The sequence below is a fragment of the Bordetella genomosp. 10 genome, assembly GCF_002261225.1.
Classification (GTDB): Bacteria; Pseudomonadota; Gammaproteobacteria; order Burkholderiales; family Burkholderiaceae_B; genus Bordetella_C.
On the sequence record NZ_NEVM01000005.1, the window covers coordinates 1,601,973 to 1,659,643 of the forward strand.

Annotated in this window: 48 protein-coding genes, 1 tRNA gene and 1 pseudogene (2 of these 50 cut by a window edge); 21 read left to right on the plus strand and 29 right to left on the minus strand. The window is 65.9% G+C overall.

The features are described 5' to 3' along the window. A protein-coding gene (locus tag CAL29_RS23250; protein WP_094855331.1) for a glycerate kinase crosses the window boundary here: on the plus strand, positions 1–66 show its final stretch. 1,074 nt of this gene lie to the left of the window's left edge; the window shows 66 of its 1,140 coding nt (coding positions 1,075–1,140); its start codon lies off the left edge, out of view; the stop codon is at positions 64–66. A gap of 82 nt (positions 67–148) precedes the next feature. Here CAL29_RS23250 and rsmA read toward each other — a convergent pair whose 3' ends face one another. From rsmA to CAL29_RS23265, 3 genes are read right to left on the minus strand one after another with little or no spacing between them, the layout of a single operon-like run. Then, positions 149–967: a 16S rRNA (adenine(1518)-N(6)/adenine(1519)-N(6))-dimethyltransferase RsmA gene (gene rsmA, locus CAL29_RS23255; RefSeq protein ID WP_094855332.1), complete on the minus strand. Its 819-nt coding sequence runs from the start codon at positions 965–967 to the stop codon at positions 149–151. 19 nt (positions 968–986) lie between these two features. Next, positions 987–2,579 (minus strand): peptidylprolyl isomerase, encoded by a 1,593-nt coding sequence (locus tag CAL29_RS23260; RefSeq protein WP_094856856.1) that lies wholly within the window; start codon positions 2,577–2,579, stop codon positions 987–989. Then, on the minus strand, positions 2,579–5,065 hold the full coding sequence (locus tag CAL29_RS23265; protein WP_373559804.1) for an LPS-assembly protein LptD: 2,487 nt from the start codon (positions 5,063–5,065) through the stop codon (positions 2,579–2,581). The genes CAL29_RS23260 and CAL29_RS23265 overlap by 1 nt, the downstream gene beginning before the upstream one ends. A 174-nt stretch (positions 5,066–5,239) precedes the next feature. On the opposite strand from CAL29_RS23265, the gene CAL29_RS23270 reads away from it, so the two are divergent. The 3 genes from CAL29_RS23270 (at position 5,240) to CAL29_RS23280 (ending at position 7,887) form a co-directional block, all read left to right on the plus strand. After that, positions 5,240–6,280, plus strand: coding sequence for an aminoglycoside phosphotransferase family protein (locus CAL29_RS23270; protein ID WP_094855333.1), 1,041 nt, complete (start codon positions 5,240–5,242; stop codon positions 6,278–6,280). A 14-nt stretch (positions 6,281–6,294) separates the two neighbouring features. Beyond that, positions 6,295–7,035, plus strand: coding sequence for an N-acetylmuramate alpha-1-phosphate uridylyltransferase MurU (gene murU, locus CAL29_RS23275; protein ID WP_094856858.1), 741 nt, complete (start codon positions 6,295–6,297; stop codon positions 7,033–7,035). A gap of 150 nt (positions 7,036–7,185) precedes the next feature. Beyond that, complete coding sequence (locus CAL29_RS23280; RefSeq protein ID WP_094855334.1) at positions 7,186–7,887, plus strand: DUF6776 family protein; 702 nt, start codon at positions 7,186–7,188, stop codon at positions 7,885–7,887. 33 nt (positions 7,888–7,920) lie between these two features. Here CAL29_RS23280 and CAL29_RS23285 read toward each other — a convergent pair whose 3' ends face one another. The 8 genes from CAL29_RS23285 to hrcA all read right to left on the minus strand — a co-directional run bounded on the left by CAL29_RS23285 (position 7,921) and on the right by hrcA (position 15,856). Beyond that, positions 7,921–8,478, minus strand: a complete 558-nt coding sequence (locus tag CAL29_RS23285) for a cytochrome b (RefSeq protein ID WP_094855335.1) — start codon at positions 8,476–8,478, stop codon at positions 7,921–7,923. Positions 8,479–8,780: 302 nt separating this feature from the next. Next, the gene (dnaJ, locus tag CAL29_RS23290; protein WP_094855336.1) at positions 8,781–9,908 is read right to left on the minus strand and encodes a molecular chaperone DnaJ; all 1,128 of its coding nucleotides are present in this window, start codon (positions 9,906–9,908) and stop codon (positions 8,781–8,783) included. 145 nt (positions 9,909–10,053) lie between these two features. Further along, positions 10,054–11,979 (minus strand): molecular chaperone DnaK, encoded by a 1,926-nt coding sequence (dnaK, locus tag CAL29_RS23295; protein ID WP_094855337.1) that lies wholly within the window; start codon positions 11,977–11,979, stop codon positions 10,054–10,056. 101 nt (positions 11,980–12,080) lie between these two features. Beyond that, positions 12,081–12,494: a thioredoxin family protein gene (locus CAL29_RS23300; protein ID WP_094855338.1), complete on the minus strand. Its 414-nt coding sequence runs from the start codon at positions 12,492–12,494 to the stop codon at positions 12,081–12,083. Positions 12,495–12,507: 13 nt separating this feature from the next. Continuing rightward, positions 12,508–13,068, minus strand: a complete 561-nt coding sequence (gene grpE, locus CAL29_RS23305; protein WP_094855339.1) for a nucleotide exchange factor GrpE — start codon at positions 13,066–13,068, stop codon at positions 12,508–12,510. A gap of 409 nt (positions 13,069–13,477) precedes the next feature. Next, positions 13,478–13,660, minus strand: coding sequence for a hypothetical protein (locus tag CAL29_RS23310; RefSeq protein ID WP_094855340.1), 183 nt, complete (start codon positions 13,658–13,660; stop codon positions 13,478–13,480). 51 nt (positions 13,661–13,711) lie between these two features. Continuing rightward, positions 13,712–14,794 (minus strand): ferrochelatase, encoded by a 1,083-nt coding sequence (hemH, locus tag CAL29_RS23315; protein ID WP_094855341.1) that lies wholly within the window; start codon positions 14,792–14,794, stop codon positions 13,712–13,714. A gap of 57 nt (positions 14,795–14,851) precedes the next feature. Then, the gene (gene hrcA / locus CAL29_RS23320; RefSeq protein ID WP_094855342.1) at positions 14,852–15,856 is read right to left on the minus strand and encodes a heat-inducible transcriptional repressor HrcA; all 1,005 of its coding nucleotides are present in this window, start codon (positions 15,854–15,856) and stop codon (positions 14,852–14,854) included. Positions 15,857–15,974: 118 nt separating this feature from the next. Between hrcA and CAL29_RS23325 the strand changes: the two genes are divergently transcribed. After that, positions 15,975–16,874 carry an NAD kinase gene (locus CAL29_RS23325; RefSeq protein ID WP_094856859.1) on the plus strand — a complete coding sequence of 300 codons (900 nt, stop codon included), beginning with the start codon at positions 15,975–15,977 and terminating at the stop codon, positions 16,872–16,874. Between the two features lie 12 nt (positions 16,875–16,886). Then, positions 16,887–18,530, plus strand: a complete 1,644-nt coding sequence (gene recN / locus CAL29_RS23330) for a DNA repair protein RecN (RefSeq protein ID WP_094855343.1) — start codon at positions 16,887–16,889, stop codon at positions 18,528–18,530. Positions 18,531–18,556: 26 nt separating this feature from the next. Here recN and fur read toward each other — a convergent pair whose 3' ends face one another. Further along, positions 18,557–18,976: a ferric iron uptake transcriptional regulator gene (gene fur, locus CAL29_RS23335; protein WP_094855344.1), complete on the minus strand. Its 420-nt coding sequence runs from the start codon at positions 18,974–18,976 to the stop codon at positions 18,557–18,559. A gap of 165 nt (positions 18,977–19,141) precedes the next feature. On the opposite strand from fur, the gene CAL29_RS23340 reads away from it, so the two are divergent. Next, positions 19,142–19,687 (plus strand): outer membrane protein assembly factor BamE, encoded by a 546-nt coding sequence (locus tag CAL29_RS23340; RefSeq protein ID WP_094856860.1) that lies wholly within the window; start codon positions 19,142–19,144, stop codon positions 19,685–19,687. A gap of 25 nt (positions 19,688–19,712) precedes the next feature. After that, on the plus strand, positions 19,713–20,504 hold the full coding sequence (gene dapB / locus CAL29_RS23345) for a 4-hydroxy-tetrahydrodipicolinate reductase (protein ID WP_094855345.1): 792 nt from the start codon (positions 19,713–19,715) through the stop codon (positions 20,502–20,504). 21 nt (positions 20,505–20,525) lie between these two features. Here the strand turns inward: dapB and murB are convergent, their stop codons facing one another. Continuing rightward, a complete protein-coding gene (gene murB, locus CAL29_RS23350) occupies positions 20,526–21,602 on the minus strand; it encodes a UDP-N-acetylmuramate dehydrogenase (protein WP_094856861.1) in 1,077 nt (358 codons plus the stop codon). Between the two features lie 190 nt (positions 21,603–21,792). Between murB and CAL29_RS23355 the strand changes: the two genes are divergently transcribed. After that, positions 21,793–21,868 (plus strand) — tRNA-Gly (locus tag CAL29_RS23355). Between the two features lie 282 nt (positions 21,869–22,150). Here CAL29_RS23355 and CAL29_RS23360 read toward each other — a convergent pair. Continuing rightward, the gene (locus tag CAL29_RS23360; protein ID WP_179284252.1) at positions 22,151–23,098 is read right to left on the minus strand and encodes an alpha/beta hydrolase; all 948 of its coding nucleotides are present in this window, start codon (positions 23,096–23,098) and stop codon (positions 22,151–22,153) included. A 201-nt stretch (positions 23,099–23,299) separates the two neighbouring features. Between CAL29_RS23360 and CAL29_RS23365 the strand changes: the two are divergent. Next, positions 23,300–23,431, plus strand: a pseudogene (locus CAL29_RS23365) (PepSY domain-containing protein); the annotation flags it as partial. 134 nt (positions 23,432–23,565) lie between these two features. Here CAL29_RS23365 and CAL29_RS23370 read toward each other — a convergent pair. From CAL29_RS23370 to CAL29_RS23385, 4 genes are all read right to left on the minus strand, one after another. Further along, positions 23,566–24,123, minus strand: a complete 558-nt coding sequence (locus CAL29_RS23370) for a YdcF family protein (protein WP_094855347.1) — start codon at positions 24,121–24,123, stop codon at positions 23,566–23,568. Further along, positions 24,120–24,461: a hypothetical protein gene (locus CAL29_RS23375; protein ID WP_094855348.1), complete on the minus strand. Its 342-nt coding sequence runs from the start codon at positions 24,459–24,461 to the stop codon at positions 24,120–24,122. The genes CAL29_RS23370 and CAL29_RS23375 overlap by 4 nt, the downstream gene beginning before the upstream one ends. Next, positions 24,458–25,138: a peptidoglycan recognition protein family protein gene (locus CAL29_RS23380; protein WP_179284150.1), complete on the minus strand. Its 681-nt coding sequence runs from the start codon at positions 25,136–25,138 to the stop codon at positions 24,458–24,460. Before CAL29_RS23380 ends, CAL29_RS23375 begins: the two co-directional genes overlap by 4 nt. 87 nt (positions 25,139–25,225) lie before the next feature. Further along, positions 25,226–27,169: a TonB-dependent siderophore receptor gene (locus tag CAL29_RS23385; RefSeq protein WP_256977690.1), complete on the minus strand. Its 1,944-nt coding sequence runs from the start codon at positions 27,167–27,169 to the stop codon at positions 25,226–25,228. Between the two features lie 353 nt (positions 27,170–27,522). Between CAL29_RS23385 and CAL29_RS23390 the strand changes: the two genes are divergently transcribed. Both CAL29_RS23390 and CAL29_RS23395 read left to right on the plus strand, forming a co-directional pair. Further along, the gene (locus CAL29_RS23390; protein WP_094855351.1) at positions 27,523–28,716 is read left to right on the plus strand and encodes a M48 family metalloprotease; all 1,194 of its coding nucleotides are present in this window, start codon (positions 27,523–27,525) and stop codon (positions 28,714–28,716) included. After that, the gene (locus CAL29_RS23395; RefSeq protein ID WP_094855352.1) at positions 28,713–34,229 is read left to right on the plus strand and encodes an AAA domain-containing protein; all 5,517 of its coding nucleotides are present in this window, start codon (positions 28,713–28,715) and stop codon (positions 34,227–34,229) included. The genes CAL29_RS23390 and CAL29_RS23395 overlap by 4 nt, the downstream gene beginning before the upstream one ends. Before the next feature lie 20 nt (positions 34,230–34,249). Here CAL29_RS23395 and CAL29_RS23400 read toward each other — a convergent pair whose 3' ends face one another. The 4 genes from CAL29_RS23400 to CAL29_RS23415 form a co-directional block, all read right to left on the minus strand. After that, complete coding sequence (locus CAL29_RS23400; RefSeq protein WP_094855353.1) at positions 34,250–35,305, minus strand: alcohol dehydrogenase; 1,056 nt, start codon at positions 35,303–35,305, stop codon at positions 34,250–34,252. A gap of 178 nt (positions 35,306–35,483) precedes the next feature. Further along, a complete protein-coding gene (locus tag CAL29_RS23405) occupies positions 35,484–36,377 on the minus strand; it encodes an IclR family transcriptional regulator (RefSeq protein ID WP_094855354.1) in 894 nt (297 codons plus the stop codon). A gap of 155 nt (positions 36,378–36,532) precedes the next feature. Continuing rightward, the gene (locus CAL29_RS23410) at positions 36,533–37,552 is read right to left on the minus strand and encodes a Bug family tripartite tricarboxylate transporter substrate binding protein (protein WP_256977691.1); all 1,020 of its coding nucleotides are present in this window, start codon (positions 37,550–37,552) and stop codon (positions 36,533–36,535) included. Between the two features lie 84 nt (positions 37,553–37,636). Next, the gene (locus CAL29_RS23415; protein WP_094855355.1) at positions 37,637–39,565 is read right to left on the minus strand and encodes an alkyl/aryl-sulfatase; all 1,929 of its coding nucleotides are present in this window, start codon (positions 39,563–39,565) and stop codon (positions 37,637–37,639) included. A 351-nt stretch (positions 39,566–39,916) separates the two neighbouring features. Between CAL29_RS23415 and CAL29_RS23420 the strand changes: the two genes are divergently transcribed. The 3 genes from CAL29_RS23420 to CAL29_RS23430 all read left to right on the plus strand — a co-directional run bounded on the left by CAL29_RS23420 (position 39,917) and on the right by CAL29_RS23430 (position 44,000). Next, positions 39,917–40,396: a sigma-70 family RNA polymerase sigma factor gene (locus CAL29_RS23420; protein ID WP_094855356.1), complete on the plus strand. Its 480-nt coding sequence runs from the start codon at positions 39,917–39,919 to the stop codon at positions 40,394–40,396. Between the two features lie 7 nt (positions 40,397–40,403). Then, on the plus strand, positions 40,404–41,372 hold the full coding sequence (locus CAL29_RS23425; RefSeq protein ID WP_094855357.1) for a FecR family protein: 969 nt from the start codon (positions 40,404–40,406) through the stop codon (positions 41,370–41,372). Positions 41,373–41,516: 144 nt separating this feature from the next. Further along, positions 41,517–44,000, plus strand: a complete 2,484-nt coding sequence (locus CAL29_RS23430; RefSeq protein ID WP_179284151.1) for a TonB-dependent siderophore receptor — start codon at positions 41,517–41,519, stop codon at positions 43,998–44,000. Positions 44,001–44,074: 74 nt separating this feature from the next. Here CAL29_RS23430 and CAL29_RS23435 read toward each other — a convergent pair whose 3' ends face one another. The 6 genes from CAL29_RS23435 to CAL29_RS23460 all read right to left on the minus strand — a co-directional run bounded on the left by CAL29_RS23435 (position 44,075) and on the right by CAL29_RS23460 (position 48,956). Continuing rightward, positions 44,075–44,890, minus strand: coding sequence for an HpcH/HpaI aldolase family protein (locus CAL29_RS23435; protein WP_094855359.1), 816 nt, complete (start codon positions 44,888–44,890; stop codon positions 44,075–44,077). Between the two features lie 7 nt (positions 44,891–44,897). After that, positions 44,898–45,215, minus strand: coding sequence for an NIPSNAP family protein (locus CAL29_RS23440; RefSeq protein ID WP_094855360.1), 318 nt, complete (start codon positions 45,213–45,215; stop codon positions 44,898–44,900). A gap of 9 nt (positions 45,216–45,224) precedes the next feature. Continuing rightward, positions 45,225–46,184 (minus strand): Bug family tripartite tricarboxylate transporter substrate binding protein, encoded by a 960-nt coding sequence (locus CAL29_RS23445; RefSeq protein ID WP_094855361.1) that lies wholly within the window; start codon positions 46,182–46,184, stop codon positions 45,225–45,227. Between the two features lie 62 nt (positions 46,185–46,246). Then, positions 46,247–47,155: an SMP-30/gluconolactonase/LRE family protein gene (locus tag CAL29_RS23450; protein WP_094855362.1), complete on the minus strand. Its 909-nt coding sequence runs from the start codon at positions 47,153–47,155 to the stop codon at positions 46,247–46,249. A 32-nt stretch (positions 47,156–47,187) separates the two neighbouring features. After that, positions 47,188–47,919, minus strand: a complete 732-nt coding sequence (locus tag CAL29_RS23455) for an RraA family protein (protein ID WP_094855363.1) — start codon at positions 47,917–47,919, stop codon at positions 47,188–47,190. A gap of 38 nt (positions 47,920–47,957) precedes the next feature. Further along, the gene (locus CAL29_RS23460; protein WP_094855364.1) at positions 47,958–48,956 is read right to left on the minus strand and encodes a 2-hydroxyacid dehydrogenase; all 999 of its coding nucleotides are present in this window, start codon (positions 48,954–48,956) and stop codon (positions 47,958–47,960) included. 117 nt (positions 48,957–49,073) lie between these two features. Between CAL29_RS23460 and CAL29_RS31395 the strand changes: the two genes are divergently transcribed. The 3 genes from CAL29_RS31395 to CAL29_RS23480 all read left to right on the plus strand — a co-directional run bounded on the left by CAL29_RS31395 (position 49,074) and on the right by CAL29_RS23480 (position 52,860). Next, entirely contained in the window at positions 49,074–50,057 is a 984-nt protein-coding gene (locus CAL29_RS31395; protein ID WP_179284152.1) for an IclR family transcriptional regulator, read from the plus strand. Between the two features lie 223 nt (positions 50,058–50,280). Beyond that, entirely contained in the window at positions 50,281–51,303 is a 1,023-nt protein-coding gene (locus tag CAL29_RS23475; RefSeq protein WP_094855365.1) for a DUF3592 domain-containing protein, read from the plus strand. A 30-nt stretch (positions 51,304–51,333) separates the two neighbouring features. Continuing rightward, complete coding sequence (locus tag CAL29_RS23480; RefSeq protein ID WP_094855366.1) at positions 51,334–52,860, plus strand: DKNYY domain-containing protein; 1,527 nt, start codon at positions 51,334–51,336, stop codon at positions 52,858–52,860. A gap of 39 nt (positions 52,861–52,899) precedes the next feature. Here the strand turns inward: CAL29_RS23480 and CAL29_RS23485 are convergent, their stop codons facing one another. After that, positions 52,900–53,880, minus strand: coding sequence for a LysR family transcriptional regulator (locus CAL29_RS23485; RefSeq protein ID WP_179284153.1), 981 nt, complete (start codon positions 53,878–53,880; stop codon positions 52,900–52,902). 471 nt (positions 53,881–54,351) lie between these two features. On the opposite strand from CAL29_RS23485, the gene CAL29_RS23490 reads away from it, so the two are divergent. The 3 genes from CAL29_RS23490 to CAL29_RS23500 form a co-directional block, all read left to right on the plus strand. After that, positions 54,352–55,950 carry an ABC transporter substrate-binding protein gene (locus CAL29_RS23490; RefSeq protein WP_218831888.1) on the plus strand — a complete coding sequence of 533 codons (1,599 nt, stop codon included), beginning with the start codon at positions 54,352–54,354 and terminating at the stop codon, positions 55,948–55,950. 14 nt (positions 55,951–55,964) lie between these two features. Further along, the gene (locus tag CAL29_RS23495) at positions 55,965–56,906 is read left to right on the plus strand and encodes an ABC transporter permease (protein WP_094855368.1); all 942 of its coding nucleotides are present in this window, start codon (positions 55,965–55,967) and stop codon (positions 56,904–56,906) included. Between the two features lie 62 nt (positions 56,907–56,968). Beyond that, on the plus strand, positions 56,969–57,671 hold the 5' portion of the coding sequence (locus CAL29_RS23500; RefSeq protein ID WP_094856866.1) for an ABC transporter permease. The gene runs 161 nt beyond the window's last position; the window shows 703 of its 864 coding nt (coding positions 1–703); the start codon lies at positions 56,969–56,971; its stop codon lies off the right edge, out of view.

Consider the following 57,671-nt stretch of genomic DNA (forward strand, 5'->3'; position numbering starts at 1 on the left):
GAACTGCTGGCAGACCGCGCGCGCGACGCGACGCGCTTGTTCCTGGCGGGACGGCAGGCAGGCTGAAAAAAAGCGGAAAACGCGGCAGGAGATACGGCAGGAAAGACGGCGGAAAACGGCAAAAGGCCGCCGTGGCGACCGTCAGTCGTCAGCCGTCCAGCTCGGCGCTATGCGGGCGCGACGGACCGACCAGGCCGGCATCCTGCAGCGCATCGGCCAGCGCGATGAAGCGCTCGACCGGCACTTCCTCCGCGCGCGCGGTCGGCGCGATGCCCAGGTCATCCCACGGCACCACGGCCGCCCAATCCCCCAGCGCGCGGCGCAACATCTTGCGGCGCTGCGCGAAGGCCTTGGCCACCACCTGTTCCAGCGCCGCCTCGCTGCGTGGACGCGGACGCTCGGCCGGCAAGGGCACCATGCGCACCACGGCCGACACCACGCGCGGCGGCGGATCGAATGCCTCCGGCGGGACGTCGAACAGTTTTTCCATGCGATAGCGCGATTGCAGCATCACCGACAGGCGGCCGTAATCGGCCGACGACGGCTGCGCCACCATGCGGTCGATGACCTCGCGCTGCAGCATGAAATGCTGGTCGCGCACCTGGTCCGCGCACGTCATCAGGTGAAAGAGCAAAGGGCTGGAGATGTTGTAGGGCAGATTGCCCACCACGCGCAGCCCATCGCCGAAAGCCGCGAAATCGACCGTCAGCGCGTCGGCCTCGACCACGGTCAGCCGATCGGCCGGATACTGGCCGCGCAGGCGCTGCGCCAGGTCCCGATCGATTTCAACCGCCGTCAAGCGCGCCGCCTGCCGCAGCAAGGGCGCGGTAAGCGCGGACAGGCCGGGGCCGATCTCCACCAGCCGGTCCTCGCGCGCGGGCGCGATGGCCCGCACGATCGCATCCACCACGCTTTCATCGACCAGGAAATGCTGGCCGAAGCGCTTGCGAGCCTGATGCCGGGTCATGAACCGCTTCCCTGCCCGATCAATGGTCGGCCTGCTCGCGCTGGGCCTGCTTTTCGAGACGATTGTCGATGTAGGCCTGATCGTGCAACTGATCCAGGTAATCCTCGAAGGCCGGCTCGGCGCGGCGCTCGAACAGGATGCGGCGCGCCTGCATGCGCTGCATTTCGTCGGCCACGTCCTTCTCGCGCCGCTCCAGCACCTGGATCAGGTGCCAGCCGAACGGCGACTGGATGGGTTCGCTGACTTCGCCGACCTTCAGGGCGTTCATCGCCGCCTCGAACGGCGGCACGGTTTCGCCCGGGCTCAACCAGCCCAGGTCGCCGCCTTGCGGCGCGCTGGCGTCCTGGGAATTCTGCTTGGCCAGGGTGGCGAAGTCCTCGCCGCCCGACACGATGCGCTGGCGCAGCAGTTCCAGGCGCTGGCGCGCCTGCGCGTCATTGACCACCGCGGACGTCTTGATCAAGATGTGGCGCGCGTGCGTCTGCGTCACCTGCATCGGACCTTGCGGGGCGCCGAGGCCGCGCGGCTGCTGCGGCATGGCCTGCGGCGCCGGCGCGGGCGCCGGGGCCGGTGCGGGCGCGGCACCGCTGGCGCGGTCCAGCACCTTCAGGATATGGAAGCCGTTGCCGCTCTGGATGATGCCGGATATCTGGCCCCGGGACAGATTGGCGATGGCGCGCACGAACAGGTCGGGCCAGCCGTCCAGCGGACGCACGCCCATGGCGCCGCCCTGCAAGGCCTCGGGACCGTCCGACGCGGCCGCCGCCACGCTGGCGAAATCGCTGCCGCTCTTGACGCGGGCCAGCAGGTCCTCGGCTTTCTTGCGCAGCGCGGCCACCTGGTCGGGCGTGGAACCGTCCGGCACGCGCACCAGGATCTGCGCCAGGGCCACGCGGTCGGCGGCGGCGGGCGCGGCGGCAACCGGCTCGGGCGCCACCGGCTGCTGCGGCTGCATCGGCGCCGGCGCGCCGCCGCGGCGGCGCTGCTGTTCCTTCAGGTAGGCGTCGACTTCCGCGTCGGAAATGATGATGTTCGCATCCACGGTGCGGGCGCGCAGCCGGTCGGACAACACTTCGTCGGAAATGTTGCGCCGGTACTGCTCCCACGTGATGCCGCTCTTCTCGACTTCCTGGCGCAACTGATCCACCGAAAGCTTGTTGCGCGCGGCCACGGTGCCGATGGCCTGGTCGACCGTCGCCTTGTCGACCTTGATGTTCATGCGGTCGGCTTCCTGGCGCTGCAGGCGCTGCATGATCAGGCGTTGCAGCACCTGGCGCTGCAGGACGTCCTGCGGCGGCAGTTGAATCTTCTGGCGCGTCAGTTCGGCGGCGGCGACCTGGGTCGCTTCCCGCACTTCACGCAAGGTGATCACGTCCTTGTTGACGATCGCCGCGATGCCGTCGGCGAATTGCTCGGCCGGCGGCGCGGGCGTGGCGGCTGCCGGCGCGGGCGCCGCGGCCTTGCCGTGCGACGAGGCGGCGGACTTCCTGGCCGCGCCCTTGGCGGGCGTGTCCGCCGACCAGGCGGGCGACGGCGTCGCGGCATAGATGGCCAACAGGGCGGCGGACAGGACACCGCGCCAGGCGGCTTTGGGGACAAACACACGACGCATCATTCGTACCTTTCAAAACTCGTTCCGGGCTGCACGGGAGGATTCACCATCTCGTACCCGGGGATGTTCTTCTTCATCAGCTTCAGCGGATCGGTGCCGAGAGAGCCCAGGCCGGTCAGTTCGAGCTGGAAGAAGAAAGCATTGTTCACATCGGTTGACGACACAGCATAGCGCTGGAACACGAAACGTCCGGTCCAGCAGCAATCGCCTTTGTACTCCACGCCGGCGATGGCCTGCGTCACGCGCCGCTGCGCGGGCTGGCCGGTATAGGGGTCGACGACCCCGTCCCCGCCACGCATCGAATAGTCGATGCGGCCGACGCCGGACCAGCGGCTGGAGAAGGGCCACTGGAAAGCCAGGCTGACCTGGTTCTGGCCCGCCGGCTGGTAATTGGTGTAACCGGCCACGGTCTGCGGATCGCGCTGGTAGCGATAGGACAGCGACACCGACGTCGCCCGCTGGGGCGTCCAGCGCGCGGAAATCAGGCCGCGCGCCCAGCGCGAATCGTACGGATTCCACTGTCCCTCGACCGAGGTCGACAAGGTGTCGGTCAGCGCGGCGCTGGCGGCGACCAGGTAGGCCGAACGCACGTCGGTGCGCGGCTGCTCGCCGGGCAGCGTCACCTTCTGGTCTTCGAAGTAGAACTGCTGGCCGGCCGACAGCGACAGGCGCTCGAAACCGGTATCGGCGTCCAGCCAGCGCGTGGTCAAGGCCGCGGTAAGCTGGTTGGCGTTGGCGATACGGTCCCAGCCGCCGGAATAGATGTTTTCCTCGAAGGCCTGCGAGAAGCTGAAGTCCGCCAGCGAGGTATCGTAGACCGGCATGCGCGACTGGTCCCGGTACGGCACGCGCAGGTAGAACAGGCGCGGCTCCAGGGTCTGCGTGGACGCCTTGCCGAACAGGGTCGTATCGCGCTCGAAGGTCATGCCCGCATCGAGCGACATGATGGGCAGGGTCCGGGAGGCGCTGCGCGGATAATCGTAGGCGCCGCTGCCGAAGCCGGCGTTATCGTCCGGATACCACTTGGTGTTCTGGTACTGCGTGAAGTTCAGCCCGACCTTGGGCGTGATGTACCAGCCCGGCCGCACGATCGGATACGAGATCGTCGGATACATCATCAGGCGATCGCCATCGGGACCGTAGTGCGTATCCTCGAAGAGCGGCCGCGAAAAACGGGTCGCCGTGCTGGTGAACTCCAGGTCGAAGCCATTCAGGTCATAGCGCTGGCCGTTCAACGAGAGCTCGGGCTCCTTGTTGTACGGCGGCACGATGGGCGCGTCCGGATCCTGCAGGGTCTGGTACTTGTAGACCTGCACATAGGTCTGCCAATAGCGGTTGTTCCAGCCGACCATGCCCTGCCGCGGCAGATAGGTCTGGGACGAATCGTTCAAGCCGATCGACGTGAAGTCGCGGAAATAATCGCCGTCGGAAACCCCGGACACGTTCCAGCTCGTGTAGAAGCCATTGCCCAGGTTCTGGTAATGCTTGGTGCTGTACATATACCGGCTCTGGCCGGTCTGCGCGTCGTTCGACAGATAGGTTCCCATCAGGGAGCCGCTATACGTCGGGCCGAGATAACGGAACTCGCCGCCGATCTGCGGGCCGCGCTTGCTCAGGTAGCGCGGCGTCAGCGTCAGGTCGTAGTTGGGCGCGAGATTGAAGTAGTACGGAACCTGGAGGTCGAAACCGCTGCGGCTGCTCGATCCATAGGTCGGCAGCAGGAAACCCGACTTGCGCTCTTTCTTGACCGGGAAGGTCATGTATGGCCACGTCAGGATGGGCGTGTCCTTGAAATACAGCACGCCGTCGCGCGCCATGCCCTCGTTTTCATCGAAGTCCAGGTCGATCGAATCGGCCTTGATGTACCACGCCGGGTTCTCGCAGGAGCAGGCGGTGTAGGTGACCTGGTTCAGGCGCATGGTCGAGCGGCTGAAAATATCCGCATGGTCCGCCTGCGCGCGGCCGCCGGTCGCGCCGAGCCAGAAATCGGGCTTGTCCAGGGCGCCGGTATTCGTGTCGACGTTGTAGCTCATGGCCGGGCCGATGGCCAGCGAGCCATCGCGCAGCAGGCGGGCGTGGCCTTCGCTGGTGGCCACGCCGTCGACGCGGCGGTAGTTGATCTTGTCGCCCTTGATGATGGTGTCCATGCGGCGCACCTGGGCGTTGCCCGTCAGCGTCACGTTGGAGTCGGGATCGCCGTCGATCTGGTCGGCTTCCATGTAGCCGGCCAGGTTATCGCCGTCGACCCGGTGCACCCGCAAGCCGGTGGAGCTGCGCAAGCCCGTGCCTTCGTCTTTCAACCCCATGACCTGCACCGAGTTCGGCGCGGGCGTCGCCGGCTTCGCCTTGGTCTTGGCGTTCTGCTTGGCCATGTTCTTGGACGCCGTCTTGTTCCAATTGTCGACGGACGAGTCCGCTGGGACTTGCGCCTGAGCGGCCGCGGCCGCGCCAGCAAGGAATAGGATCAACCACCGGACCATGCGCACGTATGAAGAAACCTGAAAAAAAGGAGATGACAGCAGGCGCGGAACGGACAAACGGGTTCCTTCGCCCACCGCGGCGAGCCGGTATTATAGAGAAGCCGCGTGGCGGCGTATCCCGCCCTTAAAATGGACGGGATACGCGATTAAAACAGCATTTTTCCTCCAGGTCGCCCCCTCTTGAACTCCACACCCGATCTCCGCCAGGACCAGATCCGTCACTGGCTGCGCAGCCTGCCCGCCGATCTCGGCCTGGACGTCGCCACCCTGGCGCCGGCCTCCAGCGACGCCAGTTTCCGCCGTTACTTCCGCCTGGACGCCGGCGCCGGCAGCCTCATCGTCATGGACGCGCCGCCCGCGCACGAGGACTGCCGCCCCTTCATCCACGTCGCCGGCCTGCTGGACGACGCCGGCCTGAATGTCCCCCGCGTCCTTGCCCAGGACCTGGCGCAAGGCATGCTGCTGCTGACCGACCTCGGCCGCGAAACGTACTACCAGCGCATCCAGGCCGGCCTGGCCGACGCGGAACTGCAGACGCTGTACCGCCAGGCGCTGGCGGCCCTGGTCCGCATGCAGCAGGCGGCGACCACCGGCCTGCCGGCCTACGACACCGCCCGCCTGGCCGCCGAACTGGAACTGTTCCCGGAGTGGTACGTGGGCCGCCATCACGGCGCGGAACTCGACGACAAGAGCCGCCAGGACCTGGACCGGGTGTTCGCCCTGCTGTCGGCCAGCAACGGCGCGCAGCCCTCGGTGCTGGTGCACCGGGACTTCCACTCTCCCAACCTGATGGTCTGCGACGAGGACCGCTATGGCCCGAACCCGGGCATCATCGACTTCCAGGACGCGCTCGCCGGCCCGCTCACATATGACGTGGCCTCCCTGGTCATGGACGCCCGCACCACCTGGGAAGAGCCCCAGCAACTGGACTGGGCCATCCGCTACTGGGAAATGGCGCGCGCCGCCGGCCTGCCGGTGGACGCCGATTTCGCCGACTTCCACCGCGCCTATGAATGGATGGGCCTGCAACGCAACCTGCGCATCCTGGGCGTCTTCGCCCGGCTGCATCACCGCGACGGCAAGGCCGGTTACCTGGCCCACATCCCGCGAGTGAACGCTTACGTCCGCCAGGTCGCCGCCCGCTACGGCGTCTTCGCGCCGCTGCTGCGCCTACTGGACAAGCTGGACGACCGCCAGCCCGGCGTGGGCTACACCTTCTGATGGGGCGGACCCACGTGCGCGCCATGATCCTGGCGGCGGGCCGCGGCGAACGCATGCGCCCCCTGACCGATACCCTGCCCAAGCCGCTGCTGCGCGTCGGCGGCCAACCGCTGATCGTCTGGCACATCCGCCGCCTGGTCGCGGCCGGCATCGCCGACATCGTGATCAACCATGCCTGGCTGGGCGAACGCATCGAGGCCGCCCTGGGCGACGGCGCCGCCTTCGGCGCGCGCTTGCGCTATTCGCCGGAACCGCGGGCCCTGGAAACCGCGGGCGGCATCGCGCAGGCGTTGCCGCAACTGGGCGACGCGCCCTTCCTGGTAGTCAACGGCGACGTCTGGTGCGACTGGGACCCGGCGCAGGCATACGCCCAGGCCGGCGCGCTCGACGCGGCGCGCGGCCAGGCCTGGCTGCTGATGGTGGACAACCCCGAACATCACCCGCAAGGCGACTTCCACCTGCTGGAAAACGGCGTCCTGGCCGCCACGGGCGGGCGTCGTTTGACCTATGCCGGGATCGGCGTCTACCATCCCAGCCTGTTCGCCGGGGTACAGCCCGGCACGCCGGCCCGGCTCGCTCCCCTGCTGGTCGAGGCCATCGCGCGCGGCACGGCGCGAGGGTCGCGGCACGACGGGCGCTGGGTCGACGTCGGCACGCCGCAGCGGCTGGCCGAACTGGATGCCATGCTGGCTGGCGGGACGATCGGCGCGACGGGGCCTGGGGAAAGCGCGGGGCGAAATACTTCGGAATCCTGAATATTTCACAATATCAATGAGCGCAACGAGGCTTGTCGAAGCGCCTATGCCCAGCCCGTAGCGGGTATCCTGTAGCGCCTCACGCGGGCGCGCCCGGGGCATGCCGCGCGCGCACGTTGCACAAAACACAGTATTTTTTGGACGGATGGGATGTTCGGACGGTCGCAGCGCTCTGTTTTTAAACCCTCGGTATATCAGCCCGGCAAGCGCTCCCGGCGCATGCCGCGCTGGCTGGTGCTGTTGCTGGTGGGCATCGTCCTGGGAGCGGGCGGCGTGCTGTTCCTGCAAACCAACTATGGCCCGCAACGCCTGACCGTCGAACAATCCGAGCAATTGCACAGCGAACTCAGCGCCGCCAACCTGGACCGCCAGCGCCTGCAAGGGCAGTTGGAAGAAGCCACCCAGCAGCGCGACGCCGCGCGCAGCACGCACGGCAAGCTGACCACCGACCTGGCGCAGGCGCAACAGCAGATCGCCACCTTGAACAAGGATCTCCAGTTGTTCGAGGAAGCCATTCCGCCCGATCCCCGCGGCAGCAACATCGGCGTGCGCTCGGCCTTGCTGACCCGCGAGCCCGGCCAGTTGGGCTACCAGGTCCTGATCATGCGCGACAACGCGAAGGCGGGCGCGCCTTTCAAGGGCACCGTGCAGTTCGCCATCGAGGGCCGCTACCCGAACGGGCGCACCGACACCATCGCGCCCGACGCCGTGCCGCTGGACCTGGACCGCTACCAGCACATGAGCGGCACCCTGACGCTGCCGGACGGTTTCGTCGCCCGCACCGTCACCATCAAGGTGCTGGACGGCGCGCAGCGGCAGCAGGCCATGCGCGTCTACTACGTGCGCGGCTGACCGGGCGCCGGCCAGCCGGCCGGCCGACCCGCCTTACAGCATCTTGCGCAAGGTGCCGTCGCGCCGGATGAATTGATGCCACAGCGCGGCCAGCGCGTGCAGGCCGATCAGGTAGTAAAGGGCGTTGCCGATGAACAGGTGCGCGGCCCGGACATTGGGCCGCAGTTCCGGATGCGCGCCAACCAGCGAGAAGGACCAGTCGGTCCCCATCAGGCTCACCGGCCGCCCCGCCATATTGGTCATCAGGATACCCAGCAGCGGCTGCGCGATCAGCACGACGTAGAACAACCAATGCATCGCGCGGGCACAGGCGGCCACGAAGCCGCCGCCCGCCTCGGCCGCCGGCACGCCGTGCACCAGCCGCCAGGCCAGGCGGATCGCCATCAACACCAGCACCGTACAGCCGGCCCAGATATGGATGCCCGTCCACAGCGTGCGGGAATCGCTGCCGCGCGGCCCGCGTATCTCGATCGCGAACAAGGCCAGGGCGACCAGCAGGAAAACGAGCCAATGCAGAATGATGGCGGGCCGGCTGTAGCGTGTGTAGTGGACTCCGGACGGCGTGGTCCGGTCGAGCGTTTCTACCTGCATGGGAGACTCCTGACAGGGATGACGGAAATCGCACGGGCGGCTGGACGGCCCGCAACGACGCGGGCGGTCAGGACTTACCGGCTTACGGGCTTGGGGCTTACATACAAAACCGCCGCGCGCCTCAGCTTCAGAGTATGGAATGTATAGCAGGTTCCCTTCGGGGCAGCGAATCCCAGGCAGGGCGCAAGCCTCGGCACCCATCCAGGGCGTCGCGGAGCCGGCTTTGCCGGTCCGCCAACGCCCCCCCTTGAGGGGGCCCGCGAAGCGGGTAGGGGGTGGGCCCCCCTTGCCATCCGGAAGGATCAGCTAAAGAACTCCTTCACCCGATCCGTCCAGGACTTGCTTTGCGGCGAATGGCGGTCGCCGCCATCGTTGAGCGACGCTTCGAATTGACGCAGGATCGTCTTCTGTTCGTCGCTCAGGCGCACCGGCGTTTCCACGACGACATGGCAATACAGGTCGCCCGGGTAGTTGCCCCGCACGCCCCGTATCCCCTTGCCGCGCAGACGGAAGGTCTTGCCCGACTGCGTGCCTTCGGGAATGGAAATCTCCGCCTTGCCGCCCAGCGTCGGCACTTGCAGCTCGCCGCCCAGCGCGGCGGTGGTGAAGGGGATGGTCAGCTCGCAGTGCAGGTCGTCGCCGTCGCGCTGGAAAATCCGGTGCGGCTTGATGTGGATTTCCACGTACAGGTCGCCGGACGGCCCGCCATTGACGCCCGGCTCGCCGTTGCCGCTGGAGCGGATGCGCATGCCGTCGTCGATGCCGGCCGGAATCTTGACTTGCAGGGTCTTGTTGCGGCGAATGCGGCCGACGCCGTCGCAGGCGACGCAGGGATCGGTGATCTCCTTGCCGGTGCCATGGCAGGTCGGGCAAGTCTGCTGCACGCTGAAGAAACCCTGCTGCATGCGCACCGCGCCCGAGCCGCCGCAGGTGTGGCAGGTCTTGGGCGACGTGCCCGGCTTGGCGCCGGTACCGTGGCAGGTATCGCACTTCTCCCAGCTCGGCACGCGGATTTCGGTGTCGAAGCCGTTGGCCGCCTGTTCCAGCGTGATTTCCAGCGAATACTTGAGATCGGCGCCGCGATATACCTGCGGGCCGCCGCGGCGGCCGCCGGCGGCGCCACCGAAAATCTCGCCGAAAATGTCGCCGAAGGCGTCGGCGAAACCGCCGCCCATGCCACCGCCCATGCCGCCGGCCGCATTGGGGTCGACGCCGGCATGGCCGTAGCGGTCATAGGCGCCGCGCTTCTGGTCGTCGGTCAGGACTTCATACGCTTCCTTGACCTCCTTGAATTTCTCTTCCGCCTCTTTGTTGTCCGGGTTGCGGTCCGGGTGATGCTTCATGGCCAGTTTGCGGTAGGCCTTCTTTATTTCATCGTCCGTGGCGTTCTTGGCGACGCCCAGAATCTCGTAGTAGTCACGTTTTGCCATGATCTTCCAGAAGCTGGATTCGACGGGCGCCGCCCCGGTTGGCCCGGCTACCCGCCGGGCGGCCCGCAAGCCCGCCGCTTATACGACCGCGCCCGACACCGGAATGATCCGGGCCGGGCGTCTCTACTCACTTACATAACAACCATTACTGGTCGCGCTTCACTTCCTTGAAGTCGGCGTCGACGACGTTGTCGTCCACCGGCTTGGCGTTGTCCGCCGCCTCTTGCGACTGGGCGGACTGCTGCGCCTGCATGTCGGCGTACATCTTTTCGCCGAGCTTCTGCGAAGCGGTGGCCAGGGCCTGCACCTTCGCCTCGATGGCTTCCTTGTCGCCGTCCTTCAGGACCGCTTCCAGGTCCTTGATGGCGGCCTCGATGCTTTCCTTTTCGGAAGCCTCGAGCTTGTCGCCGTACTCCGTCAGCGACTTGCGGGTCTGGTGGACCAGCGAATCGCCTTCGTTGCGGACCTTGGCCAGTTCGGCGATGCGATGATCCTCGGCGGCGTTCGCCTCGGCATCCTTCACCATGCGCTGGATCTCTTCTTCCGACAGACCCGAGTTGGCCTTGATGGTGATCTTGTTTTCCTTGCCCGTGCCCTTGTCCTTGGCCGACACGTGCAGGATGCCGTTGGCGTCGATGTCGAAGGTCACCTCGATCTGCGGCGTGCCGCGCGGCGACGGCGGGATGCCTTCCAGGTTGAACTCGCCCAGCGCCTTGTTGCCGGCGGCGATTTCGCGCTCGCCCTGGAACACCTTGATCGTCACGGCCGGCTGGTTGTCGTCCGCGGTCGAGAAGGTCTGCGAGAACTTGGTCGGAATCGTCGTGTTCTTCGTGATCATCTTGGTCATCACGCCACCCAGGGTTTCGATACCCAGGGACAGCGGCGTCACGTCCAGCAGCAGCACGTCCTTGCGATCGCCGGCCAGCACCGAGCCCTGGATCGCGGCGCCGGCGGCCACGGCCTCGTCCGGGTTCACGTCCTTGCGCGGTTCACGGCCGAAGAACTCCTTGACCTTTTCCTGCACCTTGGGCATGCGGGTCATGCCGCCGACCAGGATCACGTCGTCGATGTCCGACACCTTCACGCCGGCGTCCTTGATGGCCACGCGGCAGGGCTCGATGGTGCGCTCGATCAGCTCTTCCACCAGGGCTTCCAGCTTGGCGCGGGTCAGCTTCAGGTTCAGGTGCTTCGGACCGGAGGCGTCGGCGGTGATGTACGGCAGGTTGATTTCGGTCTGTTGCGCCGACGACAGCTCGATCTTGGCCTTTTCAGCCGCTTCCTTCAGGCGTTGCAGGGCCAGCACGTCCTTGGACAGGTCGACGCCCTGCTCTTTCTTGAACTCGCCGATGATGTAGTCGATGATGCGCTGGTCGAAGTCCTCGCCGCCCAGGAAGGTGTCGCCGTTGGTGGACAGCACTTCGAACTGCTTTTCACCGTCGACGTCGGCGATTTCGATGATCGAAATGTCGAAGGTGCCGCCGCCCAGGTCATAGACGGCGATCTTGCGGTCGCCCTTCTCCGACTTGTCCAGGCCGAAGGCCAGGGCCGCGGCGGTGGGCTCGTTGATGATGCGCTTGACGTTCAGGCCCGCGATGCGGCCGGCGTCCTTGGTGGCCTGGCGCTGGCTGTCGTTGAAGTAGGCCGGCACCGTGATCACGGCTTCCGTCACTTCCTCGCCCAGGAAGTCCTCGGCGGTCTTCTTCATCTTGCGCAGCACTTCGGCCGACACCTGGGGCGGCGCGATCTTCTTGCCTTGCGCTTCCACCCAGGCGTCGCCGTTGTCGGCCTTGGTGATCTTGTAAGGCATCAGGTGGATGTCTTTCTGCACGGCCTTTTCATCGAACTTGCGGCCGATCAGGCGCTTCACGGCGTACAGGGTGTTCTTGGGGTTGGTGACGGCCTGGCGCTTGGCCGGGGCGCCCACCAGGATTTCGCCATCTTCCATATAGGCGATGATCGAGGGGGTGGTGCGGGCGCCTTCCGCGTTTTCGATGATGCGGACCGAGGCGCCGTCCATCACAGCCACGCAGCTGTTGGTGGTGCCAAGGTCGATGCCGATGATCTTGCTCATGATGGATTACCTTGAAAAATTATGTTCTGAAAAATGGAAAGGAAAAATTCGTTCCAGGACTAAGTAGTGGCTACCGCTGACTTTTCAAGCTTTTCAGGCATTTATTGCGTCGATGCCGCCGCCGGCGGCGCGGACGGCTCGGTCCGCAGGCGCTGAACCGCGCCGGCGAATTGCGGCAGGCCGGGCCAGCCGGAAATCCGCCCCAGGCGCTTGCCGCGCCGGAACATCATGAAAGCCGGCACGCCATGCAGCGAAAACCGCTGCCCCAGCGCCACGTCGTCGTACACGTTGCATTCGAACCAGGTGAGGCCCAGCTCCAGCAGGGCGTCCTTGTGCAGCATGGCGGTCTGCTTGAACACGTTGCAGTTGTAGCAGTCGGCGCCCCACAGGAAGACGCAGCGCAGGTCGTCGCCGGGCGCCTGCACGACCTCGCGGTCGAAACTGGCGCTGTCGACGGCGCGCATGCCGAAGACGGCGAAGATCTGCGTCGGGTCGAAGGCCTGGGAAGCGGACATGGACGGGGCCCGCTCAGCCTTGGCCGGCCGAAACCATGACCAGCGCCGGACGCAGCACGCGGTCGGCGATCAGGTAGCCCTTCTGCAGGGTCTGCACCACCGTGTTGGCGGGCTGGTCGGACGGCACGGACGAAATCGCCTGGTGCTGGTGGGGGTCGAACTTCTCACCGGCGGCCGGGGCGATTTCGATCAGGCGGTTGCGCTCGAAGGCGCTGCTGAGCTGCTTGAGGGTGCTTTCCACGCCCTCGCGCATGATTTCCAGGGTCTGCTCCTGCTGAGCAAGGGCGGCTTCCAGGCTGTCCTTGACGGGCACCAGGCTTTCGGCGAAGGACTCGATGCCGAACTTGTGGGCCTTGGAGACGTCTTCCTGCGCGCGGCGGCGGATGTTTTCCGCCTCGGCGCGGGTGCGCAGCAACTGGTCATAGTGTTCGGTGGCCTTGGCCTGCGCCTCGGCCAACTGGGCTTGCAGCGCCAGCAGGGGATCGGCGGGCGCGGCGGCGTCGCCGGACGCGGGGGCCTGGCTGGCGGGGTCGATCTCGGGCCCTTTATCGGCAGGCTCGTTCTGTGCCGTCATAGGAAAGTTCCTCCGGAAACAAATGGCGTTCGCGAACCAGTATGGGGGTCAAAGCCCGCGTTTCAAGCGGGGGCATCGCGGAAAATGCGAAAAAAACCAACTATCCGGGGATTTGGTCGGCCGGGTGGAATAAATAATTGATTTTTTTGTATTTTTCCCAGGGCCGGCGGGAACGAAGGGGGCGGTGTGGCCCCCGCAGGGACCGTGGCACGCGCCGCGCCGGCCAGCGGCGGGCAGTGGCGGGCAGTGGCTCATGGCCGGGCCACCGGGCCTGATCGGCGCAGCCATCACGGGAACGACAAGACCACGCCGCCGCCCCAGGGGGCAGCGGCGGATTCGGGACACACGACGAGACCGCCCCGGTCGGCTCGGACGCGCCCGGGCGCCCAAGCCCCGGCGCCCGCTCAGCTTAGGAACGGCGCCGCGGTTCCGGATCGACGGCGATAGGATCGCTGGCCGGGAAGGTTTCCTCCAGCGCCTCGTCCAGGTCGCGTTCCACGACCGGCTCGCGGGCGGGCTTTCCGGCGGGGGGCTTGCCCACGGGCGGCTTGGCCGGCTTGCGGGGTTCGGGGGTATGCGCAGGCTTGCTCATGATCGGCTCCCAGTGCGAAAGACAGGACACGACCATGGTAACGCCGGGCGGCTACTTCAAGGCGGGCCACCCCTGCAGATTGCGCTGCACCAGGTCGGCCAGCGCGCCGATCCAGACCGAGTCGTCGTTCACGGCCGGGATGTAACGGAAGCGCGTGCCCCCCTCCTGAAGAAAGGCGTCGCGGCACTCCTGGCCGATTTCCTCCAGCGTTTCCAGGCAGTCCGCCAGGAAGCCCGGGCAGACGACGTCCACCTCTTTCACGCCCTGGCGCGCCAGTTCGCGCAGCGTCGGCTCGGTATAGGGCTCCAGCCAGCGCGCGGCCCCGAAACGGCTCTGGAACGTCACCTCGACCTGTTCCGGCATCAGGCCGAGCCGCTCGCGCAGCAGCCGCCCTGTGCGCAGGCAGTCCTGGTAATAGGGATCGCCCAGCTCGATCGAATAATGCGGCAGGCCATGGAAGCTCATCACCAGCTTCTGCGGCCGCCCGTGGTCGCGCCAATAGGACTCGATGCGCGAGACCAGGGCCTCCAGGTAGCCGGCATCGTCATGGAAACGCTTGATGAACCGCAGTTCCGGCTGGTTGCGCAGCCGCGCGGCGTGGCGCGTGACGGCATCGACCACCGTGGCCGTGGTGCTGGCGGCGTACTGGGGATACAGGGGCACCACCAGGATGCGCTCGCAGCCGGCGGCGCGCAGCCGGTCGATGGCGGACGGAATGGAGGGATTGCCGTAGCGCATGCCCAACTCGACCTCGACCTGCAGGCCATGCCGCGCCAGCAGGCCGGCCAGCCCTTCGGCCTGGCGCCGGCTGTACACCAGCAGCGGCGATCCGCCGTCCATCCAGATGCCGCGGTAGCGCGGCACCAGCTTCTTGGGCCTGGCGCGCAGCACCATTCCATGCAGGATGGGCTTCCAGAGATAGCGGGGTATCTCGATCACCCGCGGATCGGACAGGAATTCGGCCAGGTAGCGCCGGATGGCCGGCGCCGTGGGTTCGTCCGGCGTGCCCAGGTTGACCAGCAGGACGCCGGTTTTCCCGGGACCGGCCGGCGTCTGCTCCGCGAAAGGGTCTTTCTGCTCGGCTTCCGGCAGGAAACGTTCCGGCCAGATGTATTTGAACGCGCGCAAGAACACTGTCACCTCGTTGTGAACGCGGCGCCGGCGCCCCGCGCGCCGGCGCTGACGCGGGTGTTATTGGTTATGGCTCAAGGCGTTGGACAGCAGGCGGGCCGTAATGTCGACGATGGGGATGACCCGCTCGTAGGCCATGCGCGTCGGACCGATGACCCCCAGCGTGCCCACCACCTTGCCGTCGACGCCGTAGGGCGCGGTGATAACCGAAACCTCTTCGACGGGCATCAACTGCGAATCGCCGCCTATATATATCTGCACGCCCTGGGCCCGGCTGGACACGTCCAGCAACTGCAACAGGTCCGTCTTCTTCTCGAACAGGGAGAACATCTTGCGCAGGCGATCCATGTCGGAAGCGATGTCCGTCACTTCCAGCAGCTTGCGCTCGCCCGAGATCACGACCGAATCGCCCTCTTCCACCGCCTCGGCGCCGGCCTCGGCCGCCGCCTGCATCAGGCGCGTGATGTCCTCGCGCAGTTGCGCCAGTTCCGTCGACAGGGTGCGGCGCACCGCGTCGAAGGACTTGCCGGCGAAGTGGACGTTGAAGAAATTGGCCGCCTCGACCAGCTCGTGCTCCGCATAATCGCGCTGCACGAAGAGGATGCGGTTCTGCACGTCGCCGTCGGGCGTGACGATGATCAGCAGCACGCGCTTGTCCGACAGGCGGATGAACTCGATCTGGCGGAACACCTGGGTGCGCTTGGGCGTCAGCACCACGCCGGCGAACTGCGTCAGGTTCGACAGCAGCGCCGCCGCCGCGTTGACCGCCCGCGAGGGTTCGGCCGCCGTCAGCATCTCGCCCATATGGGCCGGCTGCATCTCGTAGCCGCGCACCGCCAGCAGCGAATCGACGAACAGGCGGTAGCCGCGCGGCGTCGGCACGCGGCCGGACGAGGTATGGGGGCTGTGGATCAGGCCGCTCTCCTCCAGGTCCGCCATGACGTTGCGTATGGTGGCCGGAGACAGGTCGAAGACCTTGGACAGCGTGCGCGAGCCGACGGGCTGTCCATCGGCGATATAGCGTTCAATCAACGCCTTCAGTAGTGCGCGTGCGCGGTCGTCCATGGCGCTATTCTAAGGAATCTTTTTGCAACGGTGCCAATTTTGTCCTGCAAAGGGAAATATGGCCCCATATAATCGACTCGACATAGTATTGAATTTTGATCCCCATCGGCGCCAGACCATGCATTTTCCCACCGTCGCTCTGATCGGCAGGCACCAGGACACCGGGCTGGACGCGCCTTTGCGTTCGCTCGCCCATATGCTGACGCAGGCCGGCCGCGCGGTGCTGATCGAAGCGGACACCGCCCGCAATACCGGCCTGGGCGAATACCCGGTCGCCACCCTGGACGAGATCGGCAAGCAGGCCTCCCTGGCCATCGTCATGGGCGGCGACGGCACCATGCTGGGCGCCGCGCGCTACCTGGCGCCGTTCGGCGTGCCGCTGGTCGGCGTCAACCATGGCCGCCTGGGCTTCATCACCGACGTTCCGCTGCAGGATGCGCAGAACGCGCTGGCGCGCGTGCTGGAAGGCAATTTCGTCGCCGAGGACCGCATGCTGCTGCAGGGCAACATCTGGCGCGGCGACAAGGAAATGTACTCGGCCTCGGCGCTGAACGACGTGGTGCTCAACCGCGCCGGCCGCGGCGGGATGATCGAGGTGCGCGTCGAGCTCGACGGCGTTTTCATGTACACCCTGCGCGCCGACGGCCTGATCGTCGCCACGCCGACCGGCTCCACCGCCTACGCGCTGTCGGCCAACGGCCCCATCCTGCATCCGGGCATCGCCGCCATGCTGCTGGTGCCGGTGGCGCCGCAAACCCTGTCCAACCGCCCCATCGCCCTGCCGGTCACCAGCGAGCTGAGCATGACCGTCACCGCCATGGGCCGGGTCGAAAGCGGCGCGTCCTGTCACTTCGACATGCAGACCTGGTCCGACCTTCAACCCGGCGACCGCATCGCCGTTCGCCGCGCGCCGCACACCATCCGCTTCCTGCATCCCGAGGGCTACAGCTTCTTCACCACGCTGCGCCGCAAGCTGCACTGGAACCTGATGCCCCAAGGGACCGAGACGCCCGAATAACGCCCCTCGAACATGCTGCGCACCCTGCATATCCGGGATTTTGTCATCGTCGACCAGGCCGATATCCATTTCGGCCCGGGCTTCACGGTTTTCTCCGGCGAAACCGGCGCCGGAAAATCGATTCTGATCGACGCCCTGGCGTTGACGCTGGGCGGCCGCGCCGATGCCGGCGTGCTGCGCGAGGGCGCGGCGCGCGCGGACGTCAGCGCGGTATTCGACACCCCGGAACACCTGCGCGCCTGGCTGGCCGAGCGCGAAATCGAAGCCGAGGAAGAACTGGTCCTGCGCCGCGTGGTCGACCCGCAGGGCCGCAGCCGGGCCTTCATCAACGGCGTGCCCGCCACCGTCGCGCAACTGCGCGAACTGGGCGACAGCCTGGTCGACATCCACGGCCAGCACGCGCACCAGAGCCTGATGCGCGCCGACGCGCAGCGCGACCTGCTGGACACCCACGGCGGCCACGGCGACCTGCGCGGCGCGGTGGCCCAGGCATGGAAGACCTGGCGCGAACGCCTCAAGCAACTGGAGGCGGCCGAGCGCGACAGCGCGTCCCGCGAGGCCGAGCGCGAGCGCCTGGCCTGGCAGGCCGGCGAGCTGGAGCGCCTGGCGCCGCAGCCGGGCGAATGGGAAACCTTGCAGACCGAGCACAGCCGCCTGTCGCATGCGCAGTCGCTGCTGGACGGCGCCGCCCAGGCCATCGAGGCGCTGGATGGAGAGGACGATTCGGCGAGCAACCGGGTCAACGCCGCCCTGCACCTGCTGCAACAGCAATTGCGCCACGATCCGGCGCTGCGCGGGGTCTGCGAAGAGCTGGAATCGGCCAGCATCGCCATCACCGAAGCCGTGTCCGACCTCAACAACTACGTCAGCAAGGTCGAGCTGGACCCGGCGCGCCTGGCCCAGGCCGAGCAGCGCCTGAGCGACGTCTTCGAGACCGCCCGCAAGTTCAAGGTGGAACCGGAAACCCTGCCGCAACTGAGCGCGGACCTGCGCCGGCAACTGGACGCCTTGCAGGCAGCCGGCGACGTCGGCACGCTGCGCAAACAGACCGAGTCGGCGCAGGCCGACTACGCCAAGGCCGCCGCCAAATTGACGGCGGCGCGCCGCAAGACCGCCAAGGACCTGGGCAAGCTGGTGACGCAGGCCATGCAGACCCTGGCGATGCAAGGCGGCCGCTTCGAGGTGGAAGTGGGGGCCGGCGCGCCCTCGGCGCAGGGCGACGACGTCGTCGAATTCCAGGTGGCGGGGCACGCCGGCGTGACGCCGCGCCCCCTGGCCAAGGTGGCGTCGGGCGGCGAACTGTCGCGGATTTCGCTGGCGCTTTCGGTCATCGCCAGCAGCGCGGCGCGCGTCCCCACCCTGATCTTCGACGAGGTCGACAGCGGGGTGGGCGGCGCGGTCGCGGAAGTGGTCGGCCGCCTGCTGGGCGAACTGGGCCAGCGCCACCAGGTCCTGTGCGTGACCCACCTGCCCCAGGTGGCGGCGCGCGGCGGCGCCCACTACCGCGTCAGCAAGGCCGAAAGCAAGGGGACGACGCAGTCACGCATCACCGAGCTGGACGCCTCGGACCGCGTGGAGGAAATCGCCCGCATGCTGGGCGGCATCCGGATTACGGACACCACCCGCAAGCATGCGCGGGAGATGCTGGCGACCTGACTATTGGCGGCCTGACGGCAGCCGAATCAGCGCTTGCCGCTGCAGTCGCTGCAGACGCCGTAGAGCACCATGGCGTGCGATTCCAGCGTGAAGCCGTTGTCCTTGGCCACCTTGTGCTGGCGCTTTTCGATGTCCGTATCGGAAAATTCCACGACTTTTCCGCAGTTGGTGCAGATCAGGTGGTCGTGGTGGTCGCCGTCGTTCAACTCGAAAACGGCCTTGCCGCTGTCGAACTGGCTGCGCGCCAGGATGCCGGCCTGTTCGAACTGGGTCAGCACCCGGTAGACGGTGGCCAGGCCGATTTCCACGTTCTCGTTGATGAGGGCGCGGTAGACGTCTTCCGCGCTAAGATGGCGCTGCTCCGCCTTGCGGAAAATGTCCAGGATCTTCAGGCGAGGAAACGTCGCCTTCAAACCCATGGTCTTCAATTCGCTTTGATCGGTCATGGTGTGTTAATTTCCGCTGCGCCGACGCCGGAGGGCAGCCGTAGCCGGCCCGCCGCCGACGGGCACGCCGGGCAGAGCCTGTCCGCCGTCAGCACTGGATTTGATTTAAACCTTTATGATACCGGTTTTGCCAGTATCCATTACGGGGGCCCGTTAGTGTCCACCATCGTCCGCATCTCTTCGCGCCGCCTGCAGGCGGGTTTTGCCGCCGCAACCATCGTTTTTGCGCTGGCCGGCTGCGCATCCGGAAAATGGGGGTTCCCCTATAAGGCTCCGGTCCAGCAAGGCAACTGGGTGACCAGCGAGCAGGTCGCCCTGCTGCAAGTCGGCATGACCCGCGAGCAAGTCCGCTTCGCGCTCGGCAGTCCCACCCTCACCAGCGTGCTGCACGCCGACCGCTGGGATTTCCCGTACTACTACAAGCCCGGCTACGGCAAGCCGCAGGAACGCAAGTTCACCGTCTGGTTCCAGGATGACAAGCTGGTGCGTTGGCAGGGGGACGAACAGCCCGACCTGCAACCTTTCCAGTTGGCCAACCAGGACGTCAAGCGCGCCGACGCGGAGAACCGCCAGACGCTGGAAGACGCCCAGCGCGCCAAGGACGCCGACAAGTCGCACGGCAACGTGACGATCTCGCCGCCCACGCCGACCGACTCCACGACGCCGGGCGCCGTCCCCACCCCGGGCATGAGCTCGCCGCAGCCGCTGTAAAACCATCGATTCGAAGGACTTCATTATGCGCATCGCAATCGCCGGCGCGAGCGGCCGCATGGGCCGCATGCTCGTCGAAGCCGTGCTCGGCGCCCCGGGCATGGAATTGGCCGTGGCGCTGGACCGCCAGGGAAGCGCCGGCATCGGCACGGACGCCGGGGCCTTCCTGGGCCGCGATACCGGCGTGCGCATCACCGACGACCTGGACGCGCTGGCCCAGGCCGACTGCCTGATCGACTTCACGCGTCCCGAAGGCACGCTGACGCACCTGGACGCCTGCGTGCGCCACAAGGTGAAGATGGTGATCGGCACCACCGGCTTCGACGAGGCCGGCCGCGCCGCCATCCAGCGCGCCAGCCAGGACATCGCCATCGTGTTCGCGCCGAACATGAGCATCGGCGTCAACGCGACGTTGAAGGTGCTGGACCTCGCCGCACGCATACTCAATTCCGGCTACGACGTCGAGGTTTTCGAGGCGCACCATCGCAACAAGGTGGACGCGCCGTCGGGCACCGCGTTGAAAATGGGTGAAACCGTGGCGAAGGCTTGGGGCGTCGAGCTTCCCGACGTGGCCACCTGGACGCGGCATGGCGAAACGGGCGTGCGCGAACCGGGCACGATAGGTTTCTCCGTGGTGCGCGGCGGCGATATCGTCGGCGACCATACGGTGTATTTCTGCGGGCCGGGCGAGCGTCTCGAAATCACGCACCGCAGCAGCAGCCGCGCGACCTATGCGCAAGGCAGCGTGCGCGCGGCGGCCTTCCTGGCGGACAAGACGAGCGGCCTGTACGACATGTCGGCGGTGCTGGGGCTGTAGTCCTATCAGGCTGTAGTCCTATCAGCCTCCTACGACGACCGGCTCCGCCTCCAGGGCGACGCCGAAGCGCGCCTGGACGTCGGCCTGGATGGCGCGCGCCAGCGCCAGGATGTCGGCGGCCTGGGCGCCCCCCCGATTGACCAGCACCAGGGCCTGCCGTTCGTGCACGCCCGCCGCGCCCAGGCTTCTCCCCTTCCAACCGCATTGATCGATCAGCCAGCCGGCGGCCAGCTTGTAGCGGCCGTCGGGCTGCGCGTAGGAAACCAGGCCGGGGAAGCGCGCGGCCAACGCCTCGCGCTGCGCGGCATCCACGATGGGATTCTTGAAGAAGCTGCCGGCGTTGCCGATGCGGGCGGGGTCGGGCAGCTTGGCGCGGCGGATGTCGCAGACGGCGTCGGCGATCGAGCGGGCCGACAGGCGGGCGGGCGCGCCGGCGGCCGTGGCTTCGGCAAGTCCGGCATGGCGTTGCAGGTCCGGATAGTCCAGCACCGGCCGCCACGGCCGCGGCAAGGCGAAGCGCACCGCCACGATGATCCAGCGGCCGGCGGCCTCGTGCTTGAAGCGGCTATCGCGGTAGGCGAACTGGCAGTCCGCGCGGTCCATGTGCACCCATTCGCGCTTCGTCACGTCCCAGGCCGTCAGGCTTTCGAAACGGCTGTCCAGCTCGACGCCGTACGCGCCGATGTTCTGCACCGGCGCGGCGCCCACCGTGCCGGGAATCAGCGACAGGTTTTCCAGGCCGTCCCAGCCTTGCGCCAGGCAGGATTGGACGAAATCGTGCCAGACCTCGCCGCCGGCGGCCTCGACGATCCAGGCGTCGGCGCGCTGCTCGATCAGGCGCACGCCGCGCAAGGCCATGTGGACCACCAGGCCGTCCACTTCAGACGGCAGGACCATGTTGCTGCCGCCCCCGAGCACCAGCAGCCGTCCATGACGCGCGGCCAGCGCCGACAAGGCGGGCAACTGCGCGAGATCGTCGATGCGCACATAGTGCTCGGCGCGCGACCGGAGGCCGAGGGTGTTGAACGGCGTGAGATCGGCGGGGGCCGGCGTCAAGGTGGATATCGGCGTGCCAGGAGCGGGGAACGTCCCGGGCATGGCGGCGGCACCGTTGGACGCAAACTGCGACGTCGGCATGGACGAGTTGCCCCCGGACGCGGTATCCGATGGCGACGCGGATGCGGTGTTGCGGGAGGGAGACTGGGCGGTGCCGGACGAAGCCGGGGTATTTGACATGTACGGGGTCACCTGTGCTATAGTTTCTTTCTTCGCTGATTTTACGCGATGCGCGGGAATAGCTCAGTTGGTAGAGCGCAACCTTGCCAAGGTTGAGGTCGCGAGTTCGAGACTCGTTTCCCGCTCCAGGATTTTGTCCATGGACGTCCACCAACGTCCATGGATGATTGAAAAAAGGCCGAAAACTTTGTTTTTCGGCCTTTTTTTTCGTTCAGCGACGTTCATTGACGTCCGCGTACAGCCACGCGATTCAAGGCCATTTTTTAGCTCATTTTCTGAGTCGCACTCGCGGCTGATGGACTGGCTCTCAGGCGTCCGATCCGCGCAAACGTTTCAATCCAGGCCTTTGCTCTGGATGGCCGCATATCCAGGTCAACTTCCTACGGAAAAACGATTTGATTGATTCGGGCTTAGGGCTGGCTCACCGCTCGGTTGTGCACGAACGTTGAAATCGCTTCGAGAACATGGTCTGCCAGAGGTAGGTCTGGGTCCGAGTAAGCGGCGAGATTTTCATTCCGGTCTGCTGTGTGAACGGACTTGAGAACGTGGTTTGCATCGGCGCTCAGCACAAGTTCGGCTCGGGGATATGCCTGCTTGAGTCGTTGCGCATCGTGGGGGCTGACTTGCAGATCCCGCAGCCCCTGAATAATGAGCGCTGGTTTGGTGTAATCGGCCAGAAGGGTTGCTGGATCAAGTGTCAATTCACCCATGAGAAAGCGCTGCACCTGCGGCCGGAACAACGGCATAAGGCGCGGATCGATCTTTGTCGCGTCCACGGTTCTCCCGGCCTCGAGGGCGTCGAGTACCGACATGGCATTGTCCAAGATGGGGGCGTTCGCAGAATTAGAGCGCAGTTGTTCTCTCAATACTTCTCCGAGCGGGCGTCCTGCCGTGGATAACAAAATCAAGCCGCAAATGTCGGGCGTACGCTGTGCGGCTATCAGCGCCACCAATCCGCCTTCGCTATGGCCCAAGAGCCACACACAGGAAACGCCTGTGTGTTTTCGGATACTCGCCACCCACGAGTGAACATCCGCCGCGTAGTCGTCCAGCGTGACGTCATCCGCGTCAGGTATCGCCGACGCGCTACCATACATGCCCCTCTTGTCGATTCGAACCGACGCGATGCCGTGACGTAGAAGCCCCTCGGCGAGCAGCCGGTACGTCGAAGCCCGAAGGCCGTCTGGGCTGTTGCCGTTCCGGTCGGTTGGGCCCGAACCCGGTACGATCAGGACCACCGGGACGTCTTGGTTGGCAGGCGAAGACAGTGTGCCTTGCAGGGGCCCCGCGGGACCGGGTGCGACGATGTCCGCCTGCACTGTCTGCAATGGAGTTCCTGACTGGATAGCAGCAGTCATTGCGATAGCGGCGAGAATAGCCATTCGAGTCCCCGACGTCCGTGTAGAGCGAGCATAAAGCGGCGATCATTGTCGACGATGTAGATTGCCTCGTCGAGTGCCGAATTGCCAGTGCCGAATCCAGTACGGGCTCCAGGGCGTTGGGTTTGAGGGGCGCTTTTCTGAGCGATTCGCGTGCGACGATGTGAGGGAATGTCGCAGATGCGAACATCGCTTCATGCCCGAAGTTGGGCGACTGTTCATCGTTGGACGAGTTTAGTCTGCGCCGGCTTTCTGTTGATTATCTGCGTCACTGGCTTGCGGCTGGTTTTTTCGGATCAGATCAGCCAGTGGGAAGAGCCGTACGTAGTCTATTCATAGCAAGCGTTTTGAGGGGCCCCAATAAAAGAAGGCCCGCTTGCTCTCGAACCCCTTGCACAGCATACCGTGGCGGTAGTCCATCGATGATGGTACGGCCAGAAGCCGTGTCATCGAGTCCTTATCCAATAGACGGGCAGCGCGATCAACTCTCTTGCCAACGAGTAGAGATCGCGAGCTTCGAAGTAGTTGGCGTGTGCCGAGAATACAGTTTCAACGCCAGCGCGACGCAGAGCGTAGCGGCTACGGGTGATGTGGAAAAACTGAGTGATGACCATCGCGCTCTTGAAGCCATTTTCCTTCATGAGAGCTGCGCTATTCCGAGCGGTGGCCTCTGTCGTGTTGCCGTGTTCGTCGATGAGGATGGCGGCATGTGGAATTGACTGCCGGCCAACCAGATAGCTGGCCATGACCTGGGCTTCACTAAAGCCCTCGTCTCCTGTGCCTCCGCTGACGATGATGCGCTTGAACATGCCCTGCCGATAAAGTTCGGCCGCCTTGTCGAGTCGAGCGCGCAGGCGATCTGATGGTGTGCCGTCTGACATCACCTTTGAACCGAGCACCACTCCGACATCGCTCACCTGGACTTCGTCACGCAAGCCGTCAACTACGATGCCGATGATGCCGATCAGCGCCACGGCTATCACGATGATAATGAATCGCTTCATTGGGCGGGCCCAGGTCTGGCTAGCCGCTCAGTCGCCATACGCTGCTTTTCCTCGAATATGGCGTAGCAGGGCCTCACCTGGTCAAGTCCAAAGCGTGCAGCGCAGTAGTCTGCGAAACGACTTTGGTCATTCTGACTCATCAATGCCCAGGGACGCAGATCGCATTCGCCGCACTGGGCTGTGTTCTCGAATAGCACCTTGAAGCTGGGAGCCTGCTTGGCGAACAGCTCGTAGTCGATCTCGCCGTGTTCACGAGCGATGCGCTCAACCCCCGTGAAAAGCCATAAGAGAAGGACCAGGCCGCCAGCAAACCAGAAAGCGAGGGCTCGTCTTGTCATTTCTTGGGCTCCCCGAGTTTATATTCCCGCCGGAGCATGTCCACAAGAATCATCCCGTAAGCGCCAGGGCAAGCCCGTCCATCCCCCGTGGAGAGCTTTTGATACTCACGATGCCCGCCAAGCATGGTGACGGGGAAGAGGCTGCAAAGTACCTTCACCAGTGCAAACAGGGCTTTGAACTGCTGCTCGGGTGGCTCGTCGGTTGTAGTGTCGAGCTGATCCGGCAACCAGTTGAAGACGCCTTTGATCTTGCCGAAAAGCGACTTGTTGGCGTATTCCTCTTTGTAGGCTTCCCCGTGCACACTCAGGTCCGCCAGCATGACGATGCCGATAACACCCGTGTTGCCAGAGGCGATGTGCGCGCCCTTCTCCCGAATGTCCAGGGCCTCATAGATCGTGCCGTCACACGCAATCGCGTAGTGATAACTGATGTGGCCGAAGCTATTGAGGTCGATCTGCTCGGCTTTGCGAAGTTGCGTCGCCCCATCGGCATCGCATGAGAAGCTGTTGCCCGCATGGTGCAAGGCGATGCCGTGATAGTCCCAATCAGGCCCGTCAGAGTTCTTGCCAGGTTGGGCTTTCCAGTCCGAGCGCGTCTCGAAAGTGAATCCTTCACGCCGCAGCGCCACGATGATGGCCTGTCGCGTTGCAGCTTTGTGGTCGACTTTGACCTGCACCGTCTTGACCTGCCTTGACCAAGCCGGTTTCCAAGTACTCAGCGGTCCGAAAAACAGGCAGCTCACCGCGCTGCCTGTCGCCCGGTATCACCACTGATACTTTATCTGCATGTCAACGGTACGGCCGCCGCCGTAGTAGCAGTAGAAATCGCAACCGCTGATATAGGTCTTGTCGGTAAGGTTGCGGACGTTAAGCTGCACCGACCAGTTCCGGTTGATCTCGTACAGGCCCATCAGGTCCACCAGGGTGACGCTGCCGATCTTCTCGTCCGGGTAGTAGGTTTGGTCCACGGTAGAACCGTTGTAGCGGACACCGGCGGCCAGCGTCAGGGCCTGTGAATTGGGCAGGAGCAGGCGATGGCTGACCCATGCGCTGAACTGGTTCTCCGGGATCAAGGGCACCCTCACCGTCTGCGTGGCGCTGACGTCCTGGCGTGCATGGTTGTGCGTATAGGCCAGCTTCAGGTTGGTCGCCTTGCCGATGCGCAGGTCCGTGGACAACTCGATGCCCTGGTTCGTGCGCTTTCCGATCTGCGTCTGGATGTTGGAAACATCCGCCGCCAAGGCATTCTTCTCCTCCAGGTCGAAATACGCCAAGGTCACGGTGCCGTCGAGCCATTTCGGATCGAATTTCACACCCACTTCGCGCTGCTTGCCTTCGTACGGCTTGTAGCCGCGGCCATAGCCATCGGAACCCGCCACCGGCTGGAACGACTCGGTGTAATTGAAGTAAGGCGAGACGCCGAAGTCGCTTATGTACATGGCGCCGAAATTCCGGCTGTTGTGGCTGACGTCGTAGTCGGAATTCACCCCGGAGACCAGGCTGTCGCCTTCGGCGCGATCGTGACGGATTCCGCCGGTGAACAGCCAGTTGCTCCCCAGTTTTAGCTGCGAGGAGAAGTAGGCGCCAAGCTGCCGGGTCTTCAGGTTGTAGGGCGTCCCGCTGACGTCGAACGGCACGCCATAGACGGGGTTGAACATATCCAGATTGGGAACGTAACCGAAGCCGTTGTTGTCCCCGTCCGTCTTGGAATGCAGGTAGTCGAAGCCGATCGTGGGGATCAAGGTGACGTTGCCCCAGTCGATCTTCCCCTTGATACGGTTGTCGATGTAGTTGTTGTTGGTGGCGCCGTTGGTATAGGTATACCCGCGCAGCGCCTGACGGTTGCCGTCCGAACCGTAGGCGAACACGTTCTGCTCGTCCAGGTCGAGACGGGTGAACTTGTAGTTCTGCGTAAATTCCCAGCCGTCGGCGAACTCGTGGCGGAACAACCAGCCCGCGCTGACCTGCGTGCGACGGAGATAATCGGAATCCGGCTCGCCCAGGTTGGTGCCTCGATGGATGCGGCCATAGGGCGTATCGATGATGGAGCCATAGGCGGGCATGAAACCGTTGGTCGGCGTTCCGTTCTCGCGCTGGATGCTCGCCAGCAGCGTAAGAGAGGTACGGTCGCTGAAATCCATCGTGACGCTGGGCGCGAGATAGAACGTCTGCATGTGGGTGTGACGCTGCAGTCCGTCTTCCTCGCGGGCCAGCCCGACAATGCGGTAGTACACGGAGCCGCTTTCGTTGGCCACACCGTTGTAGTCGATGCTGAGCCCGCGCTTGTTGTCATCGCCTACTTCGGCCGCCATGCTGAAGGCTTCTTCCTTGTGCGGCCGCTTGGTGACCAGGTTCACGACGCCGCCCACCGCCGCGGCGCCGAAAATATTCGAGTTGGCCCCCTTCACGACTTCCACCGATTCGACGCCGAATATCTCGGGCTTCCATACGAAATATCCGTTGGGCGTCGTAGGCGTGCCGTCGAGCGACGTCGAGGCGTCGAAGCCGCGAATCTTGAACCAATCGACCTTGTTGTCGGCGCCGAAGGGCTCGCTCAACACACCGGCCTGGTATTGCAAGGCCTGATCGAGCTTGCGCGAACCCTGTTGCTGGAGGGCGTCCTGGTCGACCACGAAGCTCGAGCCGGGCGAGAGAAAGTCCAGGCTTTGCAGCGCATCCACCGTCCCGACGACGCTCACCGTGCTCATTTCCTGCACCGGGGGCTCAGCCGGGGATTGCTGGGCATGGGCGGCGTAATTCAGGCCAAAGACGCCAAGAAGAGCCGCATTGATAGTTGTGAGGTATGAGCGCATGGAAGCCTGGCCGAGATTAGTAACGAGAATTATTTTCAAAGGATGCTAATGCAAGTCATTCTCAGGCGCAAACATTTGTTTCCAAAATGCCACATTACCGGCTCAACGCGCTTGGATAAGGGCCAGGCAAGACATGCCCGGGGGCCGGGGCCCTCGGACACCATGCCGTGGTAGCCTTGCCGTCACCCTGATCGGCAGCGGGCCTGTCCTTCGATATCTCGCTTCGCATGAGTCTCCCTACGCCTGATATGAACCTCCACACTCCCGGTCGCGGCGCGCTGACGCCACCGATCTATCACGCCACGGTGGTCGACTACCTGTGCCGGCACGAGCCCGAGGTCTGGCGCTGGGCCAGCGACCGCACGACCCGCGCCGAGCAACTGGAAACCCTGCGTTCGGCCCTGCTGCGCGATACCTACCGCATCGACACCGACGCGCACGCCGACGTGCATGCCACGCTGCGCCTGGCGATGGAGCGACTGGGCATCGACGCGCCGGCCACGCTCTACCAGACGCCGGGACAGGAAATGAACGCCTCGCTTGTCTACGTGCCGGGCGAGGTCCATATCCTGCTCCAGGGACCCGTGCTGGAGCGCCTGTCGCAAGACGAGCTGCTGGCGATCTTCGGCCACGAACTTGCGCACTACCTGCTGTGGTCGCTCGACGGCGGCCGCTTCCTGGTGGCCGATCGCATCCTGAACGACGCGCTGGCCGCGCATGGCGCCAGCAACAGCCACCGCGAGACCTATCGCCGCTACGCCCTGCACACGGAGCTGTTTGCCGACCGTGGCGGGGCCGTGGCCGCCGGCGCCGTGGCGCCGGCCGTCTCCACGCTGGTAAAGGTGCAGACCGGCATCGGCACCGTCGACGCGGCCGCGTACCTGCGCCAGGCCGCCGAGATCGAATCGCACGAAGCCGGCGCCAGCGCTGCCCACAGCCATCCGGAAACCTTTATCCGCGCCCGCGCCCTGGCCCTGTGGTGGGATGGCGCGGCCGACCTCGACGCCTGGATCGACGCCCGCCTGCATGGCCCGCTGGCGCTCGAGCGCCTGGACCTGCCCGGCCAGATGCGCCTGCAAGGCCTCACGCGCGGGTTCCTCGCCTACTACCTGGCCGGCACGCCGCTGGCAAGCGATGCGGTGCTGGCGCAGGTGCGCATGCTGTTTCCGGATTGGCGGGACGACGAACCCGCGGTCGGCCTTGACCGTTTCGGCGCCGAAGCGGCGGACGACAGCGTACGCGGCTATCTCAATGCGCTGATGCTGGACCTGGCGCTGGCCGACGCCGACCAGCAGGACGCGGCGCTGCTGCGCGCCGGGCAGGTTGCGCAGGAGCTCGGAAGCTTCGATGCGCTACAGGTGAACCTGAAACGCGATGCCGGCTTCGGCAAGCGCGAGCTGGACCGCTACAAACGCCAGTTGGCCAAGGAGGCCCAGGCATGAGCGACGGCACGATCGCCCACCAGGAGCAAACCGCCCCGCGCACCTTGCGCACCCTGATCGCGGCACAGGCCGGCGCCGCGCTGACCACCGATGACGTGCTGGTGCTGATCCTGCCCCTGTTCCAGCAGGTGGCCGCGCTGCATGCGCAGGGCAAGGTGGCCGCGCTCGATCCCGAGAGCATCCTCGTCGGCGACGACGGCGTCCTAGGCTTGCGTCGCCCCGAAGGCGAACCGCCCCTCATGGACATCGGCGCCGTGCATCGCGTGCAGCCGCACCCGGCCTCGGGCCTGAACATCGTCGGCACGCTGCAGCGCAGCCACACGGAGGACGGGCGCCGGGAAGAGTCGGACCTGGCGCTGCAGTTCGATGCCGCCCAGCCCATCGCCCGCCCTGTGTATCTGCCGGGCCCCGCGAGCTGGGAGCTGCAAGTCGGGCACCATGACGAGATCACCGACGTCTTCCTGCTCGGCATGGCGCTGGCGAGCCTGGCCTGCGGCCTGGACTTTGCCGACGAGAACGACTTGCGCGCGTTCGTCCTGCACCGGCGCAATCTGTTCGTGCTGCACGAGCGCCTGCATCCGATCGTCGCGGCGGCCATCGTCGAGATGACCGAGGCCAACCGGCACGACCGCGCCACCGACGTGGCGGAGCTCGCCACGCGCCTGCGCACCTGGCGCGAGCAACCGCTCGGCCTGGACGTGGCGCGCGCCCTGGCGGGCGCCACCGGCGCCACCTCGCGTCGCACCGCGGTGCTCGCGCACCTGCGCGACCGCCTGTTCGACCTGTCGCGCCGCAACCGCCTGCTGTATTTCCGGCCGACGGCCGCCACCGTCAACCTGACCGTGGCCAGCGTGCCGCTGATGCTGCAAATAGAGAGCGTGCGCCCCGAGCACATCTGTACCTGGGGCGGACCGTTCGCCGCCGAACTGGTGGCGGGCAAGCCGGTCTCATTGCAGCGCTGGCTGCGCTTTGAGGACCAGCCCTACCTGCCCGCGTCGCTGGACCGCCTGATTGCCGAGACGCGCCGCGACCGCGCCGAGTTCGGCTTCAGCAACCTGCGCCTGGTGGTGGGCTTCCTGCGTTGGCACAACCTGAAGGAAGCGCCGGACGAGCGCATCGTCACGCCGCTGCTGTGGCTGCCGGTGGAACTGGTCAAGCGCAAGGGCGTGCGCGACCAGTACGTGATCCAGGGCAGCGGCGGAGATGCCGAGTTCAACCCGGTGCTGCGCCATCACCTGAGCCAGCTCTACGACATCCGACTGCCCGAGACGGTGGACCTGGGCAAGACCACCCTGGCGGAGATCCACGCCGACATCCTCGCGCAGATCCGCCGCTCCGAACCGGCGGTCGAATTGCGCCTGGTGGACAAGGCGGCCGTCCGCCTGGTGCGGCAGAAGGCGCTACAGCGCATGCAGCAGTATCAACGCCGCAAGCCGGCGGCCGGGACGCGCGTGCGCGCCGGCGGCGGCGGCCTGCTGCCTCCCTACAGCTATGCGCGGGACGACTACCGCCCGCTGGGCCGCGCGCTGTTCGAGCATTGGGTACGCCCGAGCGAACTGCCGCAACGCTTCGAGGCCGGCGCCGCGCCCGGCGCCGGCGTACGCCAGCCGCACATGGCCGAGCCGGCCGCGGTCACCGAGGAGCGCGAGGGCTACGTATTGCAGGAATCCGAAGGCCACCGCTATGCGTGGGACCTCGATCTCACGCAGGTCACGCTGGCCAACTTCAACTACAAGAAGATGTCGCTGGTGCGCGACTACGCGCAACTGCTGGATGCCCCGAGCGCCAACCCGGCGTTCGATCGCGTGTTCTCGATCGAGCCGCGCGAGGTGGAAACCGCGGTTCCCGCGCCGCTCGCACCGGGCGAGCAATGGAACGTGGTGGCCTCCGACGCCACGCAGAACGCCGCCGTCGGCCTGGCTCGCGACCAGCGCAGCTTCATCATCCAGGGGCCGCCGGGCACCGGCAAGTCGCAGACCATCACCAACCTCATCGCCGACTACGCCGGGCGCGGCAAGCGCGTGCTGTTCGTGTGCGAGAAGCGCGCCGCGCTGGACGTGGTGTTCCACCGCCTCAAGCAGAGCGGGCTGGACCCGCTTTGCTGCCTGATCCACGATTCGCAGACCGACAAGAAAGCCTTCATCGCCGACCTGAAGGCCTGCTACGAACAGTGGATCGCCCAGCCGGACGACAGCGCCGCCTTGCAGGCGCGGCGCACGGCGCTGGTGGATGCGCTCACGGTCCACCAGCGGCGGATCGATGCGTTCGAAGCGGCGCTGGCCGCCGCGCCCGATGCCCTGGGCGACAGCGTGCGCGTATTGCTGCGCCGCATGGCCGCGCTGCCGGCGGCGCCCGGGATCAGCCCGGCCCTGCGCGAGCGCCTGCCGGCGCTGGCCGAATGGGACGGCCAGCGCGAACTCGTCCAGCGCCTGCACCGCGCGCTGCGCGAGCGTTTCGGCGTGGACAGCCTGGCCGCCCACCCGTTCGCGCGCCTGTCGGCCCGACTGGTGGCCGATGAACGCGCGTTTGGCCGCGCCGAGCAACTATGCCAGGAGACCGAAGCGCTGTTCGACACGCTGGACCCGCTGCTCGACAGCACGGCCAGCCTGATCGGTCACGACACCGCGCTGGAACATGCCCGCGCCCTCTCCGCCGACAGCCAGTGGCTGCTCGACACCGGGCTTGCCGCCCATCTGGAACTGCTCGATCCGGCTTCGTCCGCGCAGGCGGCGTTGCGCCAGGTGCGGACCGACCTGGAGGGGCTTGCCGAAGCGCTGACCGGCGCGCAAGCCGCCACCGCCCACTGGCGGGACAAGCTCGACGCCGGCGACACCGAATCCGCGTTGGCCCTGGCCAAGCGCCTGGAGCCCTCCGCCATGCGCTGGCTGCAACCCGCATGGTGGCGCCTGCGCGCCGAACTCAAGCGCCGCTACGATTTCACCCGGCACGCCGTGCACCCCGGCTACGGCAAGGTACTCGAACAGTTGGCGGCCGAACACGCCGCGGCCAGCGCGCTGGCCGCGGCGGATGCCGACAGCCGCAAGCGCTACGGCGTGGGCGAAATGCAGGCCTTCCTGCGCGCCCTGGCCGACCTGGAGCAGCGCCTGCAATCCGGCGGCGGCCCGCGCGAGCTGGTCGCCTACCTGCGCCAGGCCATCGACCCGGTGGCCGCCGCCCGCGCGCAGGCCGGCGCGCGCGACGCGCTCGACAAGCTGGACCAGCGCGTGCGCGAGGGGCTGGCGCTCGACGCCGACGCGCGCCTGGCGGACATCGCCGAAGGACTGCGCGACCTGCGCGAGGCGCTCGACGACCTGCCCGACATGCTGCCGCTGCTGCGCGCCGTGCATGCCGGCGCCCCGGCCTGCGCCGCCACGCTGCAACGGATCGACCATGCGCCGGCGCAGCTTGACGCGCTCGTCGCCGACGAGGCGCTGCGCCGCCTGGAGCGCGAGAATCCCGTGCTGGCGCGCTTCAACGGCGCGGCGCTGGCCCAGGCCGCGCGTGCGCTGGCACAAGGCCAGCGCGAGCTGCTCGCGCTCAACGCCCAGGTGGTGCGCGCCACCCTGCACCGGCAGTTTTCCGAGCACGTCCGGCTATCGGCGCTGTCAGCCACGCAACTCGACGCCGACGGCAAGGTTTTCAAGAAGCAATACGCTACCGGCCGCCGCGAGCTGGAGCACGAGTTCGGCAAGAGCATGCGCCACCGGTCCATCCGCGACCTGGCCGACGACGAGACCGGCGCCGTCATCAACGACCTCAAGCCGATCTGGCTGATGAGCCCGTTGTCGGTGTCCGACACCCTGCCCTTGTCGCCGGACCTGTTCGACGTCGTGATCTTCGACGAAGCCAGCCAGATCCCCACCGAAGAAGCCGTGCCCGCGCTGAGCCGCGCGCGCCAGGTGGTGGTGGTCGGCGACGAGATGCAGTTGCCGCCCACCAGCTTCTTCACCGCCGGCGGCAGCGAGGACGAAGACGAGATCGTGGTGGCGGAAGACGGCGACCGCGTCACCATCAACCTCGACGCCGACAGCCTGCTGAACCAGGCCGCGCGCAACCTGCCCGCCACCTTGCTGGCGTGGCACTACCGCAGCCGGCACGAATCGCTCATCAGCTTCTCCAACGCGGCCTTCTATGATGGGCGGCTGGTCACGATTCCCGATCGCGCGCTGGCGCGGGCCGAGGATGACGATGACGCCGCGCCGCTGCGTTCCGACAGGGATGACGCCGGCATCGCCGGCGCGGACCTGCTGCTGGCGCGGCCGATCAGCTTCCACCGGCTGGCTGACGGCGTCTACGTGGAGCGCCGCAACGCGCCCGAGGCGCGCTACATCGCGCTGACGGTGCGTGAGCTGCTGCGCCGCGAGAGCGGCCTGAGCCTGGGCATCGTGGCATTCTCCGAGGCGCAGCAGAGCGCCATCGAGGCCGCGCTGGAAGCCCTGGCCGCCGAAGACGCCGACTTCTCCACGCGCCTCGAACGCGAGTACGTGCGCGAGGACGACGACCAGTTCAACGGCCTGTTCGTGAAGAACCTGGAGAACGTGCAGGGCGACGAGCGTGACGTCATCCTGCTGAGCATCTGCTATGCGCCCGGTCCCGATGGCAAGATGCAGATGAACTTCGGCCCGATCAACCAGCGCGGCGGCGAAAAGCGCCTGAACGTGATATTCAGCCGTGCGCGGCATCGCATGGCGGTGGTCTCCACCATCCAGGCCGAGGCCATCACCAACGTGCACAACGACGGCGCCGCCGCGCTGCGCGCCTTCCTGCAATTCGCGCAGGCCAGCGCGGCCGGCCAGTTCGAGCGCGCGCAAGCGGTGCTCGGGGCGCTCAACCAGGGCGCGCGCGACGCATTCACGCGGCAGGCGTCGCCCGACAGCATTCGCGATGCGCTGGCGGAGGCGTTGCGTACGCGCGGCCATCAGGTGCATGCCAACGTCGGCCACTCGCAGTTCCGCTGCGACCTGGCCATCGTCGATACAGCCAGGCAGGACTACGCGCTGGCCATCCTGCTGGACAACCCGACCGACGCCGTGACCGACACCGCCGAGCGATATGTGTTCCGCCCCGGCATCCTGCGCGGCTTCGGCTGGCGCGTGCTCGACATCCCCGGCAAGGACTGGCTCGACGATGCCGACGCGGTGATCGCCCGCATCGAGGCCATGCTGGCGAGCGGCGAAGACCGGGCGCTGGATACGGAGATCGAGTTGCTCGTATCCGTGCAACCCCCGTCACAGCCGTCAATTGACCCTGACGCCCCTGACGCCCCGGCCGAGCCCGCCGCCACGGCGCCCTCCGAACAGGAACACTCGCGCTCGCTGCGCTTCGAGCAAGGCAACGCGCGCAAGTTCTGGCGCGCGAACCTGCGCGGCACGGAACTGAGCGTCAGCTATGGCCGCATCGGCGCCGCCGGCCAGACCAACATCAAGCAATTCGAGACCGCCGAGCGCGCGCGGCGCGAGATGGACAAGCTGGTGGGCGAGAAACTGCGCAAGGGTTACGTCGAGGATGAATAGACCGTGGGACAACGCTACCGCTAGCGCGTCAGAACCAAGCGGCCGCGGACCACGCCGGCGCGCAGGCGGTTCAGCGCGCCATTCACCTCATCGAACGGAACCTGCTCGACAGGCAGCGACTCCACTTTGCCGGCGCGGACCAAGGCTACCAACTCCTTGAGCTCGGACAGGCTACCCACGTATGAGCCCTGCAACGAAATCGAGCGTAAAACCAAGGCTGGCAACGGGATCGTGAAATCTCCGCCGAACAGGCCCACGACTACGCACGTGCCGCCCTTGCGGATGACGTTTACGGCGAACTGGGTCGTGGTAGTCGCACCGACAAAATCAATGGCTGCCGCAACGCCACCCGCCATCGCGAGAACGCGGCTAGCGGCATCCGCTTCGCGCGGGTCCAGGATGAGCTCGGCGCCAAGCTGCCTCGCCAGGTCGCGCTTGCCGGCATCAAGATCGGCCACGGCGATCCGCTTAAAGCCCAGGCCCTTCGCGATCTTCAGCGCGCTCAGGCCGACACCGCCCAGGCCCACAAGCAGCAGCAAATCGTTTTCCTTGTCGACATCCGTCTTGCGCAGGGCGCTATATGCCGTCACGCCCGAGCAGCCGAATGTCGCGGCGAGCGTGGGGTCCAACCCCGTGGCATCGATAAGATAATCAGGATGAGGAACAAGGCATTTTTCGGCATAACCGCCAGCGCGGAACACACCGAGACTTGCGGGCTTGGCGCACAAGTTTTCCTGGCCGCGCCGGCACGCTTCGCACTTGCCACACCCCATCCATGGATAAACCAGGAACGTCTTGCCGATTTCTGCATCGCCAATGGGCGCCTCGGGGCCTTTCGCGACAAGGCGCCCCAGTACTTCGTGGCCCATGACAACGGGCGGCGTTACACCCCGGTCCTTCAAGTCGATCCGTTTGCCACCACCCGCGTCGTAATAGCCGTCCTGCAGGTGAAGATCGGTATGGCATACGCCGCATCGGATCACCTCGATAAGGACCTCGGTCCCGCCTGGCACCGGCTCGGGCCGGTCGATGATTTCCAGCGGTTCACAAAAACAGTTTATGGCGTATGCGCGCATGGCTCGAACTCACAAATTGACTGGCAGGATGGACCAGGGCAGCCGGGCCGGCAGGATGCCGGTGGGCGCACTTGGACACGTGCCTGGAACGCCCGGAAATCTAACAAAACCAGTGGCGTCGCGGAACCATCGTTCCGCTCTGTCGAATTTGTTCTCGGAGATACGGAGCCTCTCGTGACTAGCGGAGGCCGAGCATTCCCTCGATGGTTCGCACCATTGATATGAGACGAGGCCCTATGTCTCTGGATAATTGATCGTCGCCGAGCAGATAGGTGGGAATGCTGCAATTGAAGACAAGGATCTCGCCGTCCGGCATGGCGCGCATTGGCACGGCTACCGCGCAAATCTGCGGCTGCCAGTCACCGAACGATGTACAGTACCCGCGCGCTGGAAAGTTACGCAGTTCCGCCTCGATGGTCGTATGGTATTCAGCCCATTGGTCCGGAACCTTTACTCTTAGCTGGTTAAGGAGCGCGGCGCGTTCTTCTGGCGTGTAGGCCGCGATCAAGGCGCGGCCCATTGCAGTCCTTGCAATGGGGAAACTAAGCCCGACGTCCGCGGGATTAGGAAGATGAGCTGGCCCCTGGCTGGTCTCGATATAGACAACATTCAGCCGGTCGCGCATGCCCAGGGCGACTGAGCCCTTTATATGATCCGCAAGCTGCTTCATTAGCGGTCTTGCAATCTGCCTGATATTCAAACTAGACAGCAGGGGATACCCGATGGACAGCACCGCTGAACCGAGCTGATATTTTCCGTTGGCACGATTGGCGCGTAGATACCCCATGCGTACCAGCGTATAGGTAAACCTTGAAATGGTCGCCTTGGCCATTCCCGTCCTGGCCGCCAATTCGGCATTGCTCAATTCCGAATCCCGCGGTGTAAAGCAGTGAAGCACGGCAAGCCCACGTCCCAACGTCATGGCGAACTGCCGGTCGTCCTCGAACTCGTCAAGAGCCACATATGAGGACGCTAAGATGGGATTCTGGCCGGGCCACCCGGCCGCTTCGGCCTGCCGCCCACGCGAGGACGATCTCGCCCGCAGCTTCCCGCTCTTGAATGCTTCCGACATTCGTGCCTCGCCAGAAAAGGGAAACGGGGACTCATGCACGTTCGGGTTCGGCAACGCCGAATAGCGATGCCGCCGCACCGAGCGCCTCGCATCTTATCAGGCGGTGGGCAAGCGCCCGGCACCATTCGGCGATGCCGGGCCGATAGCCCACCAGTTCAATTGAAATCCGTCCCGGTTGCCTTGACCAGATCAGCCCAAATGCGCGTTTCAGCGCGCATCTGGTCCGTGAAAGCAGCACGAGGCGTCCAGTCGCCACGCATGCCGAATTCGGCCACTTTCGCCTTTACCTCGGGATCCGATGCGGCCTCCTGAGCGGCCTTTTCCAGCAACTCGACAATCGGCTCCGGCGTTTTTGCGGGCGCGAAGAGGCCGAACCAGATATCAAGTTTAAGCGGCACGCCGGACTCGGCAAATGTCGGGACGTGGGGTAACGCCGGCGAACGTTCCGCACCGCTCACGGCGAGCGCGCGCAGCTTACCGGCTTTTATCAACGCCAATGCGGTCGTGGGGTCGGACATGCCCAGAGGCAACACCCCCCCGATGACGTCGGACATAAGAGGGCCAGCGCCCTTATAGGGGACGTGCCGCAGCTTGACGTTTGCCGCGACGTTGATGCTGATTCCCGCCAGATGGCCGCCCGAGCCGACTCCCCAGGAACCATAGGCGAAGTCGCCTCCCGGTTTCTTCGCCAAGGAGATCAGTTCCTCAAGGTTATGCGCCGGGAAGCTCGGGTTCGCGACCAGGATGTTTCCGCCATACGCAATTCGAGAGATGGCGACGAAGTCTTTCAACGGCACATAGGGTAAATGCGGAAAAGTGGCAGGAGCGATGACCTGTGTACCTGAAACGCCAACCAGCAGCGTATAGCCATCGGGGGCGGAACGTGCAACCTTGGCTGCGCCAATTGTGCCACTTGCTCCAGCGACGTTCTCCACGACAACGGTTTGCTTCAAGGCAGTTCCCATTCGTGCCGCGACGATACGTGCCAGAATGTCCGTGCCGCCGCCGGGAGCGAAGGGCACGATCAGGCGAATAGGTTTGTCCGGATACGCAGCCGCCGAGACGGAGGGTATCGTAGCGGCAAGCACTGACATTGCCGCTGCCGTGGCGGCGCCGAGCCGTACTGCCCTGACGTGGACGATGCAGCTCCGAAATGCATTAGCAAAACGTTTCATGGTTATCTCCGGACTCCCTGTCCTCTCGTTATTCGGAAATGACAGCCGGGCCCCGGTCGATGGGGCGAGGCGTGCCAGATCTCGTTAGGGCTCTACTACGGCAAATACAGGATCGAATACGTCGAACCCCGCGAAAATAGTGCGTACCATCGCCACATCTCCCTCCACCTGGAAATGTCCCCGATCCAATGCCTTCAGAAGGTCGGCGTCACCCGCCAGCGCCTGGATGAGATCCTTTCGACTGGTTCGGAGCACGGCGTTTGCCTTTCCGCCATGAGAGCCGGGGCGGTGGTGCAGGGCGCCATTGCTCAGCGTCAGGCTATGCACCGAATCTTCGTCCGTCATTCGCCAGTCGATGAAGCAACTGACCGACGCAAGCTCGCGGCCCTTGAGGCGAATTGCCAGATAATCCAGGAACAATGCAATGGGAAGCTGTGCGACGAGATCGGCGCTGATGACATTGCCCGACACAGCGTTGTCGGGTTTCCCCTCGCGCAGTTCACGAGCAGCAACGAGGTAGGAGTTGCGCCAGGTCGCTGACTCGGCCTGATATGCAAGCTGTTCGAAAGCATCGGCGCCGAGTTCCCGGGCATCTCGATTGGCCGGATCGGCGAAGACAGCGTGATTCATCAACTGCGCGACCCAACGAAAGTCGCCACGCTCAAAATCTTCACGAGCACGGGGCAAAATTGAATCAATGCCGCCCATATATTCAACGTACTTCGCACCTGCTTCGGACGGCGTCAGCGGATGCAGGTTTGCCGGGTTGCCATCGTAAGGACCCATGTAGTACGCGTAAATGGCTTGCACATTGTGCGCCACCGCGCCGTAGTAGCCGCGGGTGTGCCATTTCATCGAGATATCATCGGGGAAGAACAGCCTCTCGGCGATCTCCCGGGCGGTAAGGCCGTGGCTCATCAGGCGCACTGTCTGATCGTGCAGATAGCGATACAGGTCTCGCTGCTCCGTCAGGAAAGTGTTGACGCGCTCCTTTCCCGAAATGGGCCAATGGTGTTGTGCATAGACCACTTCGACCTTGTTTGCATAGCGCTCGATCGACTCGTCGAGGTAGCGTGCCCATGCGAGCGCATCCCGGATCTTTGCACCCCGCAGTGGACAGAGGTTGTGCATCGTATGACAGGCATTCTCCGCCATATTCAGCGCTCGTAGCCCTGGAAAGAAGAAGTTCATTTCCGACGGAGCTTCCGCGCCCGGTGTTAGCTGGAATTCAATTTCCAGACCGTCGATAATCATCCGCTCGCCGGTCTCCTTGATGACGCGTGTCGGCGGGATCAAGCCATACGTGCCGCGCCCTACCGCCTTACCCAGACCGCTGTCCACGTGGGAAAAAATACCGGCGTCCAGGGACGTGCCGAACTGGAAAGCGGATCGCCGACGCATGGGCACACCCGCCAGCACGGCTTCGGATACTGCCTCCTCCAGGAATTTGTCGGGCGCGACGATCTGCACGCGTCCAGACCTGACGTCCTCATCATTGACCACACCGCGCACGCCGCCGTAATGGTCACGATGGCTATGGCTGTAGAAAACTGCCAGGATCTTCCTGTTGCCGCGATGCTTGGCATAGAGGGCGAGCGACGCCGCGGCCGACTCTTCGAATGTCAAAGGGTCGATGACGATAAGCCCACTGTCGGTCTCGACGAAGGTTATGTTCGCAAGGTCGAAACCACGCACCTGATATATCCGGTCGGAGACCTTGAAGAGGCCGTGAATATAGTTCAAGCGTGCAAGCCGCCACAGACTGGGATTCACAGACGCCGGCGCATCTTCGTCTTCCAGGAAACCGTACCTCGTCATGTCCCAGACCATCTCGCCTCGCGCATTACGGATGACGGGCTCGTCGAGCGTTCCAATGAAGCCATGTCTTGCATCCTCGAAGTCCTGCACGTCTTTGAAATTGAGGGCTTCTTTCAAGCTCGCGTTGAGCTTGGCCGTCACGGGGTGCGCGGGCTTGGGCTGCGCCGCATCGGAGATTTGGGAAGTGCCGGTCATAACGAATAGTCCAAATGCAAAGTAAACGGCGAGAGCGGCGAACTTTAGCGTAGAGAACGGTGGCTTGGTACGACCGTTTCGCATAGTCGAACCAAGTCGTGAATCGACGGCCGTTGCGGTTCGGTGCGTTGGCCCTTGGCCGCGTTTGCACGGGGCTATCGTTGCTGTTCGGCCTGCCTGGCGGAAGCATCTCCGTTGCAGCGCCTCGGCCGAATATTGGGCTTTGCATCCTCTCTGGCCGCCCTGCATCCTCCGCAGGGCGGGTCTTGACTACGGCGGTCAATTTTGTATTATCAGAAATGAATTTGATAATTATTCTCAACCACGTCGATCCCGCGCTCGGTACTTTCCATGCAGACCCTTTACATCGAGCATCATCGCTGGCTGGAATCCTGGCTGCGCCGGCAGATCGGTTGCCTGCATCAGGCGGCCGACCTGGCGCATGACACGTTCGAGCAGGTGCTACGCGCGGCCGAGCCGCCTGCCCTGCGGGAGCCGCGCGCCTATCTGGCCGTGATCGCCAAGCGGGTGCTGTTCAATCACTGGCGCCGGCGGGACCTGGAGCAGGCCTATCTGGAGGCGCTGGCCGCGTTCCGGGCCGACGACTTCGCGCCGTCGGCGGAGGATTGCGCGGCGGTGCTGGAAGCGCTGGCGCGCATCGATGCCCTGCTGGAAGGCCTGGGCCCCCGGGTGCGGCAGGTTTTCCTGCTCAACCAACTCGAAGACAAGACCTACCGGGAAATCGGGCAGGAACTGGGCATGCCCGTCATCAGCGTGCGGCGCGCCATGGCCAAGGCCATCGCCGCCTGCTGCGCGCAACAAGCGGCCTGAACCGGCCATGGCTTCCGCGTCCCCCCTGGAGGCCGCCATCGACTGGATGGTGCTGATGCGTTCGGGCGAAGCCCAGCCCGACGATTGGGAACGGCTGCGCGCGTGGTGCGATGCCGATCCGCGCAACGCCAGCGCCTGGGCGCAGGTCGGCGAGGCGCTGCAGGCCTCGATGGCGCCGTTGCAGGCCGCACGCTCGCAATCGAGCGCCCAGGGCGCCGCGGTGCAGGCCGCCTTGCTGCGCCCGGCGCGCCGCCGCTCGTTGCGCAGGCTGGCCGTGCTGGCGGGCTTGGCCGCCGGCACGGGCTGGCTGCTACAGCGCCAGGGCGCGCTGCCCGCGATGATGGCCGACCTGCGCACCGGCACGGGCGAGCGCCGCAGCTTCACGCTGGAAGATGGCAGCCAAGTGGTGCTCAACGCCTGCTCCGCCGTCGACATCGATTTCTCGAGCCAGCAGAGGCTGTTGCGCCTGCGCGCCGGCGCCCTCATCGCTACCGTGATGCCCGACCCGGCGCGTCCTTTCGTGGTGGCCAGCGCCGAGGGCGCGGTGCGCGCGCTGGGCACGCGCTTCCTGGTGAGCCAGGAAACCGGCCGCACGCAAGTCGCCGTGCTCGAGCACAGCGTGCGCCTGAGCACCCGCGCGGGCGCGGAAGAGACGCTGCGCGAAGGCGAGGAGGCCTGGTTCGACGCCACGGCCATCAGCCCGCCCACGCAGGCTCGGCGTGATGCCGCGGCCTGGGAGCATGGCATGTTGGTCGCCCGGGACGAGCCGCTGGACGGGGTGATCGATGCGCTGCGTCCCTACTACCGCGGATTCATCCGCGTGGCCCCGGACGCCGCCCGCCTGCGCGTGCTGGGCGCCTTTCCGCTGGACCGCCCCGAACGGGCGATCGAGTCGCTGGCCCAGACGCTGCCTATCCACGTCGCCCGCTACGGCGACTGGCTGGTGTGGATCACGCTCCGGCAGCAGCCGGGTTGAATCGGGATCCGCCGCCGGCATAGGGACATGGCTTGCCTCGGCGCGGCCCAGGCAAAAAAAAAGACCGGACAGGGTGATCACTTTGCGGTCCGTCGTTCCACCTACATGGGAACGCTCTCTTCGCATCGCCAAGGACCCGCCCTCATGGCCCATTTCCGCCTACGTCCCGTGACGCTCGCCGCGCGCGAGCCCGCATCCTGCCTCCTGCTTGCCGCCGCCGCCGTGGCGGCCCTGGCCTGCCCACCGGCGCAGGCCCAATCCACCCCCTCGGCCCCCGCCCCGCTGCACGCCCCCAACGAGACATGGTCCTGGGACCTTCCCGCCGGCCCGCTCGACGCCACCCTGCTTCGGATTGCCCAGCGCAGCGGCCAGCCGATTTCCGTTCCGCCCGAGCTGGTGCGCGGCCGCCAGGCGCCGGCCATATCCGGGCGGCTCACGGCCGAGGGCGCGGCGCGCAGCGCCATCGCCGGCCAGCCCCTGGCGCTGATACGCACGGCCAATGGCACCCTGACGCTGCGCAGCCGTCCGGAAGGGATCGGCGGCGCCGTCACGCTCGACACGGTGAACGTCACCGCCAACAGCGCCCAGGAAACCGCCACCGGTCCGGTGCCCGGCTACGTGGCCAGGCGCAGCGCCACCGGGACCAAGACCGACACCCCCTTGATCGAGACCCCGCAGTCCGTTTCCGTCGTCACGCGCGACCAGATGGACGCCCAGGGCGCGCAGACGGTGACCGACGCCCTGCATTACACAGCGGGCGTGCTGGCCGGCTCCAATGGCGGGCAGACCCGCTTCGACAGCGTATTCGTGCGCGGATTCGGCGGCCTGTCCGACAATGCCACCTATACCCAGTACATCGACGGGTTGGGATGGCCGCACATCACCCGCACCGCGGTGCAGATGGACCCCTATGCGCTGGAGCGCGTGGAGGTGCTGCGGGGTCCGTCGTCCGTGCTCTACGGACAGGCCGAGCCCGGCGGCTTCGTCAACATGATCAGCAAGAGCCCGACCACGGAGCCCCTGCACGAACTGATGCTGCAATACGGCAACCACGACAACAAGGCCGTGGGCGTGGACCTGGGCGGCGCGCTGAACGACTCGGGCACGCTGAGCTACCGCCTCGCGGGGCTGGTGCGCGATTCGAGCACCGGCGTGGATTACCAGAAGGACGAGCGCCAGTTCGTCGCGCCGTCGATCCGCTGGGCGCCCGACGCCGACACGTCGCTGACCCTGCGCGCCTTTTTCCAGCACGATCCGCGCCAGCCGGATACGAGCTTCGTGCCATACGAATATGCCGGGGTGGGCAGCACGACCAGCCCCTACGGCAAGCTGCCGAAGCACTATTTCCAGGGCGATCCCGACTACGACAGCTTCAGCCGCACCATCAAGACGATAGGATGGGAGTTCGAGCACCGCTTCAACGATACGTGGAAGGTCCGCCAGAACTTCCGGGCCGGCTGGTTCAACAGCGACACCCGCCAACTGAGCAACAACGAAGTCTCGGCCGACTACCTGTCCGTGTCCCGCTACGCGATACGTCACCTGGCCGACGTCAACACCGTGGAAATGGACAACCAGGTGGAGGCACGCTTCGACACGGGCGCGGTCGAACATACCGTATTGATCGGGCTGGACTGGCGCCACACCGATTCCCACCTGGACTACGGCTACAGCTACGACGTGCCGGATCAAACCGTCTATCACCCCACATACGGATACCGCATCGGGCTACCCGCCTTCCTCCAACACACCGGCTCCGAAGCACAGCAGACCGGCCTGTATGTGCAGGACCAGATGCGCGCAGGCCGGTGGAGCCTGCTCGCCGGCTTGCGGCGGGACCACGCCACCGACGACATCGACGTCACGCGCCTGTCCACGGGCGCGGTCTCCTCGACCCGCACGTCCGACGACGCCACCACCGGGCGCGTGGGCGCGGTCTACCAGGCGGACAACGGCATCGCGCCCTATGTCAGCTACTCCACCTCGTTCGATCCCGTGGTCGGCTCCACGGATCGCCAGGGCGAGCCCTTCAGGCCCACCAAGGGCAAGCAACTGGAAGCCGGGGTGCGCTGGCAGCCGCCGGGGACCCGCTCGATGTACACCGTTTCGGTCTACGAGATCAAGCAGCGCAACGTGCTCAGCGCGGATCCCGTCGACAGCGACTACAGCGTGCAGACAGGCGAGATCCGCTCGCGCGGGATCGAGTTCGAAGGCAAGATGCAGTTGACGCGCGACCTCAACCTGCTCGCCAACTATTCCTACAGCGCGGTGAAGGTCACCGAGAGCACCACCGCGGGGGCACGGGGCAAGCGCCCCGTCGCCACGCCCTCCACCCTCGCCTCGGCCTGGCTGGATTACCGCCTCGCCGGACTGGGCTTGCCGAATCTGACGGTAGGCGCGGGCGTGCGTTACGTCGGGCATACCTACGCCGACGAGGCGAATACCGTGCGCGTGCCGAGCTATACCCTGGTCGACGCCATGGCGCGCTATGACATCAACAAGTCGCTGTCGCTCGCCGTCAATGCGCTCAATCTCGCCAACAGGCAGTATGTCGCGGCGTGCTCCTACGGGACATGCTGGCAGGGATCGGGTCGCAGCGTGGTGGCCACGATGAAATACCGTTGGTAAGCCGAGGCCCCCAAGGCCTCGACAAGCCGAAGCGGGAAACAACGGGCCGGACCGAGGCCACGGACCGCGATGCGTCATGCCCCCTGCACCGCTCGCTTCACCGCATCGAGCTGCCGCGCGGCGCCGGCGGCGAGGAAGCCGAGATCGGTGCCGGTGGAGATGAAGCGCACGCCGAGATCGAAGACGCGGCGCATCGCTGCGGGGCGGTTCGCGATGCCGCCGGCGCCGACGAATTTCCCATGCGGGCGGGCGGCCGCGACAACCTTGGCGAAAGCGTCGACGACGGCGTCATCGTCGGCGCCCGCCCAGCCCAGCTCCGCGCCGAGATCGCCGGCGCCGACGAACAGCATGTCCACACCCGCCACGGCGGCGATGGCGTCGGCCGCGGCGAGGCCGGCCGCGCTTTCCACCATCACCGCGATGAAGATGGTCTCGTTCAACGCGGCACAAGCCTGCGCGGCCGGAAAGCTTCGATAGTGCAACAACGCCTGGCCCGTGCCCATGGACCGCGTCCCTCGCGGCGGATACAGCGCGGCCGATACGGCGGCGCGCGCCTGGGCGGCGTCCTCGATGTGGGGCAGGATCAGCCCCATGGCGCCGCCATCCAGCACCCTGCCGATCAAGGAACTATCGAGGCCGGGCAGGCGCACCAGGGGGACGACGCCCGCCTCGCGCGCCGCGTGGCACAACTTCGCGGCGGTCTCCAGCGACAGGACGCTGTGTTCGAGGTCGACGTATAGCGCGTCGAAGCCCGCGCTGGCCGCGATGCGCCCGATTTCATGGCTGCGCGACATGCGCAGGCTCATGGACGTGGCCAGCTCGCCGCGCGCGAGCCGCTCTCTCAGGGGATTGCGGGTCAAGGTGGACAGGTCGTCGGTCGGCATGGCCATCGCGCGCTCAGATATGGATGGGACAGAACGGCGCGGGGGTCATGATCTTGACCTCCTGCGCCACGAAGGTGCCGCGGTTTCCGGCCTTGAAGTCGTGCCAGGCGGGATCCTCATCCAGGGCCCGGCGCCGCGTTTCCCGGTCGGCCAGGCTGTCGTAGACCCAGATGTGGACCACCTGGTTGAGCGGACCGATGTCGCTGACGAAGAAGCCCAGCAGCCTGCCGAGATGCTTGCGTTGCAGCGGCAAGGCATCCCGCTCGTAGCGGACCAGGTAGTCGTCCATGCGGCCATGGGCCACCGTGTAGGTGCGTTGTTCGAAGATCATGCGGCGATCCTATTCCGTGCGGATGCCGGCCTGTTTCAGCCAAGGCACCCAGCGGGCGAAATCCGCGTCCAGGCGTTTCTGGAAGGCGGCAGTGTCCTGCGGATTGCTGAAGCCGGCATCGGCCAGCTTCGCCGCCGCCGCCGGCTGCTTCACCGTCCGCGCCAGCGCGTCGGCCAGCGCCTGCTTCGTCTTCGCCGGCACGCCCGCCGGCACGAAGACGCCGTACCAGTTGGTCATCAGCAACTGGGGCATGCCGGCCTCCTGCGCGGTCGGGATGTCCGGCAGCAGGGGCGAGCGCCGGGTGTCGAAGATCACCAGCCCCTTCAACCTGCCGTCCTGGATGTAGGGCTTGAGCACGGGCACGTCGGCGTTCACCAGGTCGATGGTGCCCGCCATGAGATCCACCAGCGCCGGCGCCGCGCCGCGGTAGGGGATGTGCACGAGCGGCACCTTGGCGGCGCGGGCATAGAGTTCGGCGCCGATCTGCATGGTGCTGCCCACGCCCGTCGACCCGTAATTGAGCTTCGTTCGCGCCGCCTTCGCGGTCAACTCTTTCAGCGTATCCACGCCCAGGCCCGGCCTTACCGCCAGCATGGTCTGCACCTCGCCCAGCAGGTAGACCGGTTCCAAGTCCTTGCGTGGATCGTAGGGCAGCCGGGGCGTGGTGCCGGCGCTCATCACCAGGCTGGAGGTGGTCAGCAGCAGGGTCGCGCCGTCGGCGGGCGCCTTGGACGCATAGGCCGCGCCTACCGTCCCGCCCGCGCCGCCGCGGTTCTCCACGATGACGGACTTGCCGAGCGCCTGGCTCAGGCCGGGCGCGACGATGCGCGCGATCTGGTCGGCCGGTCCGCCGGGCGCGAAGGGAACGACGATCTTGACGACTTCGGTCGCGGCGACCGGCGCGGCCACGCAGCAGCCGGCCGCGACAAGGACGGCGCACGCAAGGCGCCTGCGGGTCTGGATGAACACGGCGTTGTCTCCTCGAGCTCGACGGCTCGTTTTTCATGGGCGCCGGCGGCGGCCGCCGGCTGTCAGTGGCCGGCCCGCGCCGTCCCGAAGCGAGGTTCGGGCAGCCCGCGCACGCCGACGTCCAGCGCCAGCAGCGCGCCGGCCAGCGGCTCCGCGGCCTGCTCCTGCGGCGTGAACCGCTGGGAATGACTGGTGATGTACAAGGTTGCCAACCCCTCCCCGCCGAAAGCCGGGCAGGTGGGATTGGTGACGGGCAACTGGATCACCCGGTCGACGCGGCCATCGGGCGCCAGCCGGACGAGCTGTCCCGACGCCACCATGCAGTTCCAGACGTAGCCCTGCGCGTCCACCGTGGCGCCGTCGGGCCGGCCCTTCTGGTGCGTCCAGTCCTTGAACACGCGCCGGTTCGACAGCGCGCCCGCCGCGATGTCGTAATCGAAGGCCCAGATGACCTGGTTGTGCGTATCGGCGAAGTACATGGTGCGGTCGTCCGGACTGAAGCAGATCGCGTTCGGCAGCACGAAGCCGTCCAGCATGGCGGTGCAACGTCCATCCGGCTCCACGCGATACAGGGTGCCCAACGGCTCCCGGCGGGTGTCGTGCATGCTGCCGACCCAGAAGCGTCCGCGCCGGTCGCACTTGCCGTCATTCAGGCGCATGCCGGCCGCGCCCTGTAGCGGATCGGCGATGCGGCGGGCCGCCTCGCCGGTCGCGGGATCGAAGACGAACAGGCCGCCCGGCGCCGCGAGCAGGAAACCGCCCTCCTCCCGCAACGCGATGGAGCCGGTGATCAAGTCCGGATGCAGGCGCTGCGCGGCATGGCGGCCGGTGGCCGGATCGAAGGACTGCAGGGCCGGCCGGCGCACGTCCACCCACCACAGGCGCTGCGTGCGCTCGCACCACAGCGGCACCTCGCCCAGGATGTCGGCGCTTTGCGCCGCTACGGTAATCGGCAGATCGGTCTCTATCATCGTTCGCTCCTCGCGCTTGTCTTTTGTGCTTGTCATTTGTATTTGGTGGCGGCCAAGGTGGCCAGGTCGATGCCCGCGGCGATGTCGGCCTTCTGACGGTTGTCGCCCGCGTCGATCTTCTCGGCCTGCGCCAGCACCGCCGTGGCGTGCGCATAGGGCACGAAAACCACGCCCGCCTCGTCCGCCAGCACCAGGTCGCCCGCGTCGACGGCCACACCGGCGATGCGGACGCGGCCGTTGATCTCTATGGTCTGCAAGCGCCACTTGCCGGTGATGGGCGTCACGCCGCGCGACCAGATCGGGAAGCCGCGCTCGCGGCTGCTGTCGGGGTCGCGGAAGGAACCGTCGATGACCGCCCCCGCGCAGCCGGCGCGATGGGCCACGGCGGCAGACTGCCCGCCCATGTTGGACACGCCCGCCAGGCCCTCGATGACCACCACGTCGCCGGGCAGCGCCTGGTTATAGGCCTCGTGCTCGCCCATCATGCCCTTGCCGCTGGCCGCGGCGACGGAAGGGTTCACGCCCCGCTCGACGTTGCGCACGGTGACGGCCTGGCCGACCATGCGGCGCGCGCCCAGCGTGGGCGCGAGCACGGACGCGGGAATCGCGCCCGACAGCCCCAGGTTGTCCATCGCGTCGGACACGGTGCCCGTCAGGTCTTCGAGCGCGGCGTAGCGCGCCAGCACGTCGGGCGGCAGCCGCGGCAGCTCGGCGCGGCGGATGGCTTCGGGCGGCACGCGGCCGGTAAGGGGTTTGCTGGTCATGGCGATTCGGGGTCCAGGGAGTTTGCGTCCGAGCGTCTTCAGCCCGGCAGCGTTGAAGCGGCGGCCGGCGCGCGCAGGACGATGTCCGCTTCCGCGAGGGGCAGGCCGCGCGCATGACGGTCGATGTTTCCCAGCACGTGGCCCGCGATGTTCGGCACGTTGTCGATGACGCTGCCCGCCGAATGCGGCGTGACGACGACATTGTCCAGCCCCAGCAGCGGATTGCCCGCCGGCGCCGGTTCCTGCGCGAACGTGTCCAGTCCTGCGCCGCCGAGATGGCCCGACCGCAGCGCTTCCAGCAGGGCCGCCTCATCCACGATCTCGCCGCGCGCGGTGTTGATCAGGACGGCGCCCGGCTTCATGGCGCGCAGGGCATCCGCTCCCATCATCCCGCGGCTGGCGTCGGTCAGCGGCAGGTGCAGGCTGAGGATGTCGGCCTGGGCGAGCAGTTCATCGAAGCCGGCGTAGCGCGCGCCGAACGCCCGCTCCGTGACCGCGTCGGCGCGCCGCACGTCGTGATAGAGGATGGTCGCGTCGAAGCCGCGCAGGCGATGCGCCAGCGTCCGCGCGATGTTGCCGAAGCCCAGCAGGCCGACGGTGCGCCCGGCGATCTGGCGGCATACGCCGCGCAGGCGGGCGGGCTCCCAGATGCCGGCCCGCACCTGGCGATCGGCCAGGGGCAGGCGGCGGTAGACCGCCAGCATCAGCGCCAGGGCATGTTCCGCAACGGGCCCCGCGCTGGCGCCCGCCGTGATCGCCACGGGCAGGCCGCGGGCACGGGCGGCCTCCAGGTCGATCTTGTCCACCCCGATGCCCCACTTCTGGATGAAGCGCAGCTTCGGCGCCGCCGCGATCAGGTCCGCCGTCACCCAGGACCCCGCCGACACGATCACGTCGGCGTCGCTTACGAGGCGGCGATGCGTCTCCGGATCCGTCGTCTCGGAGAACCGGAGCTGCTGGCCGGCGTGCGCGCAGCCGCGCACCACCTCGCGCACCTCGGGCGTCATGGGGGTAAGGAAAACGATGTTCAGCGTCATGGTGTCTCCTCGGTCCAGCGAAAGATAACGACACCCCCCGCCATCCGCGAAGATTCCAAATACTGCGACTTTTTCCTTTTCCCGCTACTCGTCCGAGGCTTGCGCTATGCTTGGCCGGTGAAACGCGCCAAGACCAACAGCACCGCGGAAGATCCCGGCACCAGCCTGGGCCGGGCATTCGCTGTCCTTGAACTTTTCACCCTCGGCCACCCGGTGGTCGCCGTCGACTACGTCACCGCGCAATTGGGCTATACGCGGTCGACCGCCTACCGGTACCTGCGGGAATTGTGCAGTGCGGGACTCATCACGCAGGCCGCGCCCGGCGTCTACAGCCTGGGGCCGCGCATCATCGAACTCGAGCGCTTGATGGCCCTCACCGACCCGCTGTACCGGGCCGGGCAGGCGGTCCTGGCGCGGGAGCCGCAAGACAATACGGCGCTGCTGCTGCACAACCTGTACGAAGACAAGGTCTTGTGCATTCTCAAGGCCGGCCCGGACGTGCTGGAATGCGGCGGGCAGCGGATCACCATCCGCCGCGCCCGCGGCATTCCCTTCCCGCTGTTTCATGGCGCGGCGTCGCTGGCCCTGTTGCCATGGCTACCGGCGCAGCGGATCCTGCAGACCTATCTGCAAAGCCCCAAGGCGATCGCCGGCGCGGGCCTGGGCAACGATTGGGAAGGGTTTCGCCACGCCATGGCCGCCGTGCGTCGGACCGGCTATGCCACCAGCAGCGGCACCATCACCCCGCTGCTCAGCGGCGTGGCGGTGCCCATCCTGTCGCCCAGCGGCAGGCTGCTGGGCAGCCTCGCGCGCACCATGCCGACCGAGACCTTGACCCCTGGCGCGGAAGCCGAACACGCCAGGACCCTGCGCGTCCTCGCCCAACTGGTGGCGCACGCCTGCTGCGATGCCTCCGCGGCCAGGCGCGGAGATGCCGAAATGGCCTCTCCCCAGCGCTCAGCCTCCCGCAAGCGGCCGTTGCATCCACAAGACGAATGCCCAAACGAGAAGCAGCAGGACGAACGCACTCCCGGCGATACGGGCATAGGCCGCGGACGTCGTGGATGGCGCGGGAACATACCGGATCCAGGTCACCGCTAGCCATAGCGGCACGAGAATGGCAGCGCCAAGGCCGATGAACCATCCGAACTGTACGAGCCGTTCGTGCCACGTCTCGCCAGCGCCTGCGCGATATTCGAGAAATAGCGCCAGGCAGACGCAGCATCCCAGGAGGTGGCTCCGGCATGCCCCGGGATGATGCCGGACAAGTGCAATAGAATATTCGACTATCACAAGAACAACGACAGTTGACACGGAGATATGCATGCGCAAGGTCAAGAAGTGCCTGGCGATCGTCCTGTATACCTTGGGGCCGGCCTTTTTCCTGTGCATGTTCTTCTCGCCGCGGTTTTCCTATCAATTGCTGGATCGCGCATTCAGCTCGTATGTCACCGTGCAGGCCACGCCCCGCGACTGCGCGCTGGTGCGCCGGGGGAACGCGCACGAAGACGGGATAGTCTGCACGCTGGACTATGCCGCGAACGGCAAGGCGGCGTCCGTCAAGGCCGTGGCGTGGGAGTCCGAGAGCATTTTCAATACGCAGGCGGCGCTGCATCGCCGGCTCGCGGCCTTTGTCCAGGGGCAGCCGGTCGATATCGACATCGATCCGGACCATGATTTCAAGCGTCCGCAAGTGGTGCCCCAGGACTGGTTCCAGGCCTCGGCGGCCGGCCTGAACCTGCTGGTCTTTGTCGGCCTGTTCGCGGGCGTCGGCTACGCCTGCACCGCCCTGAATGACGCGCCCGGGCGTCGCGCCGACTACGACTATGACGCGCATGGCGAACTGGTTCGTAAACGCGGCGCGGGCGTCGCCGGCGGCGTGAAACTGCTCCTGGCATGGCTGCTGTGGTGTTTGTTATTGCTCGCCATGTGCTATCTCTGGACCAACCGGCCGGCAAACCACCGGCTGCTTCTCGGCCGCGAACTGGCGCCGACGCCCGCCATCCTGACCCATTGCGAGTCGGCCTATACCGGCTACAAGGGGCATGACCAGATCGAATGCGACACCGCCTATTGGTGGCAGGGCCGGAAATTGCGCGGACAGGCCGAGGCCATCGATTTTCGCTTCTTTCCCACCGACGCCCGGCTCGACCGCGCGGTAGAAGCCGCCGAGGGACGCCACGTCCAGGCTTATGTCGATCCCGCCCAACCCAGCTATGCGATCGCTTTCGTCAATGACGATATCTTCGTGCCGTCGACCCAGGGCCTGGGGAATATCATGTGGACCGTCATTTTCTGCGCGCTGACCCTGGGCTTGATCTTCACGAGCCGCTATCGTTCGCGCTAGCGCCATGGCAACGCACTGGAAAACAATTGCATGACGGCGATGACCTTGCTCAAACTGCCGATAGTCGTGTGCTTGCTGGCGCTGCTGGCCCTCCTGCTATTGCTGGTCAAGCGCTCGCGCATGTCCCGGGGCCAGGAAGGCAGCGCGGCGGGCCGCGCGGGCATCAAGCCATGGCTGCTTGCGCCGGCATTCCTGGCCGTGGCGGCGGCGTTCACCGTTTCCATCCTGCTGAGCCGGTCGACCGGACAGGATGCCGCGAGCAACGGCGAAAGCCTGGGGCCGGGCATCTACGCGCGCTATCAAGGCCGCATCTACATGAACATCGGCGGCCAGGGCGAGTACCTCCTGCCGGACGCCGATGCCGCCAGCTTCGGCCCGTTCCCAGACCACGAACTGGATTCCAGGAATATCGGCAGGGACCGGAATGCCGTTTATTGCGGCTCCCAGGCCATCGTGCAGCTTCGTCCCGAACAGGTTCGCTTCGTCGGCCACGGCTACGTCAGCGACGGCAACCGTGCGTGGTACTGCACCTGGGAAAAGGACAACGCGTCCTACCACTGGTGGCAGGACATCCTGAACAGCCGCGATGAAGACAGCCCGGAAAAACCTCGTTTCAGAGACTATGTGCTCGTACCGCTGGAGCCGGTGCATGCCGCGGACTTGAAGATCGTGAATGCCGCCTATGCGCAGGATGGCGTGCATGCCTATTACGAAGGCCGCCTGATCGCCGGCGCGGATGGCGCGTCGCTGCAGACGGTCAAGGTCACATCGGGCCAGGACCATCCGGAGGGATATACCGACGATCACTACGTGCGCGACGGCCGCCATGTGTATTTCGACGGCGTGCCCTTGCCCGAGGCCCATCCGGCGGCGTTCCTCGCCTTCATGCCCGACAGCGACCAATGGAACACCCGCTATGGGCTGGACAAGGCCACCGGGCAGTTCTATGCGGGCGCAACGCCGTTTCCCGCCAAGGTCGACGGCGTGGACAGCAGCGCGCTGCATCTGCTGGTCGCCGACCGGGACCGCGCCAACCACGAACTCTTCTACAACGCCTCGGGCATCTGGTTCTGGGATTATCAGGACCAGGCGCTCAAGCGCGGCTGCGCGTATCCCTTTGCAGGGACTCCGACCATGCTTTCGTCCGGCATATGGATCGATGGCCGCAATGCCTTCTTCAGCCGGACCATCGACGACTGGCGAAACGGCAGAAACGATAAATCCCTGGCGGCCCGCAAGACGCAGTTGTGGATGCTGCCCGACGCAGAATTGACCAAGGTGGCCGACCTGCCCGGCAAGAACGGCCACGTGCGGGGAACCCTGTGGAAGGGAGGCGCCCAACTGTATTTCGCGCCCAGCATCGGCCAGAATTATTTCCTGCACGATGCCTTGTATCTCGTCAGGAACGAGGAAGGACTGAAACGCGACCTCCTGACGGACCACTATTACGTGACGATCTTCAAATCCGAGGACGTCGAGCGGCTGGATTCATCGGACAGCACGGTCGTCTGCCGGATGTCGTCGGATTACCCGTCCATGTGGGCATTCTGGAAATGATGCGGCGCCTGGCCATTCAGGCGCGGAAGGACCCACCTGTCAAGCCTCGTCCGGCACCCGCGCCGCGACGTCCTTCTGCAATTGCTCCTTCGCCAGGCAGCGAATCGCCGCGATCAGCTTCTGGCAGGCGACCGACGGCGGCGTCAGGTTCGAATGGCTGGCCCAGATGCCGATGCGCGGATCCTCGTCCAGCGGCCGGATGATGGTTCGCTCGCGAATCTCGGGCGGCAGGCTGGCCGCGTTGACGATGGCCGAACCCAGGCCGTTCTTGGCATAGGCGGAGGCCGCCACGGGCGTGTCCGCCTCGATGGCACAGACCGCATCGGCGTGCGAGCCCAGGAAGCGGCGCAAGGTTTTTCCCAGCGGCGCTTGCGGCGGGTAGCCGATCCATGGATGCGACAGGAAGTCCTCGGCGCGTATCACTGCCTTGTACCGCAGCGGCGAGGTGCGCGGCATCACGCAGACCACCTTGTCCTCGCCGACCTGCTGGGTCGCCAGGCGCGGATGCTCGATCGGCGTCAGGGAAATGCCCAGGTCCACATTGCCGCTCAATAGTTCATGCGCGACTTCGGCCGCCTTGAAGGTGCGCGTCAGGGCGCGAAGGTTGCGCACGTGCGATTGCAGGCTGGTCAGGGCCAGCGGCAGCAAGGTCTGCTCGAAACAGGAACTGGTGGCGATCTTCAGCACGGCCATGCTGCCCTGGGCGAGATTGGCGGCCAGGCTGTTGATGCCGCGCATGCGCTCGTAGACGTCCTCGATCTCGGCGTACAGGCGCCGCGCCTCGGGCGTGGGCACCAGGCGGCGCTTGGTGCGTTCGAACAGCGGATAGCCCAGGCGCGATTCGGCCAGCGCCAGCGTGCGGCTCAGGGCGGGTTGCGAGACGTGCAGTATCTTGCCGGCGCTGCATATCGAGCCGGACAGCATGATGGCCCGGAAGATTTCGATATGACGCAGGTTCAGCGGACGCTGGTCCGTGGATGCGCCAACTTCGGCGGTATGGGACAAGAGGGCTTGCTCCATCGAGGCCTCCATGTTGACGAAACGACGCGATGCCGCGGCTTCGTTGCGAGTGGATAAGAAAACGATGCAATAACCATGCCAAATCGTGGCGTGCCGAGGGGCCTTGCCCTTGCTCGGGCAGCTTGGCCATTGGCGCATGGCGGTGACCGAACGCCGTCGGCATGCCCGCGCCCCGTCTTGGTGCGCCGGATAAGGACTATCCCTGTGTGCCGGCGCGCGGCGGGCCGTCCACGACCATTCCCAAAAAACAAAAACCGAAATCCCATACTCATAAACGCACAAATGTTAGGTATTCGTACCAACAGGATCCAAGTATCAAATAATAAAAATCCAACGCCACGCGATTTGAGCCATCGTGGTGCGCAAATGCGTTCATAACCCTGCCGGATGACTCATGCATGTTTTGGCATGACGGCGATGCGGCCTGCCCTCGGTAACCTGAAAAAACAGGACACGCCAAGGAGCCATATCGTGGAACGTCGAGAGTTCTTGAAGAGCGCCGCCGCGGGCGGCCTGATCGCCGCCGCCGGCGGATTGCCGTCGCTGTCCGCGGCACAATCGTCGAAGAAGACCCTGCGTTTCGTGCCCCAATCCGACCTCGCCAATTTCGATCCCATCTGGGGCACGCAGTACGTGGTGCGCAATGCGTCGATCATGGTGTGGGACATGCTGTACGGCATCGACGCGAACATGAAGTCGCAACGCCAGATGGTCGAGTCCGAGGAAGTTTCCAGCGACGGGCTGACGTGGACGTTCACGCTGCGCAAAGGCCTGAAGTTCCATGACGGCCAGCCGGTGCTCACCAAGGACGTGATCGCCAGCCTGAAGCGTTGGCAGCAGCGCAATTCCATGGGGCTGATGATCCGCGACATCCAGGCCGAGATCACGCCCATCGACGATATGCGGTTCAAGTGGGTATTGAAGAAACCCTTCCCGAAGATGCTCGACGCGCTGGGCACGCTGGGCACCCCCTGCCCCTTCATCATGCCGGAGCGCATCGCCCAGACCGATCCGTTCAAGCAGATCACCGAATACGTCGGCTCCGGCCCGATGCGCTTCGTCCGCAACGAGTGGGTGCCCGGTGCGAAGGCCGTATTCGAGCGCTTCGCGGACTACGTGCCGCGCGCGGAGCCCGCCTCCTGGATGGCGGGCGGCAAGAAGGTGCTGGTGGACCGCGTCGAGTGGATCATCATGCCCGATCCGGCCACCGCGTCGGCGGCCCTGCAGAACGGCGAAATCGACTGGTGGGAGAACCCCATCGCCGACCTGATCCCGGTGCTCAAGTCCGGTTCGGGCATCGTCACCGAGATCGCCGATCCCCTGGGCAACGTCGGCTCCTTCCGCATGAATCACCTGTATCCGCCGTTCAACGACGTCAAGGCCCGCCGCGCCGTGCTGATGGCGATGAGCCAGCAGGATTACATGCAGGCCATCGTCGGCGAGAATCCCGAACTGTGGAAACCCATGGCGGGCTTCTTCACGCCCGGCACGCCGGCCTATACGGAAGTGGGCGGCGACATTTTCAAGGGGCCGCGCGACATGGACGCGGCGAAGAAACTGCTGGCCGAAAGCGGCTACAAGGGCGAGCCCGTCACCTGCCTGGTGGCGCAGAACCAATCCATTACCAAGGCCATGGGCGACGTGACCGCCGACCTGCTCAAGCGCCTGGGCATGAACGTGGATTTCGTCGCCACCGATTGGGGCACGGTGGGCACCCGCCGCGCCAGCAAGGCCCCGCCCGCCCAGGGCGGCTGGAACATGTTCCACTCCTGGCACGTGGGCGCGGATTGCGCGAATCCGGCCGGCTACATCGCCTTGCGCGCCAATGGCGACAAGGCATGGTTCGGCTGGCCCAAGGACGACAAGATCGAAACCGACGTGCTGGCCTGGTACAACGCGTCCGGTCCGGCGCAGGAGAAGTCGGTCATCGAAGCCCTGAACAAGGAGGCCACCGACTTCGTGGTGTATGCCCCGACCGGTTTCTTTCTCCAGTACACGGCGTGGCGCAGCAACGTCACGGGCATCTCCAAGGGGCCGATGCCTTTCATATGGGGCGTGGACAAGGCCTGACCGGAACGGCATCGATGTACGCCTATATATTGAAACGGATCGGCGCCACCGTGCCCGTGCTGGCGATGGTGGGGGTCTTCGTGTTCGGCCTGCTGTTCGTGGCGCCCGGCGACCCCGCCGCCATCGTGGCGGGGGACCAGGCCAGCCCGGCGGACATCGCGCGCATCCGGGCGGCGATGGGCCTGGACCGCCCTTTCCTGGTGCAACTGGGCGAGTGGTTCTGGAACATCCTGCACGGCGACCTGGGCAAGTCCATCTTCAATTCCCTGCCGGTGGCGCAGTTGATCCATACGCGGCTGGGGCCGACGCTGTCGCTGATGACCGTCACCCTCATTATCTCCATCGTCATCGCCGTGCCGCTGGGCGTGCTGGCCGCGTGGAAGGCCGGCACCTGGATAGACCGCGGCATCATGGCGCTGGCGGTGCTGGGCTTTTCCACGCCGGTCTTCGTGCTGGGCTACGTGCTGTCGTTCTCGGTCTCGCTGAAACTGGGCTGGCTGCCGGTGCAGGGCTACACCACGCTGGACCATGGCGTATGGCCGTGGCTGCGCAACCTGCTGCTGCCGTCGATCTCGCTGGGCTTCATCTACATCGCCCTGATCGCGCGGGTGACGCGCGCCACCATGCTCGAAGTGCTGCAACAGGACTACATCCGCACCGCCGCGGCCAAGGGCCTGGGGCAGCAGGCCATTCTCTACGTCCACGCATTGAAGAATGCGTCCGTGCCCATCGCCACCGCCATCGGCATCGGCGTGGCCCTGCTGATAGGCGGCGCCGTCGTCACCGAAAGCGTCTTCGCGATTCCCGGCCTGGGCCGGCTGACCGTCGACGCCATCCTGCAACGGGACTACCCCGTCATCCAGGGCGTGGTGCTGGTGTGCAGCTTCGCCTACGTGCTGGTCAACCTGCTGATCGACGTCCTGTATAGCGTCCTGGATCCGAGGATACGATATTGAGCCCGCCCGATTCCACCGCCGCTTCCTATGCCGCCGGCGGCAGCTATCGCGCCGCCAAGGCCATGCCGGACCTGTTTCCCGCGCGGAAGAAACGCGGCCGCCTGGCGCAACTGTTCTCGCGCCACGCCGCCGTCGCGATCGGCGGCGGCATCCTGCTCCTGCTGATACTGATGGCGATCTTCGCGCCGCTGCTGTTCACCGTCGATCCCACGGCGCTGGCGATCTCGCAGCGGCTGCGCGCGCCTTCGGCCCTGCACTGGTTCGGCACCGACATGCAGGGACGCGACCTGTATTCGCGGGTCATCTACGGCGCCCGCATCTCGCTCATCACGGGTTTCTCGGTGGCGCTGCTGGCCTCGGCCATCGGCTTGCTGATCGGCATGGTGGCGGGCTTCGTCCGCATGGTCGACGGCGTGCTCATGCGGGCCATGGACAGCGTCATGTCCATTCCCTCGGTGCTGCTCGCGATCGCCCTGATGGCCATGACGCGCGGCAGCGTCATCAACGTGATCGTCGCCATTACGGTGGCGGAAATCCCCCGCGTCGCGCGCCTGGTCCGCAGCGTGGCGCTGTCCCTGCGCGAACAGCCTTATGTCGACGGCGCGATCGCCTCCGGGTCGGGCACCGCGCGGATCATTTTCCGGCACATCATGCCGAACACCTTCGCGCCGCTGATCGTGCAGGCCACCTATATCTGCGCCAGCGCCATGATCACCGAGTCGATTCTCTCCTTCATCGGCGCGGGCACGCCGCCCTCCATTCCGT

Bases quoted from the DNA above. Each gene is read 5' to 3' on its own strand.
- CAL29_RS23480 (WP_094855366.1), top strand. From the start codon at position 51,334: ATGACGGCGATGACCTTGCTCAAACTGCCGATAGTCGTGTGCTTGCTG.
- CAL29_RS23395 (WP_094855352.1), top strand. From the start codon at position 28,713: ATGAGCGACGGCACGATCGCCCACCAGGAGCAAACCGCCCCGCGCACC.
- hrcA (WP_094855342.1), bottom strand. From the start codon at position 15,856: ATGGACGACCGCGCACGCGCACTACTGAAGGCGTTGATTGAACGCTAT.
- CAL29_RS23300 (WP_094855338.1), bottom strand. From the start codon at position 12,494: ATGTCCGCTTCCCAGGCCTTCGACCCGACGCAGATCTTCGCCGTCTTC.
- CAL29_RS23325 (WP_094856859.1), top strand. From the start codon at position 15,975: ATGCATTTTCCCACCGTCGCTCTGATCGGCAGGCACCAGGACACCGGG.
- CAL29_RS23260 (WP_094856856.1), bottom strand. From the start codon at position 2,579: ATGCGTCGTGTGTTTGTCCCCAAAGCCGCCTGGCGCGGTGTCCTGTCC.
- CAL29_RS23375 (WP_094855348.1), bottom strand. From the start codon at position 24,461: ATGACAAGACGAGCCCTCGCTTTCTGGTTTGCTGGCGGCCTGGTCCTT.
- CAL29_RS23385 (WP_256977690.1), bottom strand. From the start codon at position 27,169: ATGAGCACGGTGAGCGTCGTCGGGACGGTGGATGCGCTGCAAAGCCTG.
- CAL29_RS23410 (WP_256977691.1), bottom strand. From the start codon at position 37,552: ATGAAACGTTTTGCTAATGCATTTCGGAGCTGCATCGTCCACGTCAGG.
- CAL29_RS23310 (WP_094855340.1), bottom strand. From the start codon at position 13,660: ATGAGCAAGCCTGCGCATACCCCCGAACCCCGCAAGCCGGCCAAGCCG.
- murB (WP_094856861.1), bottom strand. From the start codon at position 21,602: ATGCCCGGGACGTTCCCCGCTCCTGGCACGCCGATATCCACCTTGACG.
- CAL29_RS23390 (WP_094855351.1), top strand. From the start codon at position 27,523: ATGAACCTCCACACTCCCGGTCGCGGCGCGCTGACGCCACCGATCTAT.
- CAL29_RS23370 (WP_094855347.1), bottom strand. From the start codon at position 24,123: ATGAAGCGATTCATTATCATCGTGATAGCCGTGGCGCTGATCGGCATC.
- CAL29_RS23460 (WP_094855364.1), bottom strand. From the start codon at position 48,956: ATGACGCTGAACATCGTTTTCCTTACCCCCATGACGCCCGAGGTGCGC.
- CAL29_RS23425 (WP_094855357.1), top strand. From the start codon at position 40,404: ATGGCTTCCGCGTCCCCCCTGGAGGCCGCCATCGACTGGATGGTGCTG.
- CAL29_RS23430 (WP_179284151.1), top strand. From the start codon at position 41,517: ATGGCCCATTTCCGCCTACGTCCCGTGACGCTCGCCGCGCGCGAGCCC.
- CAL29_RS23415 (WP_094855355.1), bottom strand. From the start codon at position 39,565: ATGACCGGCACTTCCCAAATCTCCGATGCGGCGCAGCCCAAGCCCGCG.
- CAL29_RS23280 (WP_094855334.1), top strand. From the start codon at position 7,186: ATGTTCGGACGGTCGCAGCGCTCTGTTTTTAAACCCTCGGTATATCAG.
- dnaK (WP_094855337.1), bottom strand. From the start codon at position 11,979: ATGAGCAAGATCATCGGCATCGACCTTGGCACCACCAACAGCTGCGTG.
- CAL29_RS23475 (WP_094855365.1), top strand. From the start codon at position 50,281: ATGCGCAAGGTCAAGAAGTGCCTGGCGATCGTCCTGTATACCTTGGGG.
- CAL29_RS23485 (WP_179284153.1), bottom strand. From the start codon at position 53,880: ATGGAGCAAGCCCTCTTGTCCCATACCGCCGAAGTTGGCGCATCCACG.
- CAL29_RS23405 (WP_094855354.1), bottom strand. From the start codon at position 36,377: ATGTCGGAAGCATTCAAGAGCGGGAAGCTGCGGGCGAGATCGTCCTCG.
- dnaJ (WP_094855336.1), bottom strand. From the start codon at position 9,908: ATGGCAAAACGTGACTACTACGAGATTCTGGGCGTCGCCAAGAACGCC.
- CAL29_RS23495 (WP_094855368.1), top strand. From the start codon at position 55,965: ATGTACGCCTATATATTGAAACGGATCGGCGCCACCGTGCCCGTGCTG.
- CAL29_RS23285 (WP_094855335.1), bottom strand. From the start codon at position 8,478: ATGCAGGTAGAAACGCTCGACCGGACCACGCCGTCCGGAGTCCACTAC.
- CAL29_RS23400 (WP_094855353.1), bottom strand. From the start codon at position 35,305: ATGCGCGCATACGCCATAAACTGTTTTTGTGAACCGCTGGAAATCATC.
- recN (WP_094855343.1), top strand. From the start codon at position 16,887: ATGCTGCGCACCCTGCATATCCGGGATTTTGTCATCGTCGACCAGGCC.
- CAL29_RS23360 (WP_179284252.1), bottom strand. From the start codon at position 23,098: ATGACTGCTGCTATCCAGTCAGGAACTCCATTGCAGACAGTGCAGGCG.
- fur (WP_094855344.1), bottom strand. From the start codon at position 18,976: ATGACCGATCAAAGCGAATTGAAGACCATGGGTTTGAAGGCGACGTTT.
- CAL29_RS23440 (WP_094855360.1), bottom strand. From the start codon at position 45,215: ATGATCTTCGAACAACGCACCTACACGGTGGCCCATGGCCGCATGGAC.
- CAL29_RS23455 (WP_094855363.1), bottom strand. From the start codon at position 47,919: ATGACCAGCAAACCCCTTACCGGCCGCGTGCCGCCCGAAGCCATCCGC.
- grpE (WP_094855339.1), bottom strand. From the start codon at position 13,068: ATGACGGCACAGAACGAGCCTGCCGATAAAGGGCCCGAGATCGACCCC.
- CAL29_RS23450 (WP_094855362.1), bottom strand. From the start codon at position 47,155: ATGATAGAGACCGATCTGCCGATTACCGTAGCGGCGCAAAGCGCCGAC.
- rsmA (WP_094855332.1), bottom strand. From the start codon at position 967: ATGACCCGGCATCAGGCTCGCAAGCGCTTCGGCCAGCATTTCCTGGTC.
- CAL29_RS23420 (WP_094855356.1), top strand. From the start codon at position 39,917: ATGCAGACCCTTTACATCGAGCATCATCGCTGGCTGGAATCCTGGCTG.
- dapB (WP_094855345.1), top strand. From the start codon at position 19,713: ATGCGCATCGCAATCGCCGGCGCGAGCGGCCGCATGGGCCGCATGCTC.
- CAL29_RS23435 (WP_094855359.1), bottom strand. From the start codon at position 44,890: ATGGCCATGCCGACCGACGACCTGTCCACCTTGACCCGCAATCCCCTG.